General features: G+C 36.3%; 42 protein-coding genes and 1 riboswitch (1 of these 43 running past the window's edge). Of the genes, 29 read left to right on the top strand and 13 right to left on the bottom strand.

Annotation, left to right across the window (positions count from 1 at the left end):
* The 10 genes in view from mraY to BZG01_RS08410 are tightly spaced (at most 46 nt apart) and all read left to right on the top strand, a layout consistent with a single transcriptional unit that may run on beyond the window.
* On the top strand, positions 1-1,209 hold the 3' portion of the coding sequence (mraY, locus tag BZG01_RS08455) for a phospho-N-acetylmuramoyl-pentapeptide-transferase (protein WP_101309398.1). The gene continues 45 nt to the left of window position 1, outside the view; the window shows 1,209 of its 1,254 coding nt (coding positions 46-1,254); its start codon lies off the left edge, out of view; the stop codon is at positions 1,207-1,209.
* Between the two features lie 6 nt (positions 1,210-1,215).
* A complete protein-coding gene (gene murD / locus BZG01_RS08450) occupies positions 1,216-2,553 on the top strand; it encodes a UDP-N-acetylmuramoyl-L-alanine--D-glutamate ligase (protein WP_101309397.1) in 1,338 nt (445 codons plus the stop codon).
* Positions 2,554-2,589: 36 nt separating this feature from the next.
* Positions 2,590-3,750 (top strand): FtsW/RodA/SpoVE family cell cycle protein, encoded by a 1,161-nt coding sequence (locus BZG01_RS08445; RefSeq protein WP_245870317.1) that lies wholly within the window; start codon positions 2,590-2,592, stop codon positions 3,748-3,750.
* Positions 3,734-4,834, top strand: a complete 1,101-nt coding sequence (murG, locus tag BZG01_RS08440) for an undecaprenyldiphospho-muramoylpentapeptide beta-N-acetylglucosaminyltransferase (RefSeq protein WP_101309395.1) — start codon at positions 3,734-3,736, stop codon at positions 4,832-4,834. The genes BZG01_RS08445 and murG overlap by 17 nt, the downstream gene beginning before the upstream one ends.
* Before the next feature lie 3 nt (positions 4,835-4,837).
* Complete coding sequence (gene murC / locus BZG01_RS08435; protein WP_101309394.1) at positions 4,838-6,211, top strand: UDP-N-acetylmuramate--L-alanine ligase; 1,374 nt, start codon at positions 4,838-4,840, stop codon at positions 6,209-6,211.
* A complete protein-coding gene (locus BZG01_RS08430; RefSeq protein ID WP_101309393.1) occupies positions 6,205-6,945 on the top strand; it encodes a cell division protein FtsQ/DivIB in 741 nt (246 codons plus the stop codon). Before murC ends, BZG01_RS08430 begins: the two co-directional genes overlap by 7 nt.
* Entirely contained in the window at positions 6,938-8,200 is a 1,263-nt protein-coding gene (gene ftsA / locus BZG01_RS08425) for a cell division protein FtsA (protein ID WP_101309392.1), read from the top strand. The genes BZG01_RS08430 and ftsA overlap by 8 nt, the downstream gene beginning before the upstream one ends.
* A gap of 33 nt (positions 8,201-8,233) precedes the next feature.
* Complete coding sequence (gene ftsZ, locus BZG01_RS08420) at positions 8,234-9,544, top strand: cell division protein FtsZ (RefSeq protein ID WP_101309391.1); 1,311 nt, start codon at positions 8,234-8,236, stop codon at positions 9,542-9,544.
* A gap of 46 nt (positions 9,545-9,590) precedes the next feature.
* On the top strand, positions 9,591-10,829 hold the full coding sequence (gene ftsZ / locus BZG01_RS08415) for a cell division protein FtsZ (RefSeq protein WP_101309390.1): 1,239 nt from the start codon (positions 9,591-9,593) through the stop codon (positions 10,827-10,829).
* Between the two features lie 42 nt (positions 10,830-10,871).
* Positions 10,872-11,324 carry a GatB/YqeY domain-containing protein gene (locus tag BZG01_RS08410; RefSeq protein ID WP_101309389.1) on the top strand — a complete coding sequence of 151 codons (453 nt, stop codon included), beginning with the start codon at positions 10,872-10,874 and terminating at the stop codon, positions 11,322-11,324.
* 113 nt (positions 11,325-11,437) lie between these two features.
* On the opposite strand, the gene BZG01_RS21970 is transcribed toward BZG01_RS08410, so the two are convergent.
* The 6 genes from BZG01_RS21970 to BZG01_RS08380 all read right to left on the bottom strand — a co-directional run bounded on the left by BZG01_RS21970 (position 11,438) and on the right by BZG01_RS08380 (position 18,215).
* Complete coding sequence (locus tag BZG01_RS21970) at positions 11,438-13,561, bottom strand: peptidylprolyl isomerase (RefSeq protein ID WP_101309388.1); 2,124 nt, start codon at positions 13,559-13,561, stop codon at positions 11,438-11,440.
* Between the two features lie 252 nt (positions 13,562-13,813).
* Positions 13,814-15,070 carry a hemolysin family protein gene (locus BZG01_RS08400; protein WP_101309387.1) on the bottom strand — a complete coding sequence of 419 codons (1,257 nt, stop codon included), beginning with the start codon at positions 15,068-15,070 and terminating at the stop codon, positions 13,814-13,816.
* The gene (locus BZG01_RS08395; protein ID WP_101309386.1) at positions 15,071-15,274 is read right to left on the bottom strand and encodes a hypothetical protein; all 204 of its coding nucleotides are present in this window, start codon (positions 15,272-15,274) and stop codon (positions 15,071-15,073) included.
* A 41-nt stretch (positions 15,275-15,315) separates the two neighbouring features.
* Complete coding sequence (gene lptC / locus BZG01_RS08390) at positions 15,316-15,885, bottom strand: LPS export ABC transporter periplasmic protein LptC (RefSeq protein ID WP_143470864.1); 570 nt, start codon at positions 15,883-15,885, stop codon at positions 15,316-15,318.
* A gap of 4 nt (positions 15,886-15,889) precedes the next feature.
* Positions 15,890-17,227, bottom strand: coding sequence for a tetratricopeptide repeat protein (locus BZG01_RS08385; RefSeq protein WP_143470863.1), 1,338 nt, complete (start codon positions 17,225-17,227; stop codon positions 15,890-15,892).
* 250 nt (positions 17,228-17,477) lie between these two features.
* Entirely contained in the window at positions 17,478-18,215 is a 738-nt protein-coding gene (locus BZG01_RS08380; protein WP_180327262.1) for a type III pantothenate kinase, read from the bottom strand.
* Between the two features lie 205 nt (positions 18,216-18,420).
* Between BZG01_RS08380 and BZG01_RS08375 the strand changes: the two genes are divergently transcribed.
* On the top strand, positions 18,421-19,527 hold the full coding sequence (locus BZG01_RS08375; RefSeq protein ID WP_101309382.1) for a PAS domain S-box protein: 1,107 nt from the start codon (positions 18,421-18,423) through the stop codon (positions 19,525-19,527).
* Between the two features lie 40 nt (positions 19,528-19,567).
* Here BZG01_RS08375 and mfd read toward each other — a convergent pair whose 3' ends face one another.
* Positions 19,568-22,918, bottom strand: coding sequence for a transcription-repair coupling factor (gene mfd, locus BZG01_RS08370; RefSeq protein WP_101309381.1), 3,351 nt, complete (start codon positions 22,916-22,918; stop codon positions 19,568-19,570).
* 293 nt (positions 22,919-23,211) lie between these two features.
* On the opposite strand from mfd, the gene BZG01_RS08365 reads away from it, so the two are divergent.
* The 3 genes from BZG01_RS08365 to BZG01_RS08355 all read left to right on the top strand — a co-directional run bounded on the left by BZG01_RS08365 (position 23,212) and on the right by BZG01_RS08355 (position 24,831).
* Positions 23,212-23,877, top strand: coding sequence for a hypothetical protein (locus BZG01_RS08365; protein ID WP_143470862.1), 666 nt, complete (start codon positions 23,212-23,214; stop codon positions 23,875-23,877).
* 13 nt (positions 23,878-23,890) lie between these two features.
* Positions 23,891-24,181, top strand: coding sequence for a YciI family protein (locus BZG01_RS08360; protein ID WP_101309379.1), 291 nt, complete (start codon positions 23,891-23,893; stop codon positions 24,179-24,181).
* Positions 24,182-24,243: 62 nt separating this feature from the next.
* Entirely contained in the window at positions 24,244-24,831 is a 588-nt protein-coding gene (locus BZG01_RS08355) for an LURP-one-related family protein (protein WP_101309378.1), read from the top strand.
* Between the two features lie 100 nt (positions 24,832-24,931).
* On the opposite strand, the gene fbp is transcribed toward BZG01_RS08355, so the two are convergent.
* Positions 24,932-25,954: a class 1 fructose-bisphosphatase gene (gene fbp, locus BZG01_RS08350; protein ID WP_101309469.1), complete on the bottom strand. Its 1,023-nt coding sequence runs from the start codon at positions 25,952-25,954 to the stop codon at positions 24,932-24,934.
* 353 nt (positions 25,955-26,307) lie between these two features.
* Between fbp and BZG01_RS08345 the strand changes: the two genes are divergently transcribed.
* The 14 genes from BZG01_RS08345 (at position 26,308) to BZG01_RS08280 (ending at position 51,519) form a co-directional block, all read left to right on the top strand.
* On the top strand, positions 26,308-27,564 hold the full coding sequence (locus BZG01_RS08345; protein WP_101309377.1) for an aspartate kinase: 1,257 nt from the start codon (positions 26,308-26,310) through the stop codon (positions 27,562-27,564).
* A gap of 179 nt (positions 27,565-27,743) precedes the next feature.
* Complete coding sequence (locus tag BZG01_RS08340) at positions 27,744-28,148, top strand: endonuclease domain-containing protein (protein ID WP_101309376.1); 405 nt, start codon at positions 27,744-27,746, stop codon at positions 28,146-28,148.
* Positions 28,149-29,059: 911 nt separating this feature from the next.
* Positions 29,060-29,167: riboswitch (SAM riboswitch) on the top strand.
* Between the two features lie 461 nt (positions 29,168-29,628).
* Positions 29,629-30,948: an O-acetylhomoserine aminocarboxypropyltransferase/cysteine synthase family protein gene (locus tag BZG01_RS08335; RefSeq protein WP_101309375.1), complete on the top strand. Its 1,320-nt coding sequence runs from the start codon at positions 29,629-29,631 to the stop codon at positions 30,946-30,948.
* Between the two features lie 134 nt (positions 30,949-31,082).
* Positions 31,083-32,114, top strand: a complete 1,032-nt coding sequence (locus BZG01_RS08330) for a homoserine O-acetyltransferase family protein (RefSeq protein ID WP_101309374.1) — start codon at positions 31,083-31,085, stop codon at positions 32,112-32,114.
* Entirely contained in the window at positions 32,107-33,297 is a 1,191-nt protein-coding gene (locus tag BZG01_RS08325; RefSeq protein WP_101309373.1) for a homoserine dehydrogenase, read from the top strand. The genes BZG01_RS08330 and BZG01_RS08325 overlap by 8 nt, the downstream gene beginning before the upstream one ends.
* Positions 33,298-33,355: 58 nt before the next feature.
* Positions 33,356-34,615, top strand: coding sequence for an aspartate kinase (locus BZG01_RS08320; protein WP_101309372.1), 1,260 nt, complete (start codon positions 33,356-33,358; stop codon positions 34,613-34,615).
* Position 34,616: 1 nt separating this feature from the next.
* A complete protein-coding gene (gene metH / locus BZG01_RS08315; RefSeq protein ID WP_101309371.1) occupies positions 34,617-38,288 on the top strand; it encodes a methionine synthase in 3,672 nt (1,223 codons plus the stop codon).
* A 106-nt stretch (positions 38,289-38,394) separates the two neighbouring features.
* Positions 38,395-39,354 carry a methylenetetrahydrofolate reductase [NAD(P)H] gene (metF, locus tag BZG01_RS08310; RefSeq protein WP_101309370.1) on the top strand — a complete coding sequence of 320 codons (960 nt, stop codon included), beginning with the start codon at positions 38,395-38,397 and terminating at the stop codon, positions 39,352-39,354.
* Between the two features lie 179 nt (positions 39,355-39,533).
* The gene (locus tag BZG01_RS08305) at positions 39,534-43,508 is read left to right on the top strand and encodes a hybrid sensor histidine kinase/response regulator transcription factor (protein WP_101309369.1); all 3,975 of its coding nucleotides are present in this window, start codon (positions 39,534-39,536) and stop codon (positions 43,506-43,508) included.
* Between the two features lie 264 nt (positions 43,509-43,772).
* Complete coding sequence (locus tag BZG01_RS08300; RefSeq protein WP_101309368.1) at positions 43,773-46,826, top strand: SusC/RagA family TonB-linked outer membrane protein; 3,054 nt, start codon at positions 43,773-43,775, stop codon at positions 46,824-46,826.
* A gap of 18 nt (positions 46,827-46,844) precedes the next feature.
* Positions 46,845-48,419, top strand: a complete 1,575-nt coding sequence (locus BZG01_RS08295) for a RagB/SusD family nutrient uptake outer membrane protein (RefSeq protein WP_101309367.1) — start codon at positions 46,845-46,847, stop codon at positions 48,417-48,419.
* 72 nt (positions 48,420-48,491) lie between these two features.
* Complete coding sequence (locus tag BZG01_RS08290; protein ID WP_101309366.1) at positions 48,492-49,310, top strand: phosphatidylinositol-specific phospholipase C/glycerophosphodiester phosphodiesterase family protein; 819 nt, start codon at positions 48,492-48,494, stop codon at positions 49,308-49,310.
* Positions 49,307-50,815, top strand: a complete 1,509-nt coding sequence (locus BZG01_RS08285; protein WP_101309365.1) for an alkaline phosphatase — start codon at positions 49,307-49,309, stop codon at positions 50,813-50,815. The genes BZG01_RS08290 and BZG01_RS08285 overlap by 4 nt, the downstream gene beginning before the upstream one ends.
* 164 nt (positions 50,816-50,979) lie before the next feature.
* Positions 50,980-51,519 (top strand): hypothetical protein, encoded by a 540-nt coding sequence (locus tag BZG01_RS08280; RefSeq protein ID WP_101309364.1) that lies wholly within the window; start codon positions 50,980-50,982, stop codon positions 51,517-51,519.
* Between the two features lie 283 nt (positions 51,520-51,802).
* On the opposite strand, the gene BZG01_RS08275 is transcribed toward BZG01_RS08280, so the two are convergent.
* Positions 51,803-52,057: a hypothetical protein gene (locus BZG01_RS08275; protein WP_101309363.1), complete on the bottom strand. Its 255-nt coding sequence runs from the start codon at positions 52,055-52,057 to the stop codon at positions 51,803-51,805.
* Between the two features lie 171 nt (positions 52,058-52,228).
* Here BZG01_RS08275 and BZG01_RS08270 point away from each other — a divergent pair, with 171 nt between their 5' ends.
* A complete protein-coding gene (locus BZG01_RS08270; RefSeq protein WP_101309362.1) occupies positions 52,229-52,867 on the top strand; it encodes a hypothetical protein in 639 nt (212 codons plus the stop codon).
* A gap of 50 nt (positions 52,868-52,917) precedes the next feature.
* Here BZG01_RS08270 and BZG01_RS08265 read toward each other — a convergent pair whose 3' ends face one another.
* From BZG01_RS08265 to BZG01_RS08250, 4 genes are all read right to left on the bottom strand, one after another.
* The gene (locus BZG01_RS08265) at positions 52,918-53,859 is read right to left on the bottom strand and encodes a 2-hydroxyacid dehydrogenase (RefSeq protein WP_101309361.1); all 942 of its coding nucleotides are present in this window, start codon (positions 53,857-53,859) and stop codon (positions 52,918-52,920) included.
* Positions 53,860-54,028: 169 nt separating this feature from the next.
* On the bottom strand, positions 54,029-54,526 hold the full coding sequence (locus BZG01_RS08260; protein WP_101309360.1) for a hypothetical protein: 498 nt from the start codon (positions 54,524-54,526) through the stop codon (positions 54,029-54,031).
* Positions 54,527-54,795: 269 nt separating this feature from the next.
* Entirely contained in the window at positions 54,796-56,136 is a 1,341-nt protein-coding gene (locus BZG01_RS08255; RefSeq protein ID WP_101309359.1) for a dihydroorotase, read from the bottom strand.
* 112 nt (positions 56,137-56,248) lie between these two features.
* Positions 56,249-56,980 (bottom strand): polyprenol monophosphomannose synthase, encoded by a 732-nt coding sequence (locus BZG01_RS08250; RefSeq protein WP_101309358.1) that lies wholly within the window; start codon positions 56,978-56,980, stop codon positions 56,249-56,251.
* Positions 56,981-57,671: the final 691 nt, after the last annotated feature.

Below are 57,671 nucleotides of genomic sequence, written 5' to 3'. Positions count from 1 at the left end.
GGAGCCGGGATGTTTGAATATATCTCATTTCGGGCGGCATTGGCCATTATGACTTCGTTATTTATTGCGACTGTATTTGGGAAAAAGATCATTCTCTTATTGCAAAAGCAGCAAATTGGCGAGATTGTTCGGGATTTGGGCTTAGCCGGTCAAATGGAAAAAAAAGGAACACCAACCATGGGGGGAATCATTATCATTATCTCCATTTTAATTCCGGTTTTACTATTTGCCAAACTCGATAATGTCTACATTTTACTAATGATTATTACAACTATCTGGTTAGGATTAATTGGATTTATCGACGATTATATTAAAGTATTTAAAAAAGACAAGGCCGGTTTAAGCGGCAAGCTTAAAGTAGCTGGCCAAATAGGTTTAGGTCTAATTGTTGGGTTAACCCTTTATATAAATGATGATGTAGTTGTTCGTGAAAAAACGAGTATGTCTGAAATAGGAATTCAAACCGAATTGGTTGACGAAGGATTTACATCGCAGGCTCCCGGGACAACTCGTTTAACAACTGATGAAAAATCAACAAAAACAACGATTCCTTTTTTTAAGAACAATGAATTTGATTATGAGTCCTTAGTTGCTTTTGGTGGAGAATATTCACCTATGTTGGCTTGGCTGGTTTTTATAATCATTACCATATTTATTGTTACAGCCGTTTCAAATGGTGCAAATATCACCGATGGTTTAGATGGTCTGGCGACAGGTTCGTCAGCAATTATTGGTGCCACTTTGGGAATATTGGCCTATGTATCCGGTCACGTGGTGTATGCTGATTATTTGAATATCATGTACATTCCAAATTCAGGCGAACTGGTGATTTTTATTGCTGCTTTTATTGGAGCAACCATTGGCTTTATGTGGTACAACTCCTACCCGGCACAAGTTTTTATGGGTGATACAGGCAGTTTGTCTTTGGGAGGAATTATAGCCGTTTTTGCCATTGTTATTCACAAAGAATTGTTGATTCCTGTTTTATGCGGAATTTTTCTTGTTGAGAATATTTCGGTGATGATGCAGGTTTCCTGGTTTAAATACACCAGAAAAAAATACGGTGAAGGACGAAGAATATTTAAAATGGCACCTCTTCATCATCATTATCAGATGAAAGGATATCCAGAACCAAAAATTGTTACCCGATTTTGGATCATTGGAATTTTTCTGGCGATTATAACAATAGTAACTCTAAAAATCAGATAAGTACATATGGCAAAACGAATCGTCATATTAGGTGCAGGAGAAAGTGGTGTTGGTGCGGCTGTGTTGGCCAAATCAAAAGGCTTTGATGTGTTTGTTTCAGACTTAGGAGAAATAAGTCCCAAGTACAAGCTTGCGTTGAATAAGTATCAGCTTGATTTTGAGGAAAAGCAACATACAGAATCTCTTATATTATCGGCAGATGAAGTTGTGAAAAGTCCTGGAATTCCTGATACAGCTCCTTTAATTGTTAAGCTGAATGAAAGAAATATTCCTGTAATTTCTGAAATTGAATTTGCGGGAAGATTCTCCAATGCTAAAATGATATGTATAACCGGCAGTAACGGAAAAACAACAACAACTTTGCTTTTGTATCATATGCTGAAGAAGGCCGGATTGCATGTTGGTTTAGCTGGAAATGTAGGAGATAGTCTGGCTTGGCAGGTTGCCGAAAAAGATTATACGCATTATGTGGTTGAGTTGAGTAGCTTTCAGTTGGATGGGATGTTTGATTTTAGAGCTAACATTGCTATACTATTAAATATTACGCCGGATCATTTGGATCGGTACGATTATAAAATGGAAAATTACATCAATTCAAAATTCAGAATATTGCAAAATATGAAATCCGAGGATTCTTTTGTGTTTTGCACTGATGATGATATCATCAAAAAGGAATTAATGAATTGTGATACTCTTGCTCAATTATTGCCGTTTTCCGTTCGGGAAATAAAAGAAATGTGCGGATGGATTGAGAATGAACTTTTAAAAATTCAATACAACGAAAATCTCTTTTCTATGGATAAAAAAGATTTGTCTTTACCTGGAATTCACAACGTATATAATTCATTGGCATCAGGAATTGCCGGAAGTGTACTGCAAATTCGGAAGGAAGTAATTCGCCAAAGTTTAAGTGATTTTCAAGGTGTTGATCATCGATTGGAAAAAGTGGTTCGAGTAAGGGGAATTCAGTTTATTAATGATTCAAAAGCTACAAATATCAACTCTACATGGTACGCATTGGAAAGTATGGATGAGCCGGTAGTTTGGATTGTTGGCGGAGTTGATAAAGGAAACGATTATTCGGTTTTGTATGATTTGGTGAAAGAAAAGGTGAAAGGAATTGTGTGTTTGGGTGTTGACAACGCTAAAATTCATGCAGCTTTTGATGGTAAAGTGGATTTTATAGTTGATGCCGGATCTATGAAAGAGGCAGTGACTCAAGCATATGAAATGGCCAATAAGGAAGAGATTGTTTTGTTGTCTCCTGCTTGTGCAAGTTTCGATTTGTTCAAGAATTATGAAGACCGCGGGAATCAGTTCAAGGAAGAAGTAAGAAATTTATAAATTGAAGATATGGCGGGTTTTTTTAAGAATTTAAGCTTGAAGGGGGATAAGACCATCTGGATCATTATCTTTTTTCTGTCCATGATTTCTTTGCTGGTTGTATATAGTTCAACCGGAACACTTGCCTATAAGGTGAAAGGTGGGAATACATCCTATTTTTTTATTAAGCAACTGATTCTTTTGGGTGGTTGCTACATGATTATTTATGTAGTTCATCGGATACATTTTAAGGTATATTCCAGTTCAGCCAATCTGGTTCTCATCATTTCAATCGGATTGCTCATATTGGCAAAACTCGTTGGTACAAACTTAAATGATGCCTCAAGGTGGATCACCATTCCTGGAATAGGGTTCAATTTTCAACCGTCGGAGCTCGCTAAACTTGCGTTAATATTGCATGTTTCCAGAACATTGTCACGATATCAGGCTGAAGATTCCTGCAAAAAAGAGGCGTTTTGGCACATTGTTATTCCTGTAGGAATTGTGTGTTTGCTGATTTTTTTGGATGATTTTTCTACTTCAGTATTGTTGGGAGGTGTATGTTATTTGCTGATGTTTATTGGTAGAATAGCAAAAAAATATTTGTTCGGATCGGTGGGTGTTGTTTTGGGATTGGTGATTATGCTGATTGTAATGGCACCTTTGCTTCCCAGCATCGGACGTGTTCAAACCGTTCGGAGTCGAATCGTTAACTTTTTTGATAAAGACGAGTCAAATGTAAATAACAACCAGAATTATCAGGTAGAACAAGCGAAAATTGCTGTCGTTTCAGGAGGGATTTTCGGGAAGTTCCCAGGAAATAGTACACAGCGGAATTTTTTACCACATCCGTATTCTGATTTTATTTATGCCATTATTTTGGAAGAAATGGGTTGGATTGGAGGTTTTATCATACTGGCTTTTTATCTCATATTACTGTATCGCGCCGGCTTGATTGTTCGGAAATGCAATCGGACTTTTCCGGCTTTGTTGGTGGTTGGTTTAACTTTAAGTATTGTTTTTCAGGCATTGACCAATATGGCAGTGTCGGTTAATTTAATCCCGGTAACAGGACAACCTTTACCTTTAGTGAGTATGGGAGGTACATCGTTAATTTTTACAAGTGCCGCCTTTGGAATGATATTAAGTGTGAGTAATTGGGTAAATGAGGAAGAGAAATTGAATGAAGAAGCAAAAGTAAATGAAGCAGAAAATTAAAGTAATTGTTAGCGGAGGCGGAACAGGCGGACACATATTTCCGGCTATTTCAATTGCAAATGCTTTAAAACAAAAGCATAGCGATTGTGAAATTTTATTTGTAGGAGCCGAAGGGAAAATGGAAATGGAAAAAGTTCCTTCTGCAGGATATAAAATAGTTGGATTACCAATACGCGGACTTCAACGAAATTTTTCGAAGGAGAATTTGAAATTTTTTTCGAGGCTTTTTAAAAGTTTGAGAAAAGCCAAGGCCATTGTTAAGGATTTTCAACCTGATGCAGTTGTTGGTGTTGGAGGATATGCAAGTGGCCCGCTTTTACATGCAGCAGCTAAAATGGGAATTCCTACCGTAATTCAGGAACAGAATTCGTATGCAGGAATAACAAATAAACTTTTGGCAAAAAAAGCAAAAAAGATTTGTGTGGCTTACGAAGGAATGGAACGATTTTTTCCTGCTGACAAAATATTATTGACTGGAAATCCTGTTCGAAAAGATTTAATGAATATTGCTTCGAAAAAGCAGGAGGCAATGGCTCATTTTGGGTTAGATCCTGAAAAGAAAACCATTTTGGTTGTAGGGGGAAGTTTGGGAGCAAGAACCATTAATAATAGTATGTTGGGTTCGCTTTCAGCAATTTCAGATTCTGAAGTTCAGGTAATCTGGCAAACAGGAAAGTTTTACATTGAAAAGGTTCGTGAAGAATTGAAAAATTGGGACATCCCCGGATTAAAGGTTTTTGACTTTTTGGGGAGAATGGACTTGGCTTATGCTGCTGCCGATATGGTTATTTCCAGAGCCGGAGCAGGTACAATATCAGAACTATGTCTGGTAGAAAAGCCATGTATTTTGGTACCGTCACCTAATGTTTCAGAAGATCACCAAACCAAGAATGCCATGGCTCTGGTAAATAAGAATGCAGCGATAATGGTAAAAGATATTGATGCTGAAAAGGAATTGGTTGCGGAGGCATTAAAACTGATAAATGATGCAGATAAATTATCTGAGCTTTCGGCGAATTGCAAGGCTTTGGCGAAGCCCGATGCTGCAGATGAAATTGCAGAACAAATAATAGCATTAACATAGATTATGCGGATTAAGAATTATAAAAATATTTACTTTATCGGGATTGGTGGAATTGGCATGAGTGCTATAGCCCGCTACTTTAATTCCATTGGTAAGAATGTGTTTGGCTACGATCGAATGGCCACTCAGCTTACTGCGGAATTAACTGCGGAAGGTATTGGTATAACTTTTCAGGAAGATGTCGATCAAATTCCAGCACGTTATCAATCTAAGTATGATACTTTAGTAGTGTACACACCTGCTATTCCTGCAAATCATCCTCAATTGATTTATTTTCAGCAGCAACAATTTGAAATTATGAAGCGATCGCAGGTTCTGGGTTTGCTTTCCGATAATTTGAATGGTATAGGTATTGCCGGAACCCATGGTAAAACTACGGTTTCAACGATTACAGCGCATATTTTTAAAACATCAGCCTTAGATTGCAATGCTTTTTTAGGAGGAATTTCCCGCAACTATCAGTCTAATCTTTTACTGTCAAAAACCAGTCCCTGGATGATTCTTGAGGCTGATGAGTTTGATCGTTCATTTCTTCAATTACATCCACAGTTGGCTGTAGTTACCTCAATGGATGCTGATCATTTGGATATTTACGGCAATAAAAATGAATTGGAAAAGAGCTTTCAGGCTTTTGTTTATCAAATAAAAGAGGGGGGAATCCTTGTTTATAAAAAGGGATTGATTCTCACTCATGATAAACTTTCGGCTTATACTTATTCATTAGAGGAGAAAGCAGATTTTTATGCTGAGAACATCAAATTAGTGGAAGGATTTTACCAATTTGATTTGGTGTATCCGGATGGAATAATTAAAGATTTGTTGTTCTCCTACCCAGGGAAAATTAATGTTGAAAATGCAATTGCAGCATCAGCTATGGCTCTTCTTTGCGGTGTTGAAGCTGATGAGTTGAGAAAAGCTCTTTCAACTTTTAAAGGTGTTAGAAGAAGGTTTGATTATCAAATCAGAAATGAAAAAATTGTTTTTATTGATGATTATGCACACCATCCAAAAGAATTATGGGAAAGTATTTCATCGGTAAGGGAATTGTATCCTGAAAAGAATATAACCGGAATATTTCAACCTCATTTATATTCACGAACAAGAGATTTTGCAGAAGGTTTTGCTGCAAGTTTAAATCTTTTAGATGAAGTCATTCTTTTGGATATTTATCCAGCCAGAGAATTGCCAATAGAAGGGGTTAGTTCTGAAATTATTTTGAAAAACCTGAAGGTGCCAGCTAAATTATGTAGTAAAGGTGATTTGATAGAGTTACTTAGAGAGAAAGAATTTGAAGTTTTACTAACTTTAGGTGCAGGCGATATCGACAAGTTGGTTGAGCCGATTAAAAATTTAATTTGCGAACGATTGGAATGCTAAAAAAAATTGCAAAGACATTAATTTGGGTATTCTTGCTGGGGTACTTAATTGTAGTTTTTTCCTTTGCCAATGGCAAATCGGAGAAGCTGGTGTTTTCAGGTACACTGGTAAATGTGGTTGATAGTGTGAAAAGAGGTTTTGTAAGCAATTCTGATGTTGAAAGAATTATTAAGAAAAAATATCCGGGAGTTGTAGGGACTACTATTTCCGAAGTTAATAAAGAAGCATTGGAGGATCTAATAGACAAGATTCCTTATGTGAAAAAATCGGAAGTGTACAATTCGCTTTCCGGGAAATTAATTGTTGAAATTAAACAACGCAATCCAATTGTGCGGATTTTATCGGGGAATGGATATTATATTGATGCGGATGGAGAAAAAATGCCCTTGTCTGTAAATTTTACATCAAGGGTTTTGGTGGTTTCAGGGGCTGTAAATGATCAGTTGATAAAAGAAGAACTGTTTGAGTTGGTAAAATTTATTACAAATGATGAATTTTGGAAATCGCAGATCACACAAATTGATGTAGACAGAAACAAGGAGTATGTTTTAATTCCTCGTGTTGGAGCTCATAAAATTGAATTGGGGAGTATTGAAAACTACGAACAGAAATTTCAAAAATTGAGAGCTTTGTATACCAAAGGATTTTCAAAAAAAGGTTGGAATACGTATAGTAAAATCAATTTGAAATATAAGAATCAGGTAGTTTGCACAAAAAAGAATTTAAATGACTAGCAGGAATAATATCATAGCAGCTATCGATATAGGCACAACTAAAATTGTTGCCATAATGGGAGAAGTAGACGCCGATGGCAGGTTGCGGATTATAGGTATGGAAAAAACCGTATCGAGGGGCGTTAAGAGGGGAGTGATTCATAGTATTGAAGATACAATTGGTGCTATCAGTGAGGTAGTTGATCGATTGACGGAGAAAACCAACAAAGAAATTTCTACAGTTTATGTAGGTATTGCCGGACAGCATATACGGAGCATAAAGAACCGACAGTTTAAATACATCCAAAATGGAATTGGTGAAATTACTAAAATGGATGTTGAGGAAATCATAAATGAGAATTTTAGGATTCCAATTGAGGTTGGAGAACAAATACTGCATGTGATTCCGCAGGATTACGTAGTTGACAAGGAGGCAGGCATTCGGAATCCAATAGGAATGGCCGGACGAAGGCTGGATGGGAATTTCAATATTATTATTGGAAGAACTGCATCTGCACGCAATATTGAGAAATGTGTGAAGGAAGTTGGATTAGAAATTGAAGAACTGGTTTTGGAGCCTTTAGCTTCTTCTTTATCTGTGCTAAGCGAAGAAGAAAAAGAGGCTGGAGTTGTTTTGGTTGACATTGGCGGCGGGACAACGGATATTACAGTTTATTTTGATGGTATACTAAGGCATACTGCAGTAATTCCTTTTGGTGGCGATATTGTTACCCGAGACATAAAGGAAGGTTGCTCGGTACTTATAAAACAGGCCGAAGCTTTAAAAATTCAGTTTGGAGAAGCTGTCGCTGATTTAGTGGACGAAGAAAAGGTGGTTACCATTCCAAGTGTTGGTGGTTGGGATCCAAAGGAAATTTCTTTTAAAACCTTGGCTCAAATCATTCAATGCCGAATGGAGGAGATTATTGACAGTGTTAAATTTCAAATCGAAATTACAGGGCTGCACGATAAAATTGGTGCCGGAATCGTATTGACAGGTGGAGGTGCATTACTTACGAATCTTGACGTGCTGACTCAAAAACAAACCGGAATAGATGTTCGTATAGGCTATCCCGGAGCATCATCTAAAATAATTTTAGATGAAACCTTAAATCAGCCAATTTATGCAACAGGAATCGGATTGATGCTAAAAGGTTTGAATAAACCTCGTAAAAAAACTCAGAATCAGAATACAGACAAAAATAAAACAGGCAAAAAGAAAGGATTTCAGAAATTTTTTAGTGCTTTGTTTGATACTGATGATTTGAAAATGTAAATAAAATATTGTAACCCTAATACTTGTGACATCATGATTGACGAATTGTTACCGGTTGATTTTGAACCTAAAGAGAAATCCATTATAAAAGTGATTGGTGTGGGTGGCGGTGGAAGTAACGCTGTTAATCACATGTTAAAAGAAGGAATCACTGGGGTCGATTTTGTAATATGTAATACTGATTCTCAGGCATTGGAAAACAGTCAGGTGCCGATTAAGGTACAGCTTGGTAAATCACTTACCGAGGGTAGAGGGGCTGGAAACAAACCGGAAAGAGGAAGGGAATCTGCACTTGAAAGTATTGATGACATCAATAAAGTTTTAAGTGAGAAAACCAAGATGATATTTGTGACTGCCGGTATGGGAGGTGGAACCGGTACAGGTGCAGCTCCTATAATTGCAGAAACAGCCAGAAAGCAGGGAGTCTTAACTGTTGGAATTGTAACGATCCCATTTCGATTTGAGGGGAAACGAAGAATTGAGCAGGCGATGGAAGGAATTGCCAATTTGGAAAAGCATGTTGATGCACTTCTAATCATCAATAACGAAAAGTTGAGGATGATGTATGGTGATTTAAAATTATCGGATGCCTTTGCAAAGGCTGATGATGTTTTGTCTATTGCCGCCAAAAGTATTGCCGAAATAATTACTGTTCATGGTTATGTAAATGTCGATTTTGCCGATGTGGAAACCGTGATGAGGGATAGTGGTGTAGCCGTAATGGGATCAGCTTCTGCTTCAGGTGAAGACAGAGCACTTCGTGCTATTGAAGAGGCACTTACATCTCCGTTATTGAATAGTAATAATATTTGCGGAGCAAGAAATATCTTATTAAATATCATCTCGGGTAAAGATGAGGTGACCATGCAGGAGGTTAGTGTGATTACCGATTACGTTCACGATGTAGTGGGTGATGAGGTGAGTATTATTTGGGGAAATGGTAATAGTGATAGGCTGGAGGATGAATTAAGCGTTACAATTATTGCTACCGGATTTTCCGAAAGCCCTATTCCTGAATTAAGTATAGAACCTCGGAAATCAGTTCAAAATGAAGCTCCTAAATTGGAGCTGATTATTGAGAATCCAGCCGAAGCTGAGGAGATTGCGGCAATGAAAAAGCGGGAGGAGAGGCAACGAAGAGAAGAGTTGATGAGAAAACGCTCCGATGAGGACCGTGAGGAGTATGAGGTAGCAGAAGAGAAAAAAACGCCTGTAACTAAAAGTAAGGAACCTGTTGAAGTTGAGGAAGAAAGAGGAGAAGAGGAACATAAAAAAGGAAGTCTTGACAATTGGTTTAAAGATAAGTTTACACAGATTTTTGATAATAATGATTCTTCGATGTAGCGTTTTAAGCAACGTGTGATTATAAAGAGATAATTTTAGATATTAAATGACTGAGGATTTAATTGATTTTAGTTTACAGGAAAATGAATCATCGATTATAAAAGTAATTGGTGTTGGTGGTGGTGGCGGTAACGCTGTAAATTATATGTATAAGCAGGGCATAAAAGATGTGGATTTTGTCATTTGCAATACTGATGCCCAGGCCCTTGAAACAAGTGAAATTCCTGTGAAAATTCAGCTGGGCGAATCGCTGACTGAAGGTCGTGGTGCGGGTAACAAACCCGAACGGGGTGAGCAATCTGCGATTGAGAATTTGGAGGATATAATTGAGGTGCTGGCTGATAATACCAAAATGGTTTTTATTACTGCTGGTATGGGAGGAGGAACAGGCACAGGTGCCGCTCCGGTTATCGCGAAAGCGGCTAAAGAAATGGGGATTTTAACGGTGGGTATTGTTACGATACCATTTCGTTTTGAAGGACGCCAGCGATTGCATCAGGCCATTGAAGGAATCAATAAATTAAAAGAGAATGTGGATTCCCTTTTAGTGATAAACAATGAAAAGCTAAGCGAGATTTACGGCGATTTAAAGTTGTCTACAGCCTTTTCCAAGGCGGATGATGTGTTGGCAACCGCAGCTAAAGGGATTGCTGAGATTATAACGCTTCATGGTTATATCAACGTAGATTTTGAAGATGTAAAAACAGTAATGACGGATAGTGGCGTTGCAGTAATGGGATCTGCTTCGGCTGAGGGAGAGGATCGTGCTGTTAATGCCATTCGCGAGGCTCTTACATCACCATTATTGAACAGCAATGATGTTAGAGGTGCCCGAAATATTCTCTTAAATATTAGTTCCGGTCAGGAAGAGGTAACTATGGATGAGGTGGGACAAATAACCGACTACGTTCAGGAGGCTGTTGGCGATAGTGCTTCTATTATTTGGGGTACAGGTCAGGATTTGGCATTAGGAAACAAAGTATCGGTTACAATCATAGCAACGGGTTTCGATAATGGTTTAATTCCAGAGGAGAAGGCGACACCCAAAACTGCATCTTTTCAGGCTGGCAGAGGACGCAACAGTGCTGTCGATCAAGTAAAAACTATTTTAGAAGAAGAGGCGAATGAAAAATTGGAAGAGAATCAGTTAATCTTGACCGATTTGAAGGATACTGAAATTGATGAAATTGAAAATATTCCTGCTTACAAGCGAAAACTGAAGAATATAGACAACCAGAAATTTCAATCTGGTAAGGTTATTCGCTTTACTTTAGACGAAGAGTAGTCATACAGTCATAAATTTGATAAAAATTAAAAATACAAAACAATGGGTTTATTAGAACAGATCAATTCAGATATAAAAACTGCCATGAAGGCGAAGGAAAGAGACAGATTGGAAGCACTCCGAGCTGTGAAAGCAGCCTTTACAATGGAAATGACAAAAACAGGAGCTGCCGATATCGACAATGATTCTGCACTTAAGATCATTCAGCGGTTGGTGAAACAACGTAAAGATTCAGCCAGTACTTTCTCTGCCGGAGGACGTGAAGATTTAGCCGGAAAGGAACTTCTGGAATTAAGTTATTTAGAGGTTTATCTTCCTGCTCAATTGTCTGATGAAGATTTGACCGCTGCTGTTCAGGGTATTATCACTAAAACCGGAGCATCTTCTATGAAAGATATGGGGAAAGTAATGGGATTGGCTTCCAAAGAATTAACCGGTAAAGCTGACGGTAAAGCTATTGCTGATAAAGTTAAAGAGCTTTTGTCTCAGCTTTAATAAGGAATTTAAGAGTGCTGCCTTTGCAGTATCTCTTTTTTTTGGACAAACTTAAATGCACAAAAAAAGCGGGATGATAATTTATCATCCCGCTTTTTAATGAGTTTTACTCTCTAATAAAACTTGTATCTTTTATCAATAACATTTGCATTTTCTTTCAATGCCTGGAATGCCTGATAGTTTGTTCTGTATTGATATCCTTGCTCTAATCTTGATTTAAAAGCTTGAACGGTAACATCGGAAACTTCATCGCTGTTTTCGTTAGTAATAACAAGCATGTAAACACCTTGATTGCCTTCAACAGGAGATGAAATTTTACCTTTCTCCAGCATTGAAGCTGTACTTATTACTTTAGGCTCAATTCCTGCACCAGGAATCTGGAACGATTGGAAGCTGATACCTGTTGCAGTTTTAACTTCCAGGTTTTCTTTTTGTGCCACAGAAAGCAAACTTTGAGCTCCTGCACTGCTCTTTGTCATCTCAGCAATAATTAGTTCAGCTTTTTTATCTTTTCTGATCGCTCTCTTGATTTCAGAAACCTTATCTTGAATAGATGCAATTCCTTCTTCTTTTATATCAGAAAGGATCGCAACAACAAATTTGTTTCCAAATTCGAAAACTGCAGAGTTGTCATTATTCAATAAAATACTTTCCATATTATCAGTGTTATAGGCAGCTCTAACAAGATCTCTTGAATTTTCCAGTCCGGGGATCAATTTAGTTTCTCTTTTAAGATTTGCTGTTCTACGGTTTAAACCATCAGAAGTACTAGCTTTCTCGAACGCATTTTTGTCAAGATTGTTACCTGCAAAAGTACGGGCTTTAGCATAAGCTGCCTGAATTGTTTTTTGACTGGCTTCAACCTTACGGTCAACAATAGCAAGTTGAACTTTTTTCACAGCATTACTCATATTGGTAACCTGAATAACGTGAGCTCCAAATTGAGTTAGAACAACTTTTACCTCATTCTTTTTCGAAGAGAAAGCAGCATCGTTGAATGGCTGAACCATTTTTCCTTGAGTAAACCATCCTAAGTCACCACCGTTAACAGCAGAACCTTGATCTGATGAGTTTTCTTTTGCTAAAACAGCAAACTCAGCTCCTTTATCAAGTAAAACTTTCAAACTGTCAGCTTTTGCTTCAGCACCTTTATAGTCACCATTAACAGGACGAATTAGAATGTGACGGGCTTTTACTGAATCAGGAAGCATTTTTACTTCATGCAGTTTTGCCATTTTATACATTTCGTTTTCGAAGTAAGGGCCAAATACATCACCTTTATTTGCAGAGAACGCGAATGCGTTAAGATCAGCATTTGTGATTTCGTCTTGTTTGAAATAGTAAGCATTAAAATCACTGTCGCCATTCAATTCTACAAATTGAACGTTATTGCTTTCATTTGTGAAGTCTTCTTTCAAGTCAACAATCCATTTTTCAGTTGCTTTGTAATCCTCAGTAGAAGGTATAACGTCAAATGATACGTAATCAATTTTTCTTGATTCTGTTTGTTTGAACAGATCTTCGTGTTTACTATAGTAATCTCTGATTTCAGATTCAGTTACATTAATAGTACTGTCTGGAATTAGATTGTAACTTTTTACAATGTAATTGAAATCTACCTTTTTACTTCCTTTAGCAGCCATGTCTTTAACCAATACATTTGGCATGTAAAGACCTTTTTGAACTAAGGTATTGTACTTAACAAGATTTCTTTGCGTAATAATTGATTCTTCGATGTTTAACCAGTAAGCTTTTTGAGGAGTTCCGTTAGGAGCTGCAATTAATTGCTTAAGAGTTGCAACTACTTGATCTTTATCAACCAATCCGTTTTCGTTCTGAAATAACTGACGAATAGCAGGATCAATATTTCGACCTTGAACCATATCAAATAATTCCTCAGAAGAAATAGAAATTCCCAACTCATCATACTCGCGGTTCATTACAAATTCCTGAACCATCTGTTGCCAAACCTGCTCTCTTAAACGCTCAATCTGTTCCGATGGAATTGAGTTCTGTCCGGACATGAGTTTGTTAATCTCAAGACTATGATTGAATCGGTTTTGGAAATCACGGATGTTTACTGATTCCCCTGCAATTTCTGCCATCTCATTTCGTGAGTTTGCTAATAACGAACCACCTGATTTTAGAGCATCTCCAGCAATAAATGCAAGAAGAGCACCACCAATAATGATCCCTATAAAAACACCACGATTTCTTATTTTTTGTAATGTTGCCATCGAAAAAGATTTAAATATTCTTAATTAGGCTACGAATATACAAAAAAATGGGAAATGATCGCTTTTTATTGCAATTGGATTACTTGCTTTTATAGTAAAATAAAAAGAGACTTGAAAGTAATTATTTCTATCTGGAATAATATTGACCTGATCCTACTTACAATTGAGGATGCGGACATGCCCGGATATCTATTTTGGATATAAATAGAGGTGATTTTAATGTAGATAAGAAAATTGGGGATGAAGGATATTCTATAGAATTGTTAAGCGTATTTTAACAACGCGGGTATTGCTTACTTCCAGAATTTTAAAACTGAAATTTTCAATGCGAATTGTTTCATTATACATTGGTATACTTTCGTGAGTGAAAATAAGAAAGCCGTTTAATGTTTCAAAGTCTTCTGATACGGGCAGGTTAAGTTCATACTTATCATTTAGATAATCTATTTCCAAACGGCCTGCGAAAATGTATTCTGTATCTGAAATTTTCTGTTCTTCCAAATCTACGTCATCATGTTCATCTTCAATTTCACCAAATATCTCTTCCATGATGTCTTCGATGGTAACCATTCCCGCTGTTCCTCCAAATTCATCAACAACTACGGCAACACTTTTATGTTCGCGCGTAAAAAGATTTAGTAATTTATGAGCGGGCATTGTTTCGGGTACAATAATAATATTGCTTAAGCCTGCTTTTATACTTTGTGGATTTTTAAAAATTACAGACGAGTGTATATAACCTACAATATTGTCGATTGAATCTTTGTAGATTAAAATTCTGGAGTATCCGGTTTCTATAAAGCGTTGCGTCAGGCTTGAAATATCACCACTAATTTCCATTGCCTCAATTTCATTTCGGGGCACAATGCATTCGCGCAATTTCACCTTCGAAAAATCGAGTGCATTTCTAAATATTTTTATGTCGTGAAGATCGTCTTCGGCTATGGTTTGGGCATCATGGCCTTCCTGTACCAAATGATCCAGATCAACTTTCCCAAAAGCCTGCGTTTCTTCTTCTTCGGTAATGTTAGTTTTAAAAATTTTTCGGATAATATTTTTTGATAGGAATATAGTGAACGATGTTATCGGATAGAATAAAATGTAAAAAAACATCACCGGAAGGGCAAACAGGTTCAAAGCCATGTTTGGATTGATCCTAAAAAGAGTTTTGGGTATAAATTCTGCAGTAACCAGAATTAATATGGTTGAAAGAAATGTTTGAACAGCCAGTATTATTGAATCGGAATCAATCCATATGGCTATAGAAGGTTCCAATAACTTAGCCATAAGAATACCATATATTACAAGGGCAATGTTGTTGCCAACAAGCATGGTACTAATATAATATCCTGGGTTTTGAGAAAAAATAGAAATAACCTTAGCCGAAACTGTATTTTTGTTTCGGTCAAGTTCCATTCGCAACTTGTTTGCAGCAATAAAAGCAATTTCCATTCCTGAGAAAAATGCAGATAAGGTCAGCATGATAAAAATGATGATCAGCTCGTTCATTTATTTCCGGGCTTTGTTTTTCTCTTGTAATTTCCGCATGTATCTTCTCCATACATACATCAAACCAGCAATGCCGGCGATAACATACAGCATAATACTTTCAGCAAATCCGTAATCAATTGTTTTGTGTACAGCAGCAATCAAGCCAACAATCATAACTATTAACCAGGTGATTTCTAAAATGAAAGGGAGTTTTTGTTTCATGTGTTAAATGATTTTAGATGCAATATAGTACGATTTTATTCTTATTGTTCTGTTTCATCATTTAAATATACTTCACCAGTAACTTTTTTGAGGGTAATCTTATCCATTTTATCATCAGAAGAAAAACCGATTCCTTCCAAAACCTGACCGTCATCTGTGGTAATTCTAACATATTGATCCGAATAAATGAGACCTTTACCTTGATCCCAGTACATTAATTCGGTATTTATTGTTTTCCCGTCATCACTAACAGCAATAACTTTATTTCTTAGTTCCCACAATTGATCTGAGGTAAAGTGTTTGGCATAATTTGCTTCTATTTGTCCGGCAACAGTTCCGTCATCGTCATAGGAAGTAATTTTTCCTCCTTTTGGGAAATCCTGATACTCTTTATCTTCGGTTTTCACATCAATAAATTCAACCGCAAAAGCACGATATTTAATTCGTGTCGAATCGGTGAAAATAAATTCAACATCTTTGCCCGAACGCTCCGGGGTTTTTTCGTTACTTGTAATACTTTGTACCTCTTTAATACTGTTTTCACAAGACAAAAGCATTGTAATCCCGGAAAGGATCACAATGCTTTTGATAATATTATTGATATTTTTCAAAGTTTTATTCTGTTAATCTTGCTTTGGTTGATTCGTTAATCCAATCTCCAACTTTATAAGTATCTCCTTCTTTAATTCCTTCGAAGAAAGCTTCCTCTTTGCGAGGGAAATACTTAGAGTAAGTAGTAATTAATTCGCGGGCTTCTTCAGAACAATCAGGATCTAAAGCTTTAGCTTTAGCGAATTTATCAACAGCTACCCAATAAACAGCTTGTTTTTCAAGCGGACTTGATCCGTAATTTTTGCTGTAAGCTGCATAAGCTTTTCCAATCAACAAATAAGGTTGTCCCCAATTCGCTCTAAAGCCAGCAGCCTTTAATGCGTTGGATTTAGCATCACTGTATTTGCCTTGCATTAAAAGAATGGTAGCTAATTTGAAATGAAGGTCTGCTTTAACATCAGCATCTGTTTCCAATTCGATAGACTTAACTAAGTACTCTTTACTTTTGTCAAATTCTTTTTTCTTGATAAACATTTTTGCCAGATTGTGTGCAGCATCAGCATTAGGATCCAATTCGTATTTTCTTTCCGCAACTTCCGCATACAAAGCTCCATCTTCACATTCCTGACGATTCAACATTCTTAAGATCTTATTGATCAGAACCAAATCATCATGATTTGCATGAAATTTAGGAGTAAAGATATTGCTTAAGGTTTCACAATCAGCAACTCCGGCAGCAAAGAAAATTTGTTCTACATTCAATCTTGCGTTGTTGATATTGTCTTTTTTAGCTGGATCAGTCTCAGCATCCATTTGCTTCTTAGCCATATCCATAAAAAGAAGGTAATTGTCGATTACTTCTTCTGCTTCTATTTGATTGTTTTGAACCAAAACTTTTGATGCTTCCATTGTGTTGGCAATAACTTTCGCTTCAGCATCCAGTCCTTGCATTTCAATGGATTTTTTCATTATAGCATAAGCTTCTTTTACAGAAGGGATGTCTTTTTCACGGTATTGAAATAAATCACCACCTTTACGTCCAAGAATCCAACCTGCAGGATATTTACGATCTTTACCAAAATATTTAATTCGGTTATCGTAAACCATCATTAAAGTGTCAATGTATTTGTCATTCTTAGTAGCGCGGTATAATCCTTCCATTATTTTCACACCATTAATATAAGTGGATTTTTGGTAGGCGGGTGCATTTTTATAAACGTATCTCCATCCGGTAAGTGCTTCTTTGTAATTTCCCTGCTTTACCATCTCGATGTAAAGAGACGCGTTCAAAATTGTTTGAGCACTATCCAACCCATATTTTGATTCCAAAGTCTGAGCTTCCGCTTTAAACAGACCCGAAAACAAAAGAACCATTGTTACAATTAAAAGTCTTGTCTTCATATTACTATTTTTTTTTATAATCAAGTTACTTTTTATTTCAAAACCAAAAATGACATTTCGATTTACCTGCAAAATCTCAATATTTTAAACCAGGGTCTAAATATAACGAAAGTTTTAGTTTTGTCAGAACTAAAACTGCAAAACTCATACCAAAAATTAGTACAAGCTTCTAAACTGGTTGGGATATCTATATTTAAGAGCCCTTTGCAAAACTATAAATAAAATATAAAGCTGCAAAAAATACTGCTTATTAAGAGTGAATCAATAAATTAAATTCCAATATCTTATTCAAACCTTCCAATACGATTTCGGGATGATAAGCTGCTTTGTTATCTAATGATTTATTCAAAAAATGGGCATCTCCTCCGGTAATCACTACACGTAATTCCGGATGTATTGCTTTTAATTTGTTGATGTATGAATCTATTTCGAAGATCAGACCATTTTGAACGCCTGATACTATTGCATCATTGGTGTTTTTACCAATTAAACTGAAATCTTCATTTTTTGAGAGCTCGGGCAGGTTTTGAGTAAATTCGTGTAAAGCTTTGAACCGCATTTTTAAACCGGGAGATATACAGCCTCCTAAATATTGGGCTTTAGCAGTAACAAAATCGAACGTGATAGCGGTTCCGGCATCTATTACCAGTATGTCTTTTCCTTTATACAAACCATGTGCGCCTGCACAAGCGGCTAATCGATCGTAGCCGAGTGTGCTTTTCGATTCATATAAGTTTTCCAGTGGTGTGCCTATTTCTGAATTAAAAAACAGAACAACTTTGCAGGCCAATTTTAATTTGGAGATTAATTCTTCAGGATATTTTCTAACAGAAGAAATAATAACATTGGGTGCATTTTCACATTTTGATAAAAGGCCGGAAACGAATTCAGTTTCCCCTAATGTTGAGTTTTCAAGTCTAACTAATTGATTGTTTTCAAAGAAGCCTGACTTTATTTGTGTGTTCCCTATGTCTACTATTAAATTCAAAAGAGTCGGAATGATGGTAATTTATTGTAAATGTCTTGTAAAATCGCATAAAATTAGTAAACTTTAGGCATATTAGTCTATTGATACTTAGGTTTTTTATAATCATTTTAAATAAGATGGTATTTAATTATTCAGTAAGTACAATTTAAATGATTGCATATCCTTTTTTTAGATTAAAATCGATCACACATTCAATTTTAGATTGATGAAGAAAAAAATTTTAATTGTAGAAGATGACAGTTTAATATCGACCATCTTTCGGATGTTTTTAAAAGAACTGGGTTACGATCTTATCGGAATAGTAGAAGATGGAAAAGAGGCTATTCGTTTGTGTGAAACAATGAAGCCGGATATTATTCTGATGGATGTTCATTTGGGTGGAGGTCTGGATGGAATTCAAACTACAGAATTAATTAAAACCAAATTTGACATTCCGGTTATCTTCCTTTCCAGCGATACTGAAGAAAGCACAATTCAAAGAGTTATTAATATTCATTCTTATGGATATTTGGTGAAACCAATTGATAAGAGGGAACTTGGTATTTCAATAGAATTGGCTTTTTATAAACATCAATTTGATTTGGATCAGAAAATGCGCGAACAGCGTTTTCGAAACTTCATTACCGATTCTCCCGAAGCTATTATTGTGATCAATGAAAATGGTTTGATCGAATATCTGAACTGTCTGGGATTAAAATTATTCAAAACAGCATACATCGAAGATTTAATGGGCTTGCCCTTGTTGTCTTTTGTTGATGATGATTACTCGGCAATTTTTAAAGAGAGATTGGAGAATTCGTCGGCTATGGAAAAAGGAATTTCGTATACTCACCTGAAATTAAAAACCATACATGGCGAATTGATTGATGTGGGTTTGACCGGAGCTCAAATTGAATTTAATGGGAAGAAAAATTTACAATTAATTGTTCGTGATATTACGCGTGAGTTTGCCTATCGTCAGTTGTTGGCTGAAAAAGCGAATATCATTAATAATTTTGTTGATGGTGTTGTTACTTTCGACCTTGAAGGGAAGGTGAAATCTTGGAACCGGGCATGTGAACGGATTTTTGGTATTTCCGAAATCAATACTATTGGCAAAGCTTACAGCAGCTTGTTTATTTCTGATAAACAAAAAACTTTTGCTGAAGATATTTTAATTCCGGCAGAAAAGAAAGGCAAATATAAAACAAATTTTATTTTAGATATTATGGGTAAAAAGCAGGAAATTAAATTAGTTGCTAATTTGCTGCGAAACGAAAAAGGAGAAGAAACCGGAGTGGTTTGCTACATTCGGGATCATTCGTGTTCTTAAAAAATAAACTCCGATCATTTTATCGATCGGAGTAATGATGTTATATCTCATTGATTAGAGCCAGTATTTCGCTGGCTTTTTTAATGTTCTTAATTTTTTCGAAACTAAGACTTAGTCTGTTTTTTGCTTCTTTCATTTTGCAGGGAACAACTTGTGTTTGCAGAAATTGCAGGACTTTGCTAAACTGTGCTGATTTATAGAAAGCTGAATCCTGATCGGAAATAAAATATAGAACCAGTTTTCCCTTTTTAAGAATGATTTTTTCGATTCCTAAATCCAAAGAAATCCAACGCAAACGAACAACATCCAAGAGTTCAAGACATGGTTCGGGTAAGTCTCCAAACCGATCTTTTAGCTGAGATTCAAATGTTTTTATTTCTTCTTCGGTCTGAATGTTATCCAATTCGCGGTACAAACGAATTCGTTCCGAAATGCTTTCAACATATTTCTCAGGAAAAAGAATTTCCAAATCGGTATCTATTTGGCATTCGCTTATAAATCGGAGAACATTTTTTCCTTCATCTTTCTTTTCATCTTCGAAAACATCTTTGAATTCATTCTCCTTCAATTCCAGAAGTGCTTCGTTCAGAATTTTGTGATAAGTCTCGTAACCGATATCAGCAATAAAACCGCTTTGTTCGCCACCCAGTAAATTACCCGCGCCACGAATATCCAAATCCTGCATGGCAATATTAAAACCACTTCCCAGTTCCGAGAAGTTTTCAATGGCCTGAAGTCTTTGTCTGGCTTCCTGAGTCATGGAATCATGCGGAGGAGTTAACAAATAGCAAAATGCTTTTTTGTTCGACCGGCCAACGCGGCCCCTTAGCTGGTGCAGTTCGCTCAAGCCAAAATTCTGTCCGTTATTAATGATGATGGTATTGGCATTCGGAATGTCCAAACCAGATTCAATTATGGTAGTTGCAATCAGAACATCAAAATCGCCACGAATAAAATCAAGCATGATTTTTTCCAGTTTAGGCCCTTCCATTTGTCCGTGAGCAACCACAGTTGAAACACCTGGAACGGCTCTCTGAATCATTGCTTCAACGTCTTTGATATTTTGAACCCTGTTATGAATAAAGAAAACCTGTCCGTTTCGTTCCACTTCGTAGGTTATTGCTTCCCGAATAATGTCTTCGTTAAAATTATGAATTTCGGTTACAATCGGATAACGGTTTGGTGGCGGCGTATTGATGATTGACAAATCCCTGGCTCCCAGCAAGGAAAATTGAAGAGTTCTTGGAATTGGAGTAGCTGTTAATGTTAAGGTATCAACATTTACTTTAAACTGTTTCAATTTTTCTTTTACGGATACACCAAATTTCTGCTCTTCATCAATAATCAGCAGGCCCAGATCTTTAAACTCAACATCTTTTCCTATGATCCGGTGTGTCCCGATTATAATATCAGTTTGTCCGGCTTTTAAATCTTTCAAAATCTGTTTCTGATCTTTCGACGTTCTCATTCTGCTGATATAATCTACCGTACAGGGAAAATTTTTCAATCGATCGTTAAAGGTTTTGAAATGCTGAAAGGCCAGGATTGTGGTCGGAACCAGAATAGCGACCTGTTTGTTATCAGCAACAGCTTTAAAAGCGGCACGAATTGCAATTTCGGTTTTTCCGAAACCAACATCACCACATACCAGCCTGTCCATTGGGTAAGGCGATTCCATTCCTTCTTTGGTTGCGATTGTTGCTTTCACCTGATCGGGAGTATCTTCATAAATGAAGGAAGCTTCCAATTCCTGCTGCATATAGGTGTCGGGACTGAACGAAAAGCCTTTTTCTGATTTTCGTTTGGCATAAAGGGCAATCAAATCCTTGGCAATGTCTTTTACCTTGCCTTTGGTTTTTTCCTTTAGCTTTTGCCATGTGCCGTTACCCAGTTTGTATATTTTAGGAGCAGATCCGTCTTTGCCTTTGTATTTTGAAATTTTATGCAGCGAGTGCAAACTCACATACAGAATGTCATTGTCTTTGTAAACCAGGCGAATTACTTCCTGTGGTTTGCCGTTTGTATCGATTAGCTGCAAACCTCCAAAACGACCAATTCCATGATCGGAATGAACGATGTAATCACCTGGGTGAAGGCGGTTAATCTCTTTAAGAGTTACCACTTCCTTGGCTTTGTGAACCGTTGAGTTCTTAAGCTGAAACTTGTGGTAACGATCGAAAATCTGGTGATCGGTGAAGATCGATATTCTCAGGTCTTTATCCGAAAATCCTTCATGAAGTGTATGGTTTACATCCTGAAAATCAACTTCAATTCCCTGGTCTTCAAAAATATTGTGGATACGTTCAATCTGTTTTGGATTGTCGGAAAGAATATAATTCGATTCTGCTTTGGCATTGTTATTTAGCAAATGCTGGCCAAGTAATTCGAAATTTTTATTGAAAGCTGGTTGCGGACTCTGATTGAACTGAAGCTCTTCCTGAGCCACAAAAAAGAATTTTTGTCCGAATTCCAATGTCGAAAAATCACTTAGCTGATTCAAAAATTCTTTGCTGTTTATCAGGTAATCTTTAGTGGATACGGAATCTTCACCCATTTGCATAAAAGGAACCTTTTCGATGGTGCTTTCATATATAGATTGAATCCGGTCACAGGAAAACTGTAAATTTCTGCACCAAAAAACGGCATTGCCGGGCACAAAGGAAAGAAAGGATATCCGGGAATCCTTCAGCAGACTTTCCTGAATGTTGGGAATGATATCAACGGAGTTTAGTTTTTTTATGGATAGTTGATTTTCCACATTAAACATTCGGATGGAGTCTACTTCTTCGCCAAAAAAATCAATTCGAAAAGGATGCTCATCCGAAAAGGAAAAAATATCAATAATGCTTCCGCGGATGGAATACTGACCTGGTTCTACCACAAAATCGGCTCGTTCAAATTCATAATCGACCAAGACTTCTTCCACAAATTCGGGAGATAATTTTTCGCCTACCTTAATTGTTAAGGTGTTTTCTTCCAGTTGTGCTTTACTAATTACTTTTTCGATAACGGCTTCGGGAAAAGTAATAATGAAAGTAGGATGCTTATCGGAATTCAAACGGTTCAGACATTCGGCACGAAGAATAATGTTCGAACTGTCAGTTTTCTCATATTGAACGGAACGTTTGAAGGAAGATGGAAAGAACAAAACGGTATCTTCATCAAGCAGATTGCACAGATCATTGTAAAAATAGGCAGCCTCCTCCTTATCGTTAAACAGTAAAATGTGCGGATGTTGGCCGGGTTTAAGGGTGGAAATCAACAAAGGGAGCGAAGAACCAACCAAACCTTTTAGGTGAAGCTGAAACTTTGATTTTTGTTCCAGATATTTTTCAATGCTGTATCGGGCAGGATGCTCCGAGAAAATTTGTATAAGTTGTTTTAGTTCCAAACCCTTGTCCTTTTTTTGTTGAAACGCAAATTTAGGGAAAATATTTTAGGGAGAAGGTAAAAGGGGAAAGGATCAGAATTCAAGTTAAAAGAACAAAGAGGTAAGTGTTAAAGATGCTTTGCGTTTTTAGATGTAGAATTCTCTTTTTGAAAGGAGATTAGAAAGGCATAGATATGAAAGAGATAAATAGGATTCAAATGTTTTTTTTTGTTAATCATAAATAATGTTTACTTTTAATGATTCGCAAATTGTATCGTAGACGAGGAATGAATTTAATCTTAAAAAAATAAATCATGAGTAAACTATTGGGTCTTTCTGCATTGTTCATATTGTTAGTACTTGTTTCGTGTCAAAGTACAACGAAAAATAGATTAGTTATGAGCTCGGATCAGTTATTGATGGAGACATTTAGTGTGAAGCAAATTGAATCTTTACAATCAATTGTTGCCTATGTAGATGATATGGTTTTATCGAAAACTAAAACTGAAAATATTGAGGAAGCATACCATGAGTATTTTGATTCTTTAAGCAAGCAATTAGAGAATGGTATTACAAAGGATGGTTTTAAATTGAATGCTCCATTTAAAGAACAGGAAAAGTATCAATTCCTGAAAAATATAGATAAGGATGTTTTTAATGGGATTTGGGTCTTAGTGGCAGAAAGTAAGGTTTTAAGTGCTTCAAAAATAGCAAGTTTGGATCAGATGAAAGATTTGGAGTTAAGTACTTCTGGTTTATATATGGATTATCTAAATAAGCTTGGAGTGACAGATAATAGATATAAAGATTTATATGATTTAATTCAAAGTACAGGAGGGATGGTTGGTCCAAGTACTTTCATGTCGGTTCATGAAAGGTTTGATTTTGGAGTTGTTAAGAATCGATTGTGGGCGGCTATTTATCTTTTAAATTTAAAAGATATTGATATTGAAATGAAAGGATATCAGGAAGAAAATTAATACTTAGTTTATCATGTTCATCATCTCATTAACCTACAAAGTACCTATCGAAAAGGTAGAGGAAGAATTGAACAATCACGTTCAGTATTTAAAAGAGCAGTATGCTTTGGGAAATTTTCAGGCCTCGGGCAGAAAAGTTCAGAGAACAGGAGGCGTAATACTTTCAACAGTGAAGGATAAAAAACAATTGGAAGAAATTCTGGCTAAAGATCCTTTTCACAAAAATGATTTAGCCGATTATGCAATCACTGAATTTATTCCCAGCATGACGAGCGACGAGTTAACTTGTTTGCTGGAGGTTTAAGAAAACAGTAGTTTGAAATTGTTCTAATAACATAGAAGAACCATTAACAAAATAAATAACATATGAATCCAATTTTAAGTCGAAATTCATTTTTCGTGAAGGAACATGTTGGCATGTTCAAAGCAGCAAATAATTTTGATATTTTCAATCCTGAAAATCAGGAAATGATAATGACATGCCGGGAAGAAAAACTTGGTTTTTTCACCAAGATGCTTCGCTTTACCGACTATAAGAGAATGACTCCTTTTAATATTGAAATTAAAACTGTTTCAGGTGAAAAAGTACTAACAATAAAACGAGGTGTTTCATTCTTCTTGTCTACAGTTGAAGTTTTTGATGAGAACGATAATTTATTGGGAAAGTTCAAACAAAAATTTTTCTCAATAGGTGGGAAATTTGATGTTATTGATTCTACTGAAAATATTTTGTGCACCCTTAAAGGAAAATGGACCAGCTGGGATTTTAAATTCAGTAAAGGGGAAATGGAGTTTGCTCATGTAAGTAAAAAATGGGCTGGAATTGGCAAGGAATTGTTTACATCAGCAGACAATTACATGTTGACGATTGATGAAAAAGTAACTGCAGATAATCCGATGAGAGTTTTAATTCTTGCAGCAGTAATGTGTATTGATATGGTTTTAAAAGAATAAGTGACCAATAAGTCAAGAAAACAAAGCCACTTCTCAACTGAAAAGTGGCTTTGTTCAATATTGTATTTTGATCTCACATCTCTTATCTCACAACTATTTTTTAAATGTTGTTGAAGAAATGTAAAAACTCTTCGGTTTTCTTCACCATGTTTGTCGATCCGGTATAAAACGGAACACGTTCGTGAAGCGAAGTAGGTTTAATGGTTAAAATTCGCTGTGTGCCATCGGTAGCTTTACCGCCGGCTTGTTCAGCAACAAAAGCAATTGGATTGCATTCGTACATCAAACGAAGTTTTCCGTTGGGGTTTTTACGGGTTTGCGGATAGATAAAAATACCACCGTTCAATAAATTTCGGTGAAAATCGGCCACCAAAGATCCTATGTAGCGGGAAGTGTAGGGGCGATTCGATTTTTGATCATATTCCTGACAATACTTAATGTATTTTTTTACACCCATTGGGAAATTGATGTAATTTCCTTCGTTGATGGAATAAATGGTTCCCGTTTTTGGTGTTCTAATGTTGGGATGCGACAAACAGAATTCACCGATCGAAGGATCCAAAGTGAATCCGTTTACTCCTTTTCCGGTGGTGTATACCAACATGGTTGACGAACCATAAATGATATATCCGGCCGCAACCTGTTTGGTTCCTTCCTGAAGGAAATCCTCAATTTTGGCAACTTCCCCCCGGGGAGAAAGGCGTTCGTAAATCGAGAAAATGGTTCCGATGGAAACATTTACATCGATGTTCGATGAGCCGTCAAGCGGATCCATTGCGAAAACATATTTTCCATGTTTACTCAACTCGTCATCAAAAATAATGATTTCTTCATTTTCTTCCGATGCAACAGCACAGCATTCACCACAGGCTTTTAAGGCATCAATAAAGTGAGTGTCTGCAAAAACATCCAGTTTCTGCTGATCTTCTCCCTGCACATTTCGATCTCCATGTTCACCTAAAATATCAACCAGGCCGGCTTTGTTCACAGCACGGTTTACAATTTTAGATGCAATTCCGATATGATGAAGTAATCGGGATAATTCTCCCTTTGCTCCAGGATGATCGGATTGTCTTTGGATGATGAATTGATTTAGAGTTTGAACATTGTTGTGTTCAGTCATTTTTTTAAGGCTTTTTGGTTTACATTCATTTGGTGGCATAAAGTTATGCTTTTTTGTGAAACGCCGAAACACTTATTTCAAACGTTTACGGCAATTAATTTTAAGGTGTGAAGCCTTGGTATATTAGGTATGTAATATGTGAAAGGAAAATTGTTGTTTTAATGGCATTAAACAGGTTTTTGTTTTCAACCGCGTTTTTTCTTTTTTAGGGCTAAAAAGTGCGAAATGAATTACAGGATGATCTTAAAATTTTACCAACTTTGCAATGCTGAAACAATATTTTGTAACTTCAGTTTTTATTTTGAAAGCGGGTTTAAATAACTTTTTAGTAAGAATTATCTAACAATTTTTTGATGAACATATTTAAATTTGGCGGGGCTTCGGTAAATAGTGCTGATGGTGTACGGAATTTTGTAAAAATTGTACAATCCTACAGAGAGGAAATGATTATTGTATTGTCGGCAATGGGCAAAACAACCAATGCTTTGGAAGAGATCGTTGATTCTTTTGTAGCTAAAAAGGATGGGATTGAATCTAAAGTAGATGCATTGCAAACATACCATACGAAGATTATAAATGAATTGTTTTCGAAAAAGGATGATGCTGTTTTTTCGAAAATAGAATCTCTTTTCGGGCAGTTGCGGGCTTATCTGCAAAAATCTCCTTCTTTAAGTTACGAATTTGATTACGATCAAATTGTGTGTTTTGGAGAGTTGATTTCTACAACAATTGTATCTGAATACCTTCGTTTAAGTGGTACGCCAAATAAGTGGGTAGATATCCGTACTTGTTTAAAAACGGATGATACTTATAAGGAAGGACGAATTGATTGGGAACTTTCTCAGAAATTGGTGCCTCAGGCTTTTGGTTTTACCAACACATTTGTATACGTAACCCAAGGATTTTTGGGTGGAACTAAAACCAATCAGACAACAACTTTAGGACGGGAAGGCTCCGATTATACTGCTGCAATTTTATCTTATATCCTTGATGTGGATAAATTGGCCATTTGGAAAGATGTTCCCGGAATTATGAATGCAGATCCAAAATGGCTGCCCGATGCGCAAAAATTAGAGCGTATTTCATATCAGGAGGCCATCGAACTTGCTTTTTATGGTGCTAAAGTAATTCATCCAAAAACCATACAACCCATTAAGAAGAAGAAAATTCCTTTGCAGGTGCGCTCTTTTCTTAGTCTGAACGAGTCAGGAACTTTAATTAGTACAGCTTCTAAAAAGCAGGATCAGTTAATTCCTGTTTATATTCGTAAACAAGATCAGGTGCTGATTTCGATACGACCAAGTGATTTTTCTTTCATACTGGAAGAAAATTTAAGTTCGTTGTTTTCCATTTTTGCAAAACACCGGGTGAAAGTAAATTTAATTCAGAATTCGGCAATTAGTTTTTCGGTATGTGTTGATAATTCAGATAGAAGATTGAAAAATTTAATTGAAGAAATTTCTACCAAATTTGAAGTGAGATACAATGAAAATCTGGAGTTGATTACGATTCGTCATCACAATTCTGAAGCTGTTGAAAGAATGACCAACGGCCGGGAAATACTGCTGGAACAACGAAGCAGAGATACTGCACAATTTGTGTTACTATAAGTTTACATTTATTTGATGAGAATTTCACCCCTCTGTCCTTCGGACATCTCCCCTGAAAATGGGAGAACTCTTTAAGCTGCATATGTTCTTAGTTTTTTGCAGAAAAATTGATTGTTAGAATCTTTCCCTTTCAGGGAAAGTGCCGACAGGCGAAAGGGTGATTAATAGTACAAAATAGCATGAAGTATATTGAAATAAAGGATGTTAAGAGGAAATTAAGATGCAATCCTACATTATCCGAAAAGCTATTGTGGAAATATATTCGAAACAGAAAGCTACTGGAGAGGAAATTTTTAAGGCAACATGCAATTATCTATGACCATTATGAGGATGAAAATTTCTTCTTTATACCTGATTTTTATTGCGAAGCAGAGAAGCTTGCCATCGAGTTGGATGGGAAAGTACACGATTTCACCAAGGTGAGAGATGTAAAAAGGGACGAAATATTAACTGATATGGGCATTAAAGTGGTGAGATTTAAAAATGAAGAATTAATAAATATGCCTACTGTTCTAGCGAAAATTGAATCTTACTTTCATAGAAATGATAATGATCCTGTATTTGAAAGAAAATCCTTAAAGTAAATTTTTCCTCACCCCTCTGTCCTTCGGACATCTCCCCTGAAAATGGGAGAACTCATTAAGCAGAACTGGCCTCAGGTTTTTGAGGAAAAGTTAATTGTATGAATCTTTCCCTTTCAGGGAATCGTAGCGAAGCAGAGATCGTGAACACATTTTAAAAATAAATTACTGTGAACCAAGTGCCGGCAAGCGAAAGGGTGAAAAGTAGCAATTTTAATTTGTGGTTTTTCCTCACCCCTCTGTCCTTCGGACATCTCCCCTGAAAGGAGGAGAACTCACTAAACAGCTTATGCTCTTATTTTTTTGCAGAAAAATTGATTGTATGAATCTTTCCCTTGCAGGGAATCCCGAAAGCTTTCGTGGTGCCGACAGGCGAAAGGGTGAAAAGTAGCAATTTTAATTTGTGGTTTTTCCTCACCCCTCTGTCCTTCGGACATCTCCCCTGAAAGGAGGAGAACTCACTAAACAGCTTATGCTCTTATTTTTTTGCAGAAAAATTGATTGTATGAATCTTTCCCTTGCAGGGAATCCCGAAAGCTTTCGTGGTGCCGACAGGCGAAAGGGTGAATAATAGGAAATTTAAAAAAGTATCCATTCAAATTTGTGGTTTTTTTCACCCCTCTGTCCTTCGGACATCTCCCCTGAAAGGAGGAGAACTCTTTAAGCTGCATATGTTCTTAGTTTTTTAACGGAAAAGCTTATTGCGGAATCTTTCCCTTGCAGGGAAAGTGCCGACAGGCGAACGGGTGTAAAAAAGCAAGAGTATAATATGATGTAAGTTGAATTTTTAAAGGAACAGAAGAATGTTTTTTTTAATAATAAAAGACAAAGAGGTCGGGAATGTTTGGTGAATTCAAAAACTTCCCTATCTTTGTTCCCGTTATATAAGGTAAATCTCTCAGGAGAATATCTATAATTTATACAGAAGAAGTAAGAGAACAGGCTCGTTGACCTTCTGACAACCGCGGCTTCCATAGCTGAAAGGTGTCAAATCCTGACCAAATTTTTGGTGAATATAAATTAACAGATTATGAAGAAGACTCAAATTAATTACAATCAGCAGGCTCATCAGGAGCAAAACTTCACGTTGCAATCTTCAACCATGTTGATGATGCGAATGCAGCAAATGATGCGTATGATTTAACGCATTCTTTCTAAAATCTTTCCCTTTTTTTAGATACTGGTGCGTATAAAATAACACCGAACCCGGGAATTCAAATTCAATTTTGCTTACTTTTTATATTTCTGCTTTAACAGAAAGATGAATAGGTACAACCAAATCTGAAACCACATTCAGAATGTTTGAATCTAAGCAGATATGTTTTTGCGACATTCAGAAACTTCAGTTTCTAACTAATTAATCAATTTTTAAATCAAGGAATAGGCTTTTAAGCTGAATAGCAAGTCGGATAATCTGATTGTTATGTAATAGCTAAAAGTGAATGGCTGACAGCAAACAGCCTGTTCGAAAAACAGAATCGCTATGTCAAATAATTTAAGATACGAAACATTACAGATACACGCAGGTCAGGAAGTTGATGCAGTAACCAACTCGAGAGCAGTTCCTTTGTATCAAACCACAGCTTACACTTTTAATAGTTCAGAACATGCAGCAAACCTGTTTGGATTGAAAGAATTCGGGAATATTTATACTCGTTTGGGGAATCCTACCAATGATGTTTTCGAGAAAAGAATTGCGGCCTTGGAAGGTGGAGTTGCAGCTGTTGCAACAGCATCCGGTCAGGCGGCTCAGTTTTTAGCACTGACAAATATTCTGGAAGTTGGAGACAATTTTGTTAGTGCCTCACAAATTTACGGAGGAACATACAATCAGTTTAAGGTTCAGTTTAAAAAACTGGGAATAGAGTGTCGTTTTGTTGATATCGATGAGCCGGATACTATTATTCCGTTGATCGATGAAAAAACCAAAGCTATTTATGTTGAGGCTTTACCGAATCCTAAATTCTCAATACCGGATTTTGAAAAAGTATCTGCAATAGCTAAGAAATATGATTTGCCACTTATCGTGGATAATACTTTGGGAGCAGGAGGATATTTATTCCGTCCGTTGGAACACGGAGCCAATATAGTTGTGGAATCGGCAACCAAATGGATTTGCGGTCATGGAACAGCTATTGGTGGAGTAATTGTAGATGGAGGAAACTACAATTGGGGAAATGGAAAATTCCCTCAGTTTACTGAGCCTTCAGAAGGATATCATGGATTGGTATTCTGGGATGTTTTTGGTGCCGGCGGACCATTTGGAAACATTGCTTTTGCAATTCGCGCCAGAGTAGAAGGTTTACGGGATTATGGATGCAGCCAGAGTCCGTTCAATTCTTTCCTTTTATTACAAGGATTGGAAACTCTTTCACTGCGTTTGGACCGTCATGTTGAAAATACAGTCGCTCTTGCCAAATGGTTAGAGGAACAAGATTGGGTAGAGCAGGTGAATTATCCGGGTTTGCCATCAAGTCCTTACTACGAAAGAGCTCAAAAATATTTCAAAAAAGGTGCCGGCTCTGTTCTTACCTTTAAAGTTAAAGGTGGAAAAGAGCTTGCCGATAAATTGGTTGATGGTGTGGAACTACTTTCACATGTTGCCAATTTGGGAGATGCAAAATCCTTAATTATTCACCCAAGTTCAACCACTCATGAGCAGTTGAGTCTGGAAGAGCAAAAAGCTTCGGGTGTTGAGCCGGGGTTGCTTCGTATTTCAGTAGGTATCGAACACATCGAAGATATCAAAGCTGATATTAAGCAATCTGTAGAGAAAGCAATTAACGTAGAGACAATCAATTAGTTCTTATAGTCAAATCCCAGTCGGAAATTTTTTAGTCGGATTTTCGACTGGGAACTTAAGGTTTCGCTCAAGAATATTTTGGGTGAAATTTTTACAAAGCAAAAAAACAACAAACAAAACAAAATCAATAATTGGTGAATTCAGAATGTTACATCCATAAAGAAGGTTTACAACTTGAATCAGGTGAGTGTCTGAAAGAGTTGGAATTGACCTATCACACCTATGGGGAATACGACCCTAAAAGGAATAATGTGATTTGGGTTTGTCATGCTCTTACTGCTAATTCGGATGTTTTCGATTGGTGGGAAGGATTATTTGGTGAAAATGATTTTTTCAATCCGAAAGATTACTTCATAGTTTGCGACAATACTCTTGCTTCCTGCTACGGTTCAACGGGACCTCTCTCAAAAAATCCGGACAACGGAAAGGCTTACTATCATGATTTTCCACAGCTAACGGTTAGAGATTTAGTTGGGGCGCATGAAATTTTGAGAAAGCATTTAAAAATAGAACGTATTCATATGATGATAGGCAGCTCATTGGGTGGCATGCAGGCCATGGAATGGGCTTATCTGTTGAATGGGAAACTGGACAATCTGGTGATATTGGCTTCCAACGCAAAACATTCTCCTTGGGGAATTGCTTTTAACGAATCGCAGAGAATGTCAATTGAAGTAGATCCAACCTGGAAAGAATCGAATGATGAAGCAGGTTTGAATGGCATGCGCGTGGCTAGATCCATTGCTCTGCTTAGCTACAGAACTTATTCGACTTACGATCATTCTCAGCAGGAAAATGAAGAAGGCAAAACAGATCATTACCGGGCAAGTTCTTATCAGAGGTATCAGGGCGAGAAGCTGGCGCGCAGATTTAATGCTTATTCGTATTGGCATCTTTCAAAAATAATGGATAGTCATAATATTGGCCGTGGAAGAAATGGTTTAGTTTCCGCTTTGAACGAAATCAAATCAAGAACATTGGTAATTGGTGTAAATTCCGATCAGATTTTCCCAATTCAGGAGCAGCGGTTTATTGCTGACAATATTCCAAATGCAGAATTCCTGGAAATCAATTCAATTTACGGACACGATGGCTTCCTTTTAGAACAGGAACAATTAACTGAAGTATTAAAAACATTCTTAAACGATAACAAAACTAATGAGTAATAAATTAAAAATAGGCGTTTTTGGCTACGGTGTTGTAGGTTCCGGATTGGCTCACGTTCTTAAAAACAGCAAAGGACTCGATGCATCTATCGTGAAAGTTTGTGTGAAAGATGCAGAAAAGGAAAGAGATTTAGATGCTAAATTATTGACAACAAATCCTGATGATATTTTAAATGATCCGGAAATTAATGTAGTTGCTGAATTGATTGATGATGCAGATGCAGCTTATCAAATTGTGAAAACTGCTATGCAAAATGGAAAGCATGTGGTTTCTGCCAATAAAAAAATGCTGGCCTATCATATCGAGGAGCTGATTCAACTGCAATGGCAATACAAGGTTTCCTTTTTGTATGAAGCTTCGGCATGTGGAAGTATTCCTATTATCAGAAATTTGGAAGAGTACTACGACAATGATTTATTGCAATCGGTAAGTGGAATCCTGAACGGATCATCCAATTATATCCTGACAAAGATTTTCAATGAAAATCTGGATTACAATCTGGCATTAAAAGAAGCACAGGATTTAGGATTTGCTGAAAGTGATCCTACATCGGATGTTGGTGGGTTCGATACTTTATACAAACTGATTATCCTTACCGTTCACGGATTTGGTTTGTTTGTGCATCCCGATGAGGTTTTTAATTCGGGAATCGCGAATCTTTTACCAAAAGATATTGAGTTGGCATCGCAAAAGGGATATAAAATCCGATTGCTGGGAAAAGTAACCAAAGTAAACGGCAATAGGGTGAATTTGTTTGTTGCCCCAAAATTTGTGAGACCAACAGAGCATGCTTATACGGTTGAGAGTCATTATAACGGCGTTTTAATTCAGGGGAATTTCTACGACAACCAGTTTATGTATGGAAAAGGAGCTGGTGCGCATCCAACCGGATCGGCAGTTTTATCGGATATAACAGCTTTGGCCTACAATTACAAATACGAATATAAAAAGCTGAAATATTATGGTGGTTTGGAATACACCAACGATATGGATGTTGAGATTTATTTGAGATACACAGATAAAAACGATTTGGAATTATTTGATTTCAAGGAGATATCGGAATCGCTGACAGGAAAAGATTTTAACTATGTAATTGGAACATTGAATCTTTCCGAACTGATAAATATCCGTAAGCAAATTGCAGGGAAAGATATTTTCCTGGCTTATTTGGGTGATGAGTAATTTTGAATTTGGGGTATGGGCATCAATCTCATATCTGGCATCTCAAATCTAACTAGAAATGATCATATACAAATTTGGCGGTGCATCGGTAAAAGATGCTGCTGCTATTAAAAATATTTGTCAAATTATTGGCAAAGTAAAGCGTCCGCTCACAGTGGTGATTTCGGCAATTGGTACAACTACCAATTTGCTGGAAGAACTGGTAGATGCTTATTTTTCCGGAAATGATAAGGCCTTGGAACTTTTTGATCTGCTGAAGAAAAACCACACTTCAGTGATCGATGATTTATTCGAAGAAGTTCCTGCGAAGGTCAGTTCGGAAATAAACGCTCTTTTCATCGAGCTGAAAACCAAAATTTCAAAACCATCATCCGATCAGTTCAATTTTGAATACGATCAGGTGATTGGTTTTGGAGAACTTTTATCAACAACAATTGTAGCTACTTATTTAAATCATATCGGACAAAATAATAAGTGGATTGATGTTCGAACTTGTTTGGATTCCGATGATAATTATGTAGATGCTAATATACTTTGGGATTCGTCGAAAGAAAAAGCCAATGCCGTATTTCCTGATAATCCGACTGCATTATACATTACGCAGGGGTTTATTGCCAGAGATCCGAATGGTTTCACCACCTCTTTAGGAAGAGAAGGTTCGGACTACACAGCCGCAATTTTAGCTCACTTGCTTGGCGCTGATAAAATGATTATCTGGAAAGATGTTTTGGGAATTTTGAATGCAGATCCTGATTATTTTGAGGAAACAACCAAATTGGATTTAATTCCTTATCATGAAGCAATAGAGCTTTCTTACTATGGTGCCAGAGTAATTCATCCGAAAACCATAAAGCCGTTGCAGGCAAAAAAGATTCCTTTGTGGGTAAAATCATTTATCGATCCATCGCAAAAAGGAACATTAATTACAAAAGGAGATCAGCCACAACCATTGCTGCCAAATTACATTGTCAAAAAAAGACAGTTGTTAGTGACTTTAAAACCGCTGAATTTTTCTTTTATTGGTGAAAAAGACCTTGTTTTTATTTTTACACTGGTTACAAAGTATAGAATAAAGCTTAATTTTACTCAGAACACTGCGGTTAGCTTTGCTTTTTGTGCCAATAGCTCAGCCAGAAATATGCAGGATTTGGTGGCAGAATTGGAAGAAAAGTATGAGGTTGAATTGAGTGATGATCTGGAATTGATCACCGTTCGGCATTATACGCCGGCCACAATCGAAGAAATACAGAACAAACATCATGTTCTGGTAGAACAAAAGAATAGTAATACTGCAATCTATCTAACAGTCGCAAATTAATATGGAACAGAAATTTACATCTATTAAAGAGGCATTACAGAAGCAAATTCTTGTTTTAGACGGTGCCATGGGAACAATGATTCAGGCACACAAGTTGACTGAAGCAGATTTTCGTGGAACCCGTTTTGCAGATTTTTCAAGTGATCAGAAAGGACACAACGACTTACTGACTTTGACTCAGCCTGAAATCATTAAGGAGATTCATCAAAAGTTTTTGGAAGCCGGAGCCAATATTATTGAGACCAATACATTTAATGCCAATGCAATATCATTGGCCGATTATCAATTGGAAGAACTGGCGTATGAACTGAATTTTGAAGCAGTAAAAAATGCCCGGACAGCTGTTGATGAAATGAATCTTATTGATCCAAATACTCCGCGTTGGGTAGCGGGAGCAATAGGCCCAACCAATAAAACGACTTCTATGTCGCCAAAGGTTGAAGATCCTGGATATCGGGATGTAGGTTTTGATGATTTGGTGAGAATTTACACCGAGCAGATAAAGGGATTACTGGATGGTGGAGTGGATGCCCTTTTGATAGAAACAATTTTTGATACTTTAAATGCCAAGGCTGCCATTTATGCGGCTGATTTATTGCTGGAAGAAAGAGGATTGGATACACCAATCATGATTTCGGGAACCATTACAGACAACAGCGGACGAACTCTTTCGGGACAAACCCTGGAGGCTTTTGTTACTTCAGTAAAATGTGACCGATTGTTGAGTATTGGACTGAATTGTGCTTTTGGAGCCAAAGATTTGGTGCCGTATATTCAACAATTGGATACGCTGCTTCCGGTTTACGTGAGTGTTTATCCAAATGCAGGTTTGCCAAATGAATTGGGAGAGTACGACGAAACTCCACAAACCATGTTGAGTGATCTGAAAGAATTATTGGATAACAAAAAGATAAATATTGTTGGAGGTTGCTGTGGAACCCGGCCGGAACACATTAAAATATTAGCTGATGCGGTTAAAGGTGCTGCTCCCAGAGAAATTCCGGTTGTAGAAAAGGAAACCCGTTTGAGTGGATTGGAATTACTGCGGATAAATTCGCTCACCAATTTTGTGAATGTAGGAGAACGGACTAATGTGGCAGGTTCTATAAAATTTGCCCGTTTAATTCGTGAAAAAAAATACGAAGAAGCACTTTCAATTGCTCGCAATCAAGTTGAAAACGGAGCACAAATCATCGATGTAAACATGGATAATGCCATGTTGGATGCTGAAAAGGAAATGGATATTTTCTTAAAGTTATTGGTGTCTGAGCCGGAGATTTCCCGTGTTCCCATAATGATCGACTCATCGAAATGGTCGGTGTTGGAAACAGGATTGAAATGTGTGCAGGGAAAATGTGTGGTCAATTCAATTTCTTTGAAAGAAGGAGAGGCAGAATTTATTGATCATGCAACCAAAATAAAAAGATACGGAGCTGCTGCGGTCATCATGGCTTTTGATGAAAAAGGTCAGGCCGATACTTTCCAGCGAAGAACTGAAATTTGCGCAAGAGCCTATAAAATATTAACCGAAACGGTTGGCTTTCCGGCCGAGGATATCATTTTTGATCCCAATGTATTGGCAATTGCCACAGGAATTGAAGAACACAACAACTATGCGGTTGATTATATAAAAACCGTAAAATGGATCAAAGCCAATTTGCCACATGCTAAAATTAGTGGTGGAATCAGCAATTTGTCATTTTCTTTTCGTGGAAACAATACAGTTAGGGAAGCAATGCATTCCGTTTTCTTGTATCATGCCATAAAAGAAGGCTTGGATATGGGAATTGTAAATCCGGGAATGTTACAGATTTACGATGATATTGAGCCGGAACTTTTGGAGAAAGTGGAAGATGTGGTTTTGAATCGGAAACCTGAGGCTACCGAGATACTCATTGAATTGGCCGAAGGATTGAAATCGGTAGGGAAAGTTCAGGTGAAAGCCGATGCATGGAGAGAAAAACCTTGTTTTGAAAGACTTTCTTATTCTCTGGTAAAAGGAATCACCGATTACATTGAACAGGATTCTGAAGAAGCCAGACAGTTGTTGCCTCGTGCATTGGATGTGATTGAACAACCTTTGATGGATGGAATGAACATCGTAGGTAATTTGTTTGGCGAAGGGAAAATGTTTTTGCCTCAGGTGGTAAAATCAGCAAGGGTAATGAAAAAGGCTGTTGCTTATCTTCAACCTTTTATAGAGGAAGAGAAAAATAGCCTTACCGATGCGAAAAATGCCGGTAAAATAGTAATGGCGACCGTTAAAGGTGATGTACACGATATCGGGAAAAATATTGTTGGCGTAGTTTTAGGCTGTAACAATTTCGAGGTGATTGATTTGGGCGTTATGGTTCCAAGTTCAAAAATTTTAGAAGTCGCCATACGAGAGAACGTGGATGCAATTGGTTTAAGCGGGCTGATCACTCCATCCTTGGAAGAGATGTGTTTTGTTGCCGAAGAAATGAAGCGGCAGGGCTTGAATATTCCTTTGGTAGTAGGAGGTGCAACCACTTCGGAACTGCATACAGCAGTTAAAATAGAACCAAACTATGACAATGGTGTGGTTCACGTTGTAGATGCGTCCAAGTCGGTTGGAATCTTTAAGCAGTTGTGCGATAAAAATAAAAGAGAAGATTTTCTGGCAAAAACCCGTGATGAGTATCAAATGGTGCGTGAAGATCATGAAAATAAAAAACCGGTTGAATACTATACTTTGGATGAGGCCCGGAAAAACAGAGAGCAAATTGATTGGAAAACTGCTCCTGTTTATCAGCCGAACAAAACTGGATTGCAGGTGCTGAATAACTTTTCGATTGGCGAAATCCGCAAATACATCGATTGGACTTTCTTTTTTGTAGGCTGGGAGCTAAAATGCATGTATCCTGAAATTATGGAAGATCCGGATTTTAAGGAACAAGCTAAAATCCTTTTCGATGATGCCAATTACATGTTGGATGTAATTGAGCGCGAAGGATTGATTGAAGCAAGTGCGGTTTACGGATTGTTTCCTGCCAATAGTGTTGGTGATGATATCGTATTGTATACCGATGAAGACAGAACAAACGAAATTACCAGATTTTGCGGCATTCGTCAGCAGGAGAAGTTTAAAAAAGGACTGAGCAGTTTGTGTTTGAGCGATTTTGTAGCTCCAATTGAATCGGAAAGAATCGATTATGTAGGTGCTTTTGTCGTAACAGCAGGTTTGGGTATTGAAGAAATACTTCAGAAATTTGCCGAAGATCATGATGATTACAACAGCATCATGATTAAGATTTTGGCAGATCGTTTGGCCGAGGCTTTCACGGAATTATTACACGAGAAAATTCGGAAACAAGATTGGGGATATGCTGTCGATGAGGATCTGAACGTTGAAGAAATGCTTCGTGAACATTATCAGGGAATTCGTCCTGCTTTTGGATATCCATCATTGCCCGAGCATTCAGAAAAACAAGTGCTTTGGGATTTCTTGGATGTAGAGAAGAATATCGGAGCAACATTAACCGAAAGTTTTGCCATGTATCCGGCAGCTTCGGTAAGTGGATTGATTTTCGCTCATCCGGAGGCATTGTATTTCTCTATCGATAAAATTAAGGAAGATCAATTAAAGGATTATGCCTCCCGAAAAGGAATATCCGAAGAGAAGGCAAAGAAGCTTTTAACTTCTATTTTATAGAATTAGTTATAATAAAAATAGTAGTTAGCAGCTGGTAACTAGTAATTTGTTGATTGAATGAATTACTGCGTACTAAAAACTAACGACTAATATCTAACAAAAACCAATGAAAGTAATCGAACTATTAAATCAGGCAATTGAGAATAAAACCACACATTTCTCATTTGAATTGTTGCCTCCTTTGCGGGGAAACAGTATATATAAAGTTTTTAACACGATAGATAAACTAAAGGAATTCGATCCTAAGTACATTAATATCACAGCACATCGCGATGAGGTGGTTTTCACAGAATCGGAAAGTGGTTTAATTGAAAAAAAAATTACCCGAAAGCGCCCGGGGACGGTAGCAGTTGCGGCAGCAATAAAAAATGAATACAAAATAACTGTTGTTCCTCATGTAATTTGCAGTGGATTTACTCCGGAAGAGACTGAAAATGCACTTTTGGATTTAAATTTTCTGGGTATTTATGATTTACTACTACTGCGTGGTGATTCATCTTCCCGCCATGCTTTTATTTCCAGTGAAGGAGAGCACAAATATGCGATCGATTTAATCAATCAGGTGAATAAAATTAACAAAGGCGGATTTTTGGATGGCACACATGTTGAGCCTTTTGCAACTCCGTTTTCTTTCGGTACGGCCGGATATCCTGAAAAACACGAAGAAGCTCCAAATATTGATTCCGATATTTATTGGTTGAAAAAGAAAGTGGATGCCGGAGCCGAATATATCGTTACCCAAATGTTCTTCGATAATCAGAAATTCTTCGATTTTGTAAAGAAAGTACGCGATGCCGGTATTACAGTTCCTGTTGTTCCGGGTATCAAGCCAATATCTGCATTAAGCCAGTTAACAGTGCTTCCGCAGATTTTTAAAACCGATATTCCTGAAGCATTAGCTGCCGAAGTTCGTAAATGCAAAACCAACGATGAGGTGAAGCAAGTGGGAATAGAGTGGGGAATTCAGCAAGGAAAAGAATTGATTCAGCACGGGGTTCCTTCCTTACACTTTTATACACTTATGGCATCCGATTGTGTAAAAGAAATAGCCAAGGCAATTTATTAAACATGGTTTAGCTTTTAGGTTGAAGCAGAGAATTGCTCTGCAAGAGTGTAAAAAAAAAGGTCGTTAGGAACTATCAATTAGTTCCTAACGACCTTTTTTTGTGAAATATTCTTTTGAAATGAGATCAGAGTACATTCAGATAAGGATAACCATTAGATAATGTTATAATTACATATTGAATGGATTTACTGTCTTTCTTTGATCAATTAAAGGAAGATGCAATAATGGTTCGTAAATTGGTTGTTAGTTTATTATTATTGATATTCGTTTTACCTCTTACTGCTCAGAATTCATATAGATTTCAACAGGTAACTGTGGAAGATGGATTGGCAAATAATACAATTCAAAACATTACAGAGGATAAATTTGGACGAATATGGTTTGCTACCTATGATGGTTTAAGTTTGTTTGATGGTTTTGAGTATAAAATAGTAAGACCATTTGAATCAGGATCAGAAAATGAAACTTCGGTTGGTTGTGCAAATATAATTACTGTAGATTCCATTGGAAATATTTGGGTCTTGTTAGAAAATAGTACTCTTGTACGCTTAATTAATGATAATGGCGAGAGTATTTTTTACAAAGATTTAGCTGTTGATAAAAGCAGTAAAAATACGATTGGTTTGGATTCAAATGGGAATATATATTATCAATCGGGTAATACTTACTATAGCTTTGATTCAATTCGCAGCGATTTCAAAAGAGTCCAGAAAATTGATATTCCACAATTCTTTCCTGTCGAAGAAATTACAAAGCAACTAAAGTTCTTATTTCCTCGAGTTGAAATATATTCAATATATAGGTCTCCTAAAGGAAATGATATTTGGATTTTAACATTAAATAAGGGAATTTTTTATTGTAAGGATGGAGATGTCTCCCATTTAATCAATTATGGGATGAGTGTTCCTGATCCTCATAAAATATCGAGTAATGAAGTTTATTGTATTTTTGAGGACCGATCTGGTAATATATGGATAGGAACTAAAAATTCGGGAATTAATGTTGCTTTTTCAAAAGTAGATGAATTCAAAACTTTCAACGTTATTGGTTCTGACAACCCGGATTTACAGACTACTATTCGAGCTATTTATCAGGAAAAAAACAGTAAGTTATGGATTGGTACGTACAATAATGGAATTGTGATAAAGCAAGGTGAAAAAATTGAAAGAATTCATCTTGCAACACAAGGAAAATTAGATAAATGGGATTGGGTTCGTTCCATTTATCAAAGTAAGGATCAATATATTTGGGTGGGAACTTATGTTGGTATTTGTCGAATTCATCCGGAAACCAAAGAGATTAAATATTGGCCGGTAGGGAGGAATAAAAATTTACCTTCATTAGGTCGTATTTATAGTATTGCTGAAGATCAAAAAGGAAATTTGTATTTAGGAGAATGGGGAGGTCTTGATTATTATGATCGGGAAAAAAATCAATTTATTTGTTTCGATACTTTAGATGAGTTGAAAAACATACACATTCGAAAATTGCATTTATGTACGAGTGGAGATTTGTGGATTGGTACCGAAGCCCAAGGGATTTTTGTGCTCGATACAAAAACACATAGGATTAAGAAGCACATTACAAAAGGGGATGCTGAGAATAATTCTATCTTAAGCAATAGTATTTTTGACATTTACGAAGATAGTGCTGGGACTATTTGGGTGGCGAGCTTCGGAGGACTTAATGCTATTGACGGGAAGTGGAACGTGAAGGAATTTGCTTACTTGAATAAGGATTTGCCATCAAGTCTTATTTATCATGTTTTTGAAGATGCAAAGCACAATTTGTGGTGTGGTTCTCCCAAAGGCATTATTCACGTAAATTTGCAATCGGAGCAGGTCAGAGTTTACGATCAAAAGGACATTGGCAATATTTCAGAATTTGCAGAAGGAGCAGCTTTTAAAAATCAGGATGGTATTTTGTTTTTTGGCGGATATAATAATATTGTCAGCTTTCATCCTGATTCAATTCATTCTTCTGCAGAAATTCCCATACCAATGCTCAAATCGGTATGTGTAAATGGTGAAAGCTGTGCCGAATTTGCCTATGGAAAAGTTTGTGATTCTTGTTTTGTCTTTCCTTTTTGGAAAGACAAAATAAGCTTTAGTTTAAAAGGGATACAGCTTAGTTCTCCTAATAAAATTAAGTTAGCTTGGATACTGAAGTCTTTTGATCAAAATTATCAGACTTTTCAAGGACCTGTTCATGAAATTTCATATTCCGATTTGCCACATGGGGAATATCAATTGTGGATAAAGACTGCTAATGCTGACGGAATATGGTCTGATGAGAAAAAAATGTTTTCGTTTAAAATTGAAAAACCCTTTTGGTTGGAGTTTTACTTTATTGTTTCTCTAATTTTCTTTTTAGCTATATGTATTTTGACTGTAGTAAGGATAAGGTTTTTACAGGTTAGACGTAAAAATAAGAAACTGGAAGATATCGTAATTAAACGAACTTTGAAAATTGAAAATCAAAAAGAAAAACTCCAGCAGGTAAATCAATCTTTAGAAGAGAAGAATGCTAAAGTATCTGAACAAAGGGATCAGATTCTTGCACAGAGAGATCATCTTTTCGAGATGCATAACAGGCTCGAAGAATTAAACAGATTAAAACAAAATTTTTTCACCAATATTTCTCATGATATTCGAACACCTCTGACTTTAATTATTTCTCCTTTAAGTGAACTCCTTCAGAACAAGAATCTCTCATTAGAAATGCGTACGAAATTACAATGTATGCAAACAAATTCAAACTATATTCTTCAACTTATTGAACAGGTGTTAGATAAGAGAAAACTAGAAGTTGGAGGTTTGTATTTGATTTTTAAACAAGGAGATATTGTAAGTATTATTCAAACAGTTATTAATTCATTTATGAATCAGATGGAGTCAAATTTACTGAAATTGACATTTCTGACCAGTCATGAGAGTTTTTATTGTCGGTATGATTACGAAAAACTGCAACAAATCGTATTTAATTTACTTACAAATGCAATAAAATTTACACCGGCAGGAGGGCAAATTACTTGTGAATTAATATTGAAAACGAAAGGTTTTGAATTTAGTGTAACTGATACAGGTATTGGAATCCCTTCTGATAGGATTAAGTATATTTTCGATCGATACTATCAAGTAGGGAAATCATCGCAGCCCGAAAATGAAGGGGTAGGTATTGGCTTATCATTGGTAAATGATTTTGTTCATTTGCTAAAAGGTAGGATTCAGGTAGAAAGTGAAGAAGGTTCTGGCAGTAAGTTCATTTTATTTTTACCTTTTCATTCTGCCAAAGGGCCAGAAGATATAAATTATGCATTAAATCAAGAAGTCTCACCAGTTGAAAAGGAATTCCTCGCAAACATCGATATGGACGAATCAAGGAAAGAGTTGATTCTTTTAGTTGAAGATAACTTTGATTTGAGAGAATACCTTACGGAAGTTCTGTCGGAAAAATATCGTGTAGTAACTGTCGCAAATGGTTCTGAAGCATTAAAGTATTTAAAAAAGGATGCTTCTGTAAATCTTATTTTATCAGATTGGGTGATGCCTGAAATGGATGGCATTCAATTGTGTCAGAATTTAAAGAAGAAAGGAAGGTATCGAGGTATTCCTTTTGTTCTTTTAACAGCATTGTCAGAAATTGAGAATCAGAAAGAAGCTTATTATTCTGGAATCGATGATTTTATACCAAAGCCCTTTCAGATAGAATTGCTTTTTCTTAAAATCTCAAATTTATTACAGAGAAACAAGCAAATAAAAGTGGCAGCTAATACTGATGCAGTAATGAAACCAGAGAACAAAATGGTGGAAACCTATGATGAAAAGTTATTTGCAAAGCTGAAAGAGATGATGGAAAAGGAAATATCCAATGCTAAATTTGGACAAACAGAATTAGCTAAGGAAATGGGGATGAGCCAAATGCAATTGTATCGAAAACTAAAGGAATTCACAAGTATGTCGCCTAATGAATTTATTCGATCGTTTCGAATTAAAAGAAGTTTGCAATTGCTTGAAAGGGAAGGAATTACGATTAATGAGGTTAGTGATATGGTTGGTTTTAACGATCCGAAGTATTTCAGTCGTTGTTTTGCTAAGCAACAAGGAATGACTCCTTCTAAATATCGAAACATTCATTTGAGTAATAAAAAATAAGTTTTTGTGTTTTAACCGAAAATCACTCTATTGTTAAGGCATTGTTAATGTTGAAAGAATCCTCTTTTTTTAATAGAAATATCCCCAAAGTGTAAAATTTATCTCCTTTTTCCGAAAGAATTATCCCCCTCCTTTTTTTTAAGATGAAATACTTTAGCATTCGAAATCAGAAATATAATATGCTTTGGTTTCAAATTTTTATTCTGTCAGAAGAGTAAGTTGTTGAATTATTCAGTTTTAAAACCTTAATTTATTTAAAGCAAAATGAAAAAACTATTAATTCTGTTTTCGTTGGTTATTATTTCGATAACGATTATGGCTCAAACGAAACTAACCGGAGTGGTGTATGATTCAGAGAAGTTGCCACTCATTGGAGCGAGTATCCGAATAAGCGGAACAAGCGAAGGAACTGTTGCCGATATGGATGGAAAATTTTCATTCGAAACAGATCTTACAAAAGGGAGATTACAAATTTCATTTATTGGATTTCAATCTATTGAAAGGGAATTTGATGGCTCACAGGACTACACTATTTACTTAGTGCAAGAAACAACTAGTTTGAATGATGTAGTAGTAATTGGTTACGGATCGTCACGAAAAAGTGATTTGACCGGTTCTGTTGCTTCTGTTTCCAATATGGATCAAATAAGTAGTCGTCCTATTACAAGTGCGCAAGAATTTTTGCAAGGAAATCTTGCTGGTGTTACTGTTCAGCAGCAAGGAGGTGATCCTGCAAGTACTCCAACAATAACTATTCGTGGGATGGGATCAGTTAATACAGAATCTCCATTGTGGGTAGTTGATGGAATGCCTTATTATGGTGGTACACTAAATCCTAATGATATTGAATCAATAACTGTCTTGAAAGATGCAGCATCTGCAGCAATTTATGGTGCACAGGCTTCATCTGGTGTTATTGTGGTGACAACAAAAAGCGGTAAAGCTGGTAAACTTTCTGTTGCTGTTGATGTGTTTGCTGGAGTTCAGCAAGCTGATAATTTACCTGTTCCTTTAACGGCAGAAGAACAAAACTGGGCTTATAATACTGCTGCTGATAACAGTGGAGCTACGAGAGATCCGGCTCGTGATGTGAGCTTAAATCCTTGGGGTGGAGTTAATCGCACCAACTGGATTGACGAGATTTTCAGGAAGGCATCTGTTTACAACGCTAATGTTGGTTTAAGTGGAGGAGGTGAAAAAGGAATTTATAGTGCTTCGTTCAGTTATCAGAAAAAACAAGGTTTGCTTATTAATACATCATCGGAACGCATTGGCTTACGAGTAAAATCTCAATATAATTTGAGTGATAAAATGAGAGTAGGACAAAACCTTTATGTTTTAAATGAGGAAGCTATTGGAACCAACAATACATCAAGTTACTCAGGAACAATTATTAATGCCATGTATATGCCGTCGGCGGCACCAGTTTATGATGGAGAAGGCAATTTTCATGGTGTAGCTCCCAAGGGTTCAGACTATGCAGGATCTTATGGTGATGTTTATAATCCTGTTGCCTTGTTGAAACGTCCTGCTACAAGTAATCCTGTTACTTATATTGATGCCAATGCTTATATCGAATTTGATTTCATTAAGGATTTTAAATTTCGCTCTTCTCTCATGTTGAGTTTGAAGGATTCAGAGTATAAGAAATTTACACCTAAAATTCCAGAAAGTGGAAGACCATCGGAAATGAATTACCTGAATCAAAGTTGGTCAAAACGTAACAAATGGATTTGGGACAATCAGGTGAGTTATTCTAAAACGATCAATAATCATCATTTAGATTTCACAGGTGTTTATTCTGCACAATATACTAAGTATGAGTATAATTTGGTGAATGCACAGGATTTTGCAAGGGAAGAAAACTGGTATCACTATCTTGAAAATGCTGGTTCTATTAATTCTTACTCAAGCGATGCTTATGAAGATGCATTAAATTCTATGATTGGTCGTTTTCGTTACAACTATAGTGATAAATATTTTTTGATGGGCAGTATTCGTCGTGACCAAACATCTCGATTGAGTAGCGAAAATAACAGTGATTTATTCCCATCGGCATCTGTAGCCTGGAAAATGAGTAATGAGTCGTTTATGCAAGAATTGAATTGGATTCATTCAATGAAATTACGTGCTTCATGGGGACAGATAGGGAATATTCAGTCCGTAAGTTATTATGCATATAATGTGCCTATGTCTTCTCAGCGTCCTACTTTAGGTGAAGGCGATGCCCAGAAGGTTTCAGGATACTACGTTAAACAACAGTCAAATCCCAATTTAAAGTGGGAAACTTCTGAATCATTTGATGTTGGATTAGATTTGTCTTTATTCAAAGGCAGTTTGGAAATTACTTCTGATTATTTTGTGAAGAATACTAACGATATGATTATGACTAATGCTGCAGATTCGCATCTTGGAGTGAACGATGGTCCAACTTCAAACGTAGGAACAGTCGAAAATAAAGGATTTGAATTTTCAGCTTTGTACAAAGGCAATATTGGTAGTTTAAAGTATTCAGTAAATGGAAATTTTTCAACGACTAAAAATAACCTGAAAGATTTGGATGGATATACCAGCAGCTATATTTATCACAGTAATAATGTACGCTCAACATTGTATCCATACCGATCAGAACCAGGGCAAGAATTGTATTCTTATTATTTGATCTCTTCTGATGGTATTTTCAAAACTCAGACTGAGATTGATAATTATACAGGATCAAACGGACAGTTGATTCAACCAAATGCAAAACCAGGAGATTTAAAGTTTATTGATTCGAATAAGGATGGTGAGATTAGCAACGAAGATCGAACTTATAAAGGAAATGCATTTCCTGATTTTACTTATGCATTCAATTTCTCTGCTGAATATAAGAATTTTGATCTAGCCTTAACTTTCCAAGGAGTATCAGGAGTAAAGTTGTTTAATGCCTACAAATTCACTGCTTATAATGCTGCGCAACAGGGGTATAACTTGGATAATCGGGTCTTAAATGCTTGGTCCGAAAGTAATATAAATTCTGAGATTCCTATGTTGAGAGTAGATGATCCTAATTCTAATTTTGGAACGAATTCGGATTGGTATTTAGAAGATGGTTCGTATTTACGATTAAAGAATTTAACTATTGGGTATAATGTTCCTGCTTTGTTATTGAACAGAATCTGCCAAGGATCTTCACTTCGGGTTTATTTCTCTGCAGAAAACCTTTTTACGATTACTGATTATACAGGTCTTGATCCTGAAGTTGGAGGAATTGGTTTGGATCTTGGAACCTATCCGGTTGCAAAAACTTATTCACTTGGTTTATCATTCAAATTTTAATTTAAAATTATCATTATCATGTTGAAAAAATATATGTCAAAGGCTTTGATTTTTGCTTCTTTTGTTGGAATCGTGTCTTGTTCAGATGATTTTACTTCACTCACTCCATTGGGAAGTGCAACAGAGTCGAATTACTTTCAAACGCAGGCTGATGCCGAAGCTGCTGTAAATTCAATGTATTATTATATGGGCGATGAAGATATGTTCTCCCGCGGTTTTATGTGGTACATTAATGCTTCTGATGATATGATTACTGGTCGTATTAAAGCAGAAGCTGACAATATCAAGAATTTCAATCTGACTGGAGACGAGGGTTATGCAAGCTGGATGTATCCTCAGTCTTACAAAATAATTCGTCGGGCTAATGATGTTTTAGCAAATGTTCCGGATATGGACTTCGATGAAAGTGTAAAAAAACGTTGTCTGGGAGAAGCTTATTTTATGCGTGCTTTCCATTATTTCTGGGTTGCTTCAGCCTATGGAAATGATGTGAGTGGAGGTGTTCCCATTGTGACAGTTGAAAATATGAAAGAGACAAAGTTTCAGCGTCCTGCTTCAGTTACTGAAAATTATGCTCAAATTGTGGAGGATTTAACAAAAGCTGCAGATTTATTGCCATTGTATACCTCTTACTCATCTGAAAATAAAGGTCGTGCGCATAAAGATGCTTGTTATGCATACATTGCTAAGACCTATTTGTACTGGGCACAGTACGATGATTCTAAATGGGAAAAAGTAATTGAGTTTTGTGATATGGTAAGCAATTCTGGTTCGGGGCGTAAATTAATTGACACGGATACGCCTGAGAGTGATTTTCGATCAGTGTTTACATATCAGAATGAATTTGGCTCGGAATATATTTGGTCTGTTACTTCAGGTATCGACAGAGGTAGTAAGTTAGTTGGTGTGATGCTTGAAAATAAAGGCTGGGGTGTTTACAACGGCTGGGGGTACTATACACCAACAGAGGAATTATTTGAGGCTTTTGAAGATGGAGATTACCGTCGTTCAGCTACAATTTTGAATTTTGGAGACGAATTTCAGTTTTGGGGAGAAAGTCGCAGGTATTATTCAACAAATTCTCTTTCTGGTTTTCAGTTCAATAAATACATGGATATTTATTCGTATGCCGATCCTATTGGGAATGGTTTAATTAATGCCAACGGTGATGCTCTTTATACTATTCAGGATGTGCCAATTTTACGTTATGCGGAAGTGGTTTTGATGAAAGCAGAAGCAAAATTGAAACTAAGCAAAAATGCGGATACAGAGATTAATTTGATTCGTAACAGAGCTGGTTTGGCTTCAAAAGTAAATTGCACAATGGCTGATTTGAAACAGGAACGTCGGGTTGAGTTTGCTGGTGAGTTTGCAAATCGTCATCGAGATTTGGTGCGCTGGGGAGATGCTGAATCTATCTATTCTAAACCACTTCATGGTCGAATTCATTCAGATAAAACAAATCCTGATTCACCTTATACGATAGAGGAAGTTTGGCCAGCACGTACCTACAAACCAGATGTTCACAATGTTTGGATTATTCCGAGCGAAGTGATTTCAAGTTCAGGTATTGATCAAAATATTGGGTGGTAAATACATAATTACGAATGCCATTGATATATTGAATTGGTGGCATTCGTATAATCTTGGCTAAATTAAAGTTCAATGATGGTATTCTTAAGAGTAGTACTTGTTGCTGTTGCAGCAGTAATTTGTTCGGTAACTGTTTATGCGCAGCAATGTAATTTTAAAGGTGGTCATTCGCATAACGATTATCTTCAGAAGCGTCCCTTATTTGAGGCCTTGGAAAATGGCATGGTAAGTATTGAGGCAGATGTTTTTTTACGCAGCGGTAAACTTTTAGTGGGACACAACGAGAATAATCTGAGGTTAGAGCAAACACTGGAACATTTGTATTTGAACCCATTATTACAGTTGACAAGGGACTCATCCAAAAAATTTAATCCAATCATTTTGATGATTGATATTAAGGATAAAGGCAAGGAAACTTATACTGAATTGAAGAAGATGTTAATACCATATTTGGAGATGCTAACTTGTTTTTCAGATAATAAAATTAGGCAGAAATTAGTAACAATTATTATTTCGGGAGACCGGCCGGTAGAGATTTTGAAAAAAGAAACTTTAAGGTATGCTTTTTTGGATGGTCGTATTTCAGACATAGACAAATTTAAAGATTCAAACCTTTTTTTACTAATTAGTGATGATTGGAACACATATTTTACATGGAAAGGCAAGGAGGAGATATCAAAAAAAGATTATGAGAAATTATGCTGTTTAACGGAAGCTTGCCATTCTCAAAATAAAATGATACGATTTTGGGGAATGCCTGATGAATTATCAGAATCAGTTAATTTCTGGAATGTTCTTCGAAATGCAGGTGTTGATCTTATTGGTTGTGATTGCCCTTCGTGTTTTAGTAACTATTTTAATAAATTGGATGAAAAGCAAATAAAAAAATGAAATATATACATGGGCTTATAGCTCTGGTCTTGATAATCGTAAGTAATTCTGCCTGCCAAAATAAAAATCTTAAGTTACATGATGATATGATTCGGAATGAATCGGAATTTTGGAACAAAAGATCCATTTCACATGTGATACTAAATCAAATGATTGGGAAAGATACACAAGTGATTTGGAGCACAACTTCTCATACTGCAGCACCGGTTCCTTTAGGTGCTGTTGGACCTGAAAAATATACAAAGATGTTGCAAGGTCCTATCCAAAACGATTCGTTAGGACGGGTATTGAAAAGTGCTGTTAAAGAAAAGTTAAATGTAATAATCGTAATTGGAGATGGAATGGGAAATATGCACATGGCATTACCAATTTATGAACGATATGCACAAAAAAATAAGATTCCTACTTATTTCGAACGTATAATGAGTGAAGGGGCATGTGGATATTTGTATACAGGTACTGCCAGAGGATTGGTTACAGGATCAGCAGCCTCGGGAACAGCAATTGCTTGTGGAAAAAAAACACTGATGAATATGATAGGTGTAGATTCTTTGGGAATGCCTTTACAAAGCGCATTAGCATTAGCCATAAACGGGAGATACAAAACGGCAATTGTTACTGATGCAGGAATAACCGATGCAACTCCTGCTGCTTTTTATGCACATTCTATTAATAGGGATGCGGAACAGAAAATAGCTGATCAATTAGAGGCTTCGAGCAATATTGATGTGATTTTAGGAGGAGGAGCAAACCTCTTTTTCCCCAAAGGAACAATTTTTTCAGATTTTGAAGGAGTGCCTGAATCTTTAAATTTTGAATCTTTAAGAACTGATTCTCGTAATTTAATTGAATCTTTTCAAAAAAAGGATTATCAATTTTGTTCCACTTTAAGACAATTACAAAACATTGAAAGAGGCAAAGTTATAGGTTTATTTGCCAGCGGAGGATTGCCTGCTGCAATTAACCGCGATGAATCAACCGTATCAATTCCAAGTGTGAAAGAGATGGGAAATAAGGCTTTAGAATTGATTTCGGATACAGATTCTCCTTATTTTGCAATGATTGAATGCGCCAGAATTGATTGGGAGGCTCATGATAACGATATAGCTTCGGTTTATAAAGCAGTTGAAGAAATGAATCAGGTTTTAAAAGATGCGTACAGAAAATATCAGGAATCTCCGGAAAATACATTATTGATTTTTACCGCTGACCATGAGACTGGTGGGCTAGAGGTTGCTTATCGAAAAATGCCTAAAGAAAATGCATTTCATAAGAAAATGGAAAATGGGGAAGAATGGGAAAACATCACAAATCCATTGTTATATAAAATATTTGTAAAAAATTTGGAACGACAGAAAAAATCTGTTTCCAGTGTGTTGGGAGAGTCTGCAACACTTAGCGAATTAAAAATAAATATCAGAGAGAAATTGGGAATTGCGCTTTCTAATGATGAGGCAGAACAATTATTTTACTCGATGACTGATTATAAAAGATATAAAGATTAACATTTTTTTTTCATTTAATATAGTTTGGATTTATAACGTCAACAGAAGACAGCTGTTGGCGTTATTTTTTTGCCATTTAAATTGGAAAAATCCGATTAAAAATTGTGATTGTTACAATAATAATTATCTATGTACTGTTTCTATTTAATATTTAAAAATTAGTTATGAAGAGAAGAATAATTTTATTGAGTTTGATGCTTGTTGCAATAGTAGGGAATGCCCAAATTTTTAATACATCAGGAATTTTAAAAAGTGGTGAGGCGTCGATCGGATTTGAACCTTCTATGTTGGTATCCAATGGATCGAATGAATTTTTAATGTTTTTTCATGCTGGAGTAGGTGTTGGAAAAAATATTGATTTGGGAGCTAAGATTGGTGCTTTTGGTGATGAAACTTATTATGGTGGCGATGTTGAGTTCGGAATCAGCAAGAACCTCTCATTGTCAGCAGGAGCTCACCATTTTCATGATTTTGGGTTCGATGGAACAGCCAATGTAACTGTTCCCTTGGCATCGGGAACAAAATTGATTACCGGATTAGATATGGATATTAATTTTGGCGATGAAACTGCAATCCCACTTTGGGTGCCAATTGGTATAAGAGTTGCCGTTGGAAATGGATGGTCCCTGATTATGGAAGCTGAAATTGAATTAACCGATGAAGCTTATCACTATTTTGGAATTGGAATGGCTTACGGATTTTAGAATTTACACTCATTAATAAAAAGAGGCTGTTTCGTAGTTATGAGACAGCCTCTTTGTTTTAGATAACTTTATTTTCCAAACTTATCAGTAATCTTTTGAGCCCTAACTTCCGATAATTTACTATTCGATTCATGAGTCCAGTCACCAACGTGCGGACTAAGCAATACTTTTTCCGCTTCAATCTGATAAACAAGCACCTTTCATCTGACCAGATGCGGATTTTTCACCAGGTAAGGAATGCGAACCCCCTTTTCAGTGTATTAGTAATAAGGTAAATCGGTTTTTAAAATTTATTCAGGAATTTATCATTTACCAAAAACATCGTTTCCTCCACTTGTTGCACATACAGACTCATAATATCGCATTGCTCAAACAAGTCTTTCATCTGTTTTTCTTCACAAAGCTCGCCTGAATAGTTGAATTTGTCGTAAGCAGTTGTTTTTCTGTGAAAACCTTTAATGGAGAGGCAAGTGATATTCGTATAACTGTATCTCATAATTCTAATAATATCGTTTTTAGGTTCTGTTTGTAGTATCATATTTGTTGATGAAAAGCTTTTAATTGTTGACTAAAAGCCATTGAGGAAAGATTTTTTGGAAAAAATATTTTTCTATTAAGTAGATTTTATGTAAATTGAATTAAACAGTAATACTTGTGGTATTGGTGATTTTTTTTACATAAAACAATATAATGTTATTAACTTAAACTCATGAAAAAGCGAAAAACAAGCATTCAGAAGTTAAAAGAATTTGCGAGGCAGTCTAATAGAAATATTGACTTTTCAGTGAAGCATTGTCATGGTAATGCTTTGAATCCTCTTATTTATAATCTTCGAAATCTGTATATTACTAATAATGGAGGTGAGAGTAGTTATTTTGTATGTTTTGGAGATTCCCGAAAGATAAATGAAAAATCAACGTTTAGTGGTGTTTTTTTCCCAATATCGATGTGCAGATCAGCTAAAATACTTATCAGAAAGAAAAATATAAAGGATATATTTAATCCCTTCTTATCGCAGAGTGATTATAAAACGGGCAATGAATCTTTCGATTCTCAGGTGGTGATAGAGGAGTTTGATTCTATCGGGACAAATAATATTTTTAAGAATTTAGAGATACAAGAATTGATTTGTAACTCATTGGAGTTTGATAAGAGGCTTAAAATCGGAGTGAATCTTGTAAATGCCAGTTTTGTTCCGTCATTAATAAACAGATCTCATTTTGGAATTTTTACTACAGACAGTTGGTTTGTTGAACCGGAAAAAATAGAAACCTTATTCAGCATTGCAGAAGAAATCAGAAGTCATATTATTCAGCTTGAGGAGCCTAAGCTGGAGCTTCATATTTAAAATACAAAACCTTTAATTTAATTAAAGGTTTTGTATTTTGGTAAGAATCATTACTCTCCAAATTCATCAATAATCTTTTGAGCCGTAACTTCCGATAGTTTAATATTCGATTCATGTGTCCAGCCTCCAACATGCGGACTCAACAATACTTTTTCCGATTCAATTAAATATTGAAACTCTGCAGGCAGCTCTGATGCATGCAAATCTTCGAAGGAAGTTTTTTCAAATTCCAAAACATCCAAACAAGCACCTTTTACTTGACCCGATTCTAAATTTTTCACCAAATCAGCAATGCGAACAACTTTTCCGCGAGCAGTATTAATCAAGTAAATTGGCTTTTTAAATTTATTCAGGAAGTCATCATTCACCATAAACATTGTTTCCTCTGTTTGTGGCACATGCAGACTCAAAACATCGCATTTCTCAAACAAATCATTCAACTGTTTTTCTTCACAAAACTCATCCGAATAATCGAATTTATATTTGTCGTAGGCAATAACTTTGCAACCGAAACCTTTCAAGCGCTGGGCAAAAGCACCACCCATATTTCCATATCCAATAATACCAATGGTTTTTCCTTTTATTTCGATGCCTCGATTTTCTTCCCGTCGCCACATTCCATTTCTAACTTCCCAATTGCACCGGCACAAGTTGTTGAAAAGAGAGAGCAGCATTCCTACGGCATGTTCACCAACCGCATCTCTGTTTCCTTCCGGAGCATTAAAGCATCTAATCCCTTTGCTTTCGGCGTAGTCAACATCAATGTTTTCCAATCCGGCACCCACACGACCAATAAATTTCAGACGGGTAGCCTGATCTAATTCTTCCTTGTTTAATTTGAATTTACTGCGGATAATAAAGCCGTCGAACTCATGAAAAATTGCCAGAAGCTCTTCTTTGTTTTTTGCAGGTGCATAAGTGCATTCAAACCCTGCTGCTTCAAGCATTTCTCTTAAACGTGCGTGGGTTGAATCTATAAATAGTACTTTCATTGTATAAGTGTCAAGTTTAAAGGATCAAGAATCAAGAGAGTTCATGATTTAAATTTTTTGTGTAAAAATAGATGGAAATTCAGAAAATGAACAATTTCAGGTCAAGTATTAATTAGATGAATAGTTAAGAATTGGAATTGGTTTACAAATCTATGTAAGGCTTAAATAATCAATTTTTATCAGCATTTAAATTTACTACAAAACTAGCCTTGTAGCCTCTAACTTTTCCTAAAGCATCATATATCTCGTAGCCAAACATCATTTTATTAACTCTCTTTTCAAGAGAAAGCTTTTTCGCATCCCAAAACCATTCCTCTTCAAACTGAATGTTTCCTGTTTTATTCATCAAATCACTTTCGGCTATTATTTTTTCAAGTTCAGGAATTGATAACCGGTGATTGTCGTAATAATCAAAGGCCGGAAGATCGCCATTTCTTACCGCATTAATAATGTCTTTTATAAGGTCGTGAATATTGGTATTTGCAAGGCATTCAGTTTTCCAATCATCCTTAGGATTTGGATTAGTCAGCAAAACCTCATAAATAATAGGATTGGCGATTTTTACACCAGAATATTCTTTGTTTTCAACAGTATCTTTCTGCTGGCAGGAAAACAAAAACAGCCCTGAAAAAATCAGAGCTGTAACTATAAGATTATAGTGTTTCATATGTTTATAATTTTAAGTTTTTGCCATATGGAACTTACCATGCTTGGAATAATCATCCCCCTGTGTGTCAAAATCGCTTTGGCATGGACGTTTCATATGTTTATTATTTGTTTTTCAGTTGCCATATAGCCTGTCCCGAACTTGTTTCGGGAGAACTTACCATGCTGAAATAATCATCTCACTGTATGTTAAAACACCTTTTGGCATGAACGTTTCATATTTTGAAAATTTCACCTTTCACCTTTTTTCTTATTTCTCAAATCTCACTTCTACCTTTCAAAACTCAGCCTCATTCCTTTAGAACTGTCATCAAATACACCATTGTCGTAGGCCAAATGTCCATTAACAAAGGTTTTGTCTACTTTATATTGGAATTTCTCGCCATCAAAAGGAGTCCATCCACATTTGTATAACGAATTGGCATTGGTAGCCATCCAGTCATCTTCTTTTAAAATAACCAAATCGGCGTAGTATCCCTTGCGAATAAATCCACGTTTTTCAACCTGAAAAATTTCAGCCGGAGTATGGCACATTTTCTCCACTACCTTTTCCATACTGATCTTTCCTCTACGTGCTTGTTCCATCATAGCTATCAGCGAATGCTGAACCAAAGGACCACCACCGGCGGCTTGCATGTAGTTGCCATCCTTTTCTTCCGGAGTATGCGGAGCATGATCAGTTGCAACCACATCCAAACGATCATCCAAAAGAGCTTTCCAAAGCGCATCCTGATCTTTTTTTGTCTTAATTGCAGGATTCCAACGTATTCTCGACTTTTTAGTCAGGTAATCTTTATCATCAAACCATAAATGGTGAACACACACCTCACTGGTAATTTTTTTATCTTTTGCAGAAATCGAATTATCAAACAAATCCATTTCCATGGCACTTGACAAATGCAGAATATGCAAACGAGTATTGTATTTCTTTGCCAGTTCGATAGCTTTCGATGACGATTTGTAGCAAGCCTCGGCACTTCTTATCACACCATGATACTCCATAGGAATGTCATCACCGAATTTTTTCTGATATTCAGCCTGATTTTTATCAATGGTGGGAGTGTCCTCACAGTGGGTTGCGATCAACATGGGCGATTTTTCAAAAATCTGCGAAAGTGTGTCAATATCATCTACCAACATGTTTCCGGTCGACGAGCCCATAAATATTTTAATGCCACAAACCGATTTCGGATCAGTTTTTAATATCTCCTCCAGATTTGTATTTGTAGCACCCATATAAAAGGAGTAGTTTGCCAAAGATTTTTCAGAGCCTAATCTATAGCGTTCTGTTAGCAATTCCTGAGTTACCGTTTGTGGTTTCACATTGGGCATATCCATAAACGAGGTAGTTCCCCCGGCAACAGCAGCTCTCGATTCGGTATATAAATCCCCTTTTTGTGGCATTCCCGGATCACGAAAATGAACCTGATCATCAATAACACCCGGAATCAGTAACCTTCCGGCAGCATCAATAACAGTCCAATTCTTATCTGTAACTTCAGGAGTTGAAGTGTATATTTCTTCAATTAGTTGATTTTTCACAAGAACACTTCCTGCAAACTTTTTGCCTTCATTAATAATCAAGGCATTTTTAATTAGAAAACTTGACATTTGGTTGCTTAGTTAATGTGTTGTAATGTTTTGTATTTATAGTATATAGATGTTTAGAAAGCCTCACTATTTTATCAAATAAATTAATCTCACAGCTAACATCTCATTTCTCCTATCTATTATATTTTGTGAAAAAGCTTCTCAACTTCATTTTAATCACTCCCCAAACAGCTTCATTAAAAATTCCACCGCTCATTTTAGAGGTTCCCTGGGTTCTGTCGGTAAAAATAATTGGTACTTCAATAATATTGAAACCATATTTCCAGGTCGTAAACTTCATTTCAATCTGAAAAGCATAGCCTTTAAATCGGATGTTATCCAAATTAATCGTTTCCAATACCTTTCTTGTATAGCATTTAAAGCCGGCTGTAGCATCATGAATCTTCATTCCCGTTACAAATCGGACATATCTCGATGCAAAATACGACATCAATACTCTACCCATAGGCCAATTTACAACATTTACACCGGAAACGTAGCGCGATCCAATGGCCATATCACCACCTTTTTCCGAACAAGCCTTATATAAGTGAACTAAATCTTCCGGATTGTGTGAAAAATCAGCATCCATTTCGAACACATATTCATATTTGCGTTCCAACGCCCATTTAAAACCAGTAATATATGCTGTGCCCAAACCAAGTTTGCCCTTGCGTTCTACAATGTGCAGCTGCGAAAATTCATTTTGCAGTTTCTTTACAATAGCAGCAGTCCCGTCTGGCGAGTTATCCTCTATAATCAGAATATCAAAAGCTGTATCCAGCGAAAAAACCTTCCTTACAATCGCTTCAATGTTTTCTTTTTCGTTGTAAGTTGGGATAATAACAATACGATTTGTCACCATGAGAGATTAATGTGTTAAAATAATTTTGCAATACGAAGATAGTATATCTACCTAAAATCTTTTCCGAACGATAGTTAAAAAGCCTAAAATTTTCAATTTTAATCCGACCATTCCCAATTTTCTATAAAAAGAATAGTAAAATTGGTCGGGCTATCCGCTAAATCTTTTACCTCGTTCCTCACTAAAAGGATATCGCTTCTATCCGTAATGGGGGATTCTCGCGATCATCAGCGAATCATGTTTTACTCAGCACCATCAGGAATCATTCACTCATTTACTTTTCATCAAAAATTATTCAATCAGGTTATCAATGAGTTAAGATAATGTTTAGAAATACTTTCCAAATGCATTAGGAATTGGGAAAAATAATCATTTATCTTTGCACCGCTTTCAAAGGAAAGTGTCCGGTGTTTAGAGTGATTTGGGGAGTAATTTTTTTATCACAGGAACGGGCTTTATTTTTTTGAAATTTTTTCACTTAGGGATTAGGATATATTAAAATAAATGATTTATCTTTGCACCCGCTTTCGGAGCTAACGAGCTTGTGAGTCACTAGGAAACTTAGGGATTACAGCGAAATTACCCTGAAAAAAAAGTTGAAAAAAGATTTGCAGATTAGGAATTAAATTCTTTATCTTTGCACTCGCTTTCAGAGACAGAAACGACTGTCTTACAGAGAATGAAATTTTAG

The sequence above is a fragment of the Labilibaculum manganireducens genome, assembly GCF_002843385.1.
In the GTDB taxonomy this organism is placed as follows: domain Bacteria; phylum Bacteroidota; class Bacteroidia; order Bacteroidales; family Marinifilaceae; genus Labilibaculum; species Labilibaculum manganireducens.
Note: the sequence above shows the minus strand (reverse complement) of the source record. Positions and strands in the feature narration are given on the sequence as shown.

What these genes read in the sequence shown, in the direction of transcription:
- murD (WP_101309397.1), top strand. Translation starts at nt 1,216, where the DNA reads ATGGCAAAACGAATCGTCATATTAGGTGCAGGAGAAAGTGGTGTTGGT.
- murG (WP_101309395.1), top strand. Translation starts at nt 3,734, where the DNA reads ATGAAGCAGAAAATTAAAGTAATTGTTAGCGGAGGCGGAACAGGCGGA.
- murC (WP_101309394.1), top strand. Translation starts at nt 4,838, where the DNA reads ATGCGGATTAAGAATTATAAAAATATTTACTTTATCGGGATTGGTGGA.
- BZG01_RS08430 (WP_101309393.1), top strand. Translation starts at nt 6,205, where the DNA reads ATGCTAAAAAAAATTGCAAAGACATTAATTTGGGTATTCTTGCTGGGG.
- ftsA (WP_101309392.1), top strand. Translation starts at nt 6,938, where the DNA reads ATGACTAGCAGGAATAATATCATAGCAGCTATCGATATAGGCACAACT.
- ftsZ (WP_101309391.1), top strand. Translation starts at nt 8,234, where the DNA reads ATGATTGACGAATTGTTACCGGTTGATTTTGAACCTAAAGAGAAATCC.
- ftsZ (WP_101309390.1), top strand. Translation starts at nt 9,591, where the DNA reads ATGACTGAGGATTTAATTGATTTTAGTTTACAGGAAAATGAATCATCG.
- BZG01_RS08410 (WP_101309389.1), top strand. Translation starts at nt 10,872, where the DNA reads ATGGGTTTATTAGAACAGATCAATTCAGATATAAAAACTGCCATGAAG.
- BZG01_RS21970 (WP_101309388.1), bottom strand. Translation starts at nt 13,561, where the DNA reads ATGGCAACATTACAAAAAATAAGAAATCGTGGTGTTTTTATAGGGATC.
- BZG01_RS08400 (WP_101309387.1), bottom strand. Translation starts at nt 15,070, where the DNA reads ATGAACGAGCTGATCATCATTTTTATCATGCTGACCTTATCTGCATTT.
- BZG01_RS08395 (WP_101309386.1), bottom strand. Translation starts at nt 15,274, where the DNA reads ATGAAACAAAAACTCCCTTTCATTTTAGAAATCACCTGGTTAATAGTT.
- BZG01_RS08385 (WP_143470863.1), bottom strand. Translation starts at nt 17,227, where the DNA reads ATGAAGACAAGACTTTTAATTGTAACAATGGTTCTTTTGTTTTCGGGT.
- BZG01_RS08375 (WP_101309382.1), top strand. Translation starts at nt 18,421, where the DNA reads ATGAAGAAAAAAATTTTAATTGTAGAAGATGACAGTTTAATATCGACC.
- BZG01_RS08365 (WP_143470862.1), top strand. Translation starts at nt 23,212, where the DNA reads ATGAGTAAACTATTGGGTCTTTCTGCATTGTTCATATTGTTAGTACTT.
- BZG01_RS08360 (WP_101309379.1), top strand. Translation starts at nt 23,891, where the DNA reads ATGTTCATCATCTCATTAACCTACAAAGTACCTATCGAAAAGGTAGAG.
- BZG01_RS08355 (WP_101309378.1), top strand. Translation starts at nt 24,244, where the DNA reads ATGAATCCAATTTTAAGTCGAAATTCATTTTTCGTGAAGGAACATGTT.
- fbp (WP_101309469.1), bottom strand. Translation starts at nt 25,954, where the DNA reads ATGACTGAACACAACAATGTTCAAACTCTAAATCAATTCATCATCCAA.
- BZG01_RS08345 (WP_101309377.1), top strand. Translation starts at nt 26,308, where the DNA reads ATGAACATATTTAAATTTGGCGGGGCTTCGGTAAATAGTGCTGATGGT.
- BZG01_RS08340 (WP_101309376.1), top strand. Translation starts at nt 27,744, where the DNA reads ATGAAGTATATTGAAATAAAGGATGTTAAGAGGAAATTAAGATGCAAT.
- BZG01_RS08335 (WP_101309375.1), top strand. Translation starts at nt 29,629, where the DNA reads ATGTCAAATAATTTAAGATACGAAACATTACAGATACACGCAGGTCAG.
- BZG01_RS08325 (WP_101309373.1), top strand. Translation starts at nt 32,107, where the DNA reads ATGAGTAATAAATTAAAAATAGGCGTTTTTGGCTACGGTGTTGTAGGT.
- BZG01_RS08320 (WP_101309372.1), top strand. Translation starts at nt 33,356, where the DNA reads ATGATCATATACAAATTTGGCGGTGCATCGGTAAAAGATGCTGCTGCT.
- metH (WP_101309371.1), top strand. Translation starts at nt 34,617, where the DNA reads ATGGAACAGAAATTTACATCTATTAAAGAGGCATTACAGAAGCAAATT.
- metF (WP_101309370.1), top strand. Translation starts at nt 38,395, where the DNA reads ATGAAAGTAATCGAACTATTAAATCAGGCAATTGAGAATAAAACCACA.
- BZG01_RS08305 (WP_101309369.1), top strand. Translation starts at nt 39,534, where the DNA reads ATGGATTTACTGTCTTTCTTTGATCAATTAAAGGAAGATGCAATAATG.
- BZG01_RS08300 (WP_101309368.1), top strand. Translation starts at nt 43,773, where the DNA reads ATGAAAAAACTATTAATTCTGTTTTCGTTGGTTATTATTTCGATAACG.
- BZG01_RS08295 (WP_101309367.1), top strand. Translation starts at nt 46,845, where the DNA reads ATGTTGAAAAAATATATGTCAAAGGCTTTGATTTTTGCTTCTTTTGTT.
- BZG01_RS08290 (WP_101309366.1), top strand. Translation starts at nt 48,492, where the DNA reads ATGATGGTATTCTTAAGAGTAGTACTTGTTGCTGTTGCAGCAGTAATT.
- BZG01_RS08285 (WP_101309365.1), top strand. Translation starts at nt 49,307, where the DNA reads ATGAAATATATACATGGGCTTATAGCTCTGGTCTTGATAATCGTAAGT.
- BZG01_RS08280 (WP_101309364.1), top strand. Translation starts at nt 50,980, where the DNA reads ATGAAGAGAAGAATAATTTTATTGAGTTTGATGCTTGTTGCAATAGTA.
- BZG01_RS08275 (WP_101309363.1), bottom strand. Translation starts at nt 52,057, where the DNA reads ATGATACTACAAACAGAACCTAAAAACGATATTATTAGAATTATGAGA.
- BZG01_RS08270 (WP_101309362.1), top strand. Translation starts at nt 52,229, where the DNA reads ATGAAAAAGCGAAAAACAAGCATTCAGAAGTTAAAAGAATTTGCGAGG.
- BZG01_RS08265 (WP_101309361.1), bottom strand. Translation starts at nt 53,859, where the DNA reads ATGAAAGTACTATTTATAGATTCAACCCACGCACGTTTAAGAGAAATG.
- BZG01_RS08260 (WP_101309360.1), bottom strand. Translation starts at nt 54,526, where the DNA reads ATGAAACACTATAATCTTATAGTTACAGCTCTGATTTTTTCAGGGCTG.
- BZG01_RS08255 (WP_101309359.1), bottom strand. Translation starts at nt 56,136, where the DNA reads ATGTCAAGTTTTCTAATTAAAAATGCCTTGATTATTAATGAAGGCAAA.
- BZG01_RS08250 (WP_101309358.1), bottom strand. Translation starts at nt 56,980, where the DNA reads ATGGTGACAAATCGTATTGTTATTATCCCAACTTACAACGAAAAAGAA.